General features: G+C 71.4%; 55 protein-coding genes (2 of these 55 cut by a window edge). 32 read left to right on the top strand and 23 right to left on the bottom strand.

From position 1 onward, the window contains the following. From BMX97_RS26635 to BMX97_RS26620, 4 genes are all read left to right on the top strand, one after another. Positions 1 to 1,067, top strand: partial view of a catalase gene (locus tag BMX97_RS26635; RefSeq protein WP_091754203.1) — the 3' portion only. 523 nt of this gene lie to the left of the window's left edge; 1,067 of the gene's 1,590 nt are visible here — the last part of the coding sequence; its start codon lies off the left edge, out of view; it ends in the stop codon at positions 1,065 to 1,067. A 375-nt stretch (positions 1,068 to 1,442) separates the two neighbouring features. Then, positions 1,443 to 1,736, top strand: a complete 294-nt coding sequence (locus BMX97_RS26630) for a hypothetical protein (RefSeq protein WP_091754202.1) — start codon at positions 1,443 to 1,445, stop codon at positions 1,734 to 1,736. Positions 1,737 to 1,779: 43 nt separating this feature from the next. Next, positions 1,780 to 2,247, top strand: a complete 468-nt coding sequence (locus BMX97_RS26625; protein ID WP_091754201.1) for a cupin domain-containing protein — start codon at positions 1,780 to 1,782, stop codon at positions 2,245 to 2,247. Positions 2,248 to 2,289: 42 nt separating this feature from the next. After that, positions 2,290 to 2,679, top strand: coding sequence for a RidA family protein (locus tag BMX97_RS26620; RefSeq protein WP_091754200.1), 390 nt, complete (start codon positions 2,290 to 2,292; stop codon positions 2,677 to 2,679). Positions 2,680 to 2,683: 4 nt separating this feature from the next. Here BMX97_RS26620 and BMX97_RS26615 read toward each other — a convergent pair whose 3' ends face one another. From BMX97_RS26615 to BMX97_RS26585, 7 genes are all read right to left on the bottom strand, one after another. Further along, positions 2,684 to 3,529 carry a metallophosphoesterase family protein gene (locus tag BMX97_RS26615; protein WP_091754199.1) on the bottom strand — a complete coding sequence of 282 codons (846 nt, stop codon included), beginning with the start codon at positions 3,527 to 3,529 and terminating at the stop codon, positions 2,684 to 2,686. Continuing rightward, positions 3,526 to 4,455: a diacylglycerol/lipid kinase family protein gene (locus BMX97_RS26610; protein ID WP_091754198.1), complete on the bottom strand. Its 930-nt coding sequence runs from the start codon at positions 4,453 to 4,455 to the stop codon at positions 3,526 to 3,528. The genes BMX97_RS26615 and BMX97_RS26610 overlap by 4 nt, the downstream gene beginning before the upstream one ends. 299 nt (positions 4,456 to 4,754) lie before the next feature. Continuing rightward, positions 4,755 to 6,956, bottom strand: coding sequence for a 3-hydroxyacyl-CoA dehydrogenase NAD-binding domain-containing protein (locus BMX97_RS26605; protein WP_091754197.1), 2,202 nt, complete (start codon positions 6,954 to 6,956; stop codon positions 4,755 to 4,757). A 22-nt stretch (positions 6,957 to 6,978) separates the two neighbouring features. Further along, the gene (locus BMX97_RS26600; RefSeq protein WP_143074719.1) at positions 6,979 to 7,515 is read right to left on the bottom strand and encodes a DUF2059 domain-containing protein; all 537 of its coding nucleotides are present in this window, start codon (positions 7,513 to 7,515) and stop codon (positions 6,979 to 6,981) included. Positions 7,516 to 7,520: 5 nt separating this feature from the next. Continuing rightward, complete coding sequence (locus tag BMX97_RS26595) at positions 7,521 to 8,729, bottom strand: acetyl-CoA C-acetyltransferase (protein WP_091754196.1); 1,209 nt, start codon at positions 8,727 to 8,729, stop codon at positions 7,521 to 7,523. 109 nt (positions 8,730 to 8,838) lie between these two features. Beyond that, the gene (locus tag BMX97_RS26590) at positions 8,839 to 10,632 is read right to left on the bottom strand and encodes an acyl-CoA dehydrogenase C-terminal domain-containing protein (RefSeq protein WP_091754195.1); all 1,794 of its coding nucleotides are present in this window, start codon (positions 10,630 to 10,632) and stop codon (positions 8,839 to 8,841) included. Between the two features lie 264 nt (positions 10,633 to 10,896). Continuing rightward, positions 10,897 to 11,358: a MerR family transcriptional regulator gene (locus BMX97_RS26585; RefSeq protein WP_091754194.1), complete on the bottom strand. Its 462-nt coding sequence runs from the start codon at positions 11,356 to 11,358 to the stop codon at positions 10,897 to 10,899. A 495-nt stretch (positions 11,359 to 11,853) separates the two neighbouring features. Between BMX97_RS26585 and BMX97_RS26580 the strand changes: the two genes are divergently transcribed. The 4 genes from BMX97_RS26580 to BMX97_RS26565 all read left to right on the top strand — a co-directional run bounded on the left by BMX97_RS26580 (position 11,854) and on the right by BMX97_RS26565 (position 17,660). Continuing rightward, positions 11,854 to 15,357: an SEL1-like repeat protein gene (locus BMX97_RS26580; protein WP_091754193.1), complete on the top strand. Its 3,504-nt coding sequence runs from the start codon at positions 11,854 to 11,856 to the stop codon at positions 15,355 to 15,357. A 154-nt stretch (positions 15,358 to 15,511) separates the two neighbouring features. Further along, complete coding sequence (locus BMX97_RS26575; RefSeq protein ID WP_091754192.1) at positions 15,512 to 16,435, top strand: sulfite exporter TauE/SafE family protein; 924 nt, start codon at positions 15,512 to 15,514, stop codon at positions 16,433 to 16,435. Continuing rightward, entirely contained in the window at positions 16,435 to 17,223 is a 789-nt protein-coding gene (locus tag BMX97_RS26570) for a TIGR02186 family protein (RefSeq protein WP_091754191.1), read from the top strand. The genes BMX97_RS26575 and BMX97_RS26570 overlap by 1 nt, the downstream gene beginning before the upstream one ends. Next, complete coding sequence (locus BMX97_RS26565) at positions 17,223 to 17,660, top strand: DUF3429 domain-containing protein (protein WP_091754190.1); 438 nt, start codon at positions 17,223 to 17,225, stop codon at positions 17,658 to 17,660. Before BMX97_RS26570 ends, BMX97_RS26565 begins: the two co-directional genes overlap by 1 nt. Position 17,661: 1 nt before the next feature. Here the strand turns inward: BMX97_RS26565 and pdeM are convergent, their stop codons facing one another. Next, positions 17,662 to 18,375 carry a ligase-associated DNA damage response endonuclease PdeM gene (gene pdeM, locus BMX97_RS26560; protein ID WP_091754189.1) on the bottom strand — a complete coding sequence of 238 codons (714 nt, stop codon included), beginning with the start codon at positions 18,373 to 18,375 and terminating at the stop codon, positions 17,662 to 17,664. Between the two features lie 50 nt (positions 18,376 to 18,425). After that, positions 18,426 to 20,900 (bottom strand): ligase-associated DNA damage response DEXH box helicase, encoded by a 2,475-nt coding sequence (locus BMX97_RS26555; RefSeq protein WP_244538656.1) that lies wholly within the window; start codon positions 20,898 to 20,900, stop codon positions 18,426 to 18,428. A 40-nt stretch (positions 20,901 to 20,940) separates the two neighbouring features. On the opposite strand from BMX97_RS26555, the gene BMX97_RS33185 reads away from it, so the two are divergent. The 5 genes from BMX97_RS33185 (at position 20,941) to BMX97_RS26540 (ending at position 24,087) form a co-directional block, all read left to right on the top strand. Then, the gene (locus tag BMX97_RS33185; protein ID WP_177202361.1) at positions 20,941 to 21,081 is read left to right on the top strand and encodes a hypothetical protein; all 141 of its coding nucleotides are present in this window, start codon (positions 20,941 to 20,943) and stop codon (positions 21,079 to 21,081) included. Between the two features lie 70 nt (positions 21,082 to 21,151). Continuing rightward, the gene (gene arfB, locus BMX97_RS26550) at positions 21,152 to 21,577 is read left to right on the top strand and encodes an alternative ribosome rescue aminoacyl-tRNA hydrolase ArfB (RefSeq protein WP_091754187.1); all 426 of its coding nucleotides are present in this window, start codon (positions 21,152 to 21,154) and stop codon (positions 21,575 to 21,577) included. Positions 21,578 to 21,843: 266 nt separating this feature from the next. Beyond that, the gene (locus BMX97_RS34265; protein ID WP_280142818.1) at positions 21,844 to 21,972 is read left to right on the top strand and encodes a hypothetical protein; all 129 of its coding nucleotides are present in this window, start codon (positions 21,844 to 21,846) and stop codon (positions 21,970 to 21,972) included. 9 nt (positions 21,973 to 21,981) lie between these two features. Next, entirely contained in the window at positions 21,982 to 22,221 is a 240-nt protein-coding gene (locus BMX97_RS26545) for a hypothetical protein (protein WP_091754186.1), read from the top strand. A gap of 108 nt (positions 22,222 to 22,329) precedes the next feature. Then, positions 22,330 to 24,087: a calcineurin-like phosphoesterase C-terminal domain-containing protein gene (locus tag BMX97_RS26540; protein ID WP_091754211.1), complete on the top strand. Its 1,758-nt coding sequence runs from the start codon at positions 22,330 to 22,332 to the stop codon at positions 24,085 to 24,087. 79 nt (positions 24,088 to 24,166) lie between these two features. Here the strand turns inward: BMX97_RS26540 and BMX97_RS26535 are convergent, their stop codons facing one another. Beyond that, the gene (locus BMX97_RS26535) at positions 24,167 to 25,120 is read right to left on the bottom strand and encodes a hypothetical protein (RefSeq protein WP_091754185.1); all 954 of its coding nucleotides are present in this window, start codon (positions 25,118 to 25,120) and stop codon (positions 24,167 to 24,169) included. Positions 25,121 to 25,333: 213 nt separating this feature from the next. Here BMX97_RS26535 and BMX97_RS26530 point away from each other — a divergent pair, with 213 nt between their 5' ends. The 7 genes from BMX97_RS26530 to BMX97_RS26500 all read left to right on the top strand — a co-directional run bounded on the left by BMX97_RS26530 (position 25,334) and on the right by BMX97_RS26500 (position 32,089). After that, positions 25,334 to 26,044, top strand: coding sequence for an SGNH/GDSL hydrolase family protein (locus BMX97_RS26530; RefSeq protein ID WP_091754184.1), 711 nt, complete (start codon positions 25,334 to 25,336; stop codon positions 26,042 to 26,044). 375 nt (positions 26,045 to 26,419) lie between these two features. Next, entirely contained in the window at positions 26,420 to 27,988 is a 1,569-nt protein-coding gene (locus tag BMX97_RS26525; protein WP_091754183.1) for a PAS domain-containing sensor histidine kinase, read from the top strand. 77 nt (positions 27,989 to 28,065) lie between these two features. Beyond that, positions 28,066 to 28,806, top strand: coding sequence for a DNA repair protein RecO (gene recO, locus BMX97_RS26520; protein WP_091754182.1), 741 nt, complete (start codon positions 28,066 to 28,068; stop codon positions 28,804 to 28,806). A gap of 123 nt (positions 28,807 to 28,929) precedes the next feature. Further along, on the top strand, positions 28,930 to 31,191 hold the full coding sequence (gene parC / locus BMX97_RS26515; RefSeq protein ID WP_091754181.1) for a DNA topoisomerase IV subunit A: 2,262 nt from the start codon (positions 28,930 to 28,932) through the stop codon (positions 31,189 to 31,191). Between the two features lie 18 nt (positions 31,192 to 31,209). Then, complete coding sequence (locus BMX97_RS26510; protein ID WP_091754180.1) at positions 31,210 to 31,518, top strand: hypothetical protein; 309 nt, start codon at positions 31,210 to 31,212, stop codon at positions 31,516 to 31,518. Beyond that, entirely contained in the window at positions 31,515 to 31,709 is a 195-nt protein-coding gene (locus BMX97_RS26505; protein ID WP_091754179.1) for a hypothetical protein, read from the top strand. The genes BMX97_RS26510 and BMX97_RS26505 overlap by 4 nt, the downstream gene beginning before the upstream one ends. A gap of 14 nt (positions 31,710 to 31,723) precedes the next feature. Beyond that, positions 31,724 to 32,089 carry a hypothetical protein gene (locus BMX97_RS26500; protein WP_143074718.1) on the top strand — a complete coding sequence of 122 codons (366 nt, stop codon included), beginning with the start codon at positions 31,724 to 31,726 and terminating at the stop codon, positions 32,087 to 32,089. Positions 32,090 to 32,126: 37 nt separating this feature from the next. Here BMX97_RS26500 and BMX97_RS26495 read toward each other — a convergent pair whose 3' ends face one another. The 9 genes from BMX97_RS26495 to BMX97_RS26455 all read right to left on the bottom strand — a co-directional run bounded on the left by BMX97_RS26495 (position 32,127) and on the right by BMX97_RS26455 (position 39,878). Beyond that, on the bottom strand, positions 32,127 to 32,822 hold the full coding sequence (locus tag BMX97_RS26495; RefSeq protein ID WP_091754177.1) for a DUF2268 domain-containing putative Zn-dependent protease: 696 nt from the start codon (positions 32,820 to 32,822) through the stop codon (positions 32,127 to 32,129). 66 nt (positions 32,823 to 32,888) lie between these two features. Continuing rightward, on the bottom strand, positions 32,889 to 33,572 hold the full coding sequence (rpe, locus tag BMX97_RS26490; protein ID WP_091754176.1) for a ribulose-phosphate 3-epimerase: 684 nt from the start codon (positions 33,570 to 33,572) through the stop codon (positions 32,889 to 32,891). A gap of 129 nt (positions 33,573 to 33,701) precedes the next feature. After that, on the bottom strand, positions 33,702 to 33,980 hold the full coding sequence (gene infA, locus BMX97_RS26485; RefSeq protein WP_048429304.1) for a translation initiation factor IF-1: 279 nt from the start codon (positions 33,978 to 33,980) through the stop codon (positions 33,702 to 33,704). Between the two features lie 254 nt (positions 33,981 to 34,234). After that, positions 34,235 to 35,362: a branched-chain amino acid ABC transporter substrate-binding protein gene (locus BMX97_RS26480; protein ID WP_091754175.1), complete on the bottom strand. Its 1,128-nt coding sequence runs from the start codon at positions 35,360 to 35,362 to the stop codon at positions 34,235 to 34,237. Between the two features lie 170 nt (positions 35,363 to 35,532). After that, positions 35,533 to 35,886 carry a DUF6867 family protein gene (locus BMX97_RS26475; protein WP_091754174.1) on the bottom strand — a complete coding sequence of 118 codons (354 nt, stop codon included), beginning with the start codon at positions 35,884 to 35,886 and terminating at the stop codon, positions 35,533 to 35,535. Beyond that, the gene (locus BMX97_RS26470) at positions 35,886 to 36,668 is read right to left on the bottom strand and encodes an ABC transporter ATP-binding protein (protein ID WP_091754173.1); all 783 of its coding nucleotides are present in this window, start codon (positions 36,666 to 36,668) and stop codon (positions 35,886 to 35,888) included. Before BMX97_RS26470 ends, BMX97_RS26475 begins: the two co-directional genes overlap by 1 nt. Then, positions 36,665 to 37,540, bottom strand: coding sequence for an ABC transporter ATP-binding protein (locus tag BMX97_RS26465; RefSeq protein WP_280142817.1), 876 nt, complete (start codon positions 37,538 to 37,540; stop codon positions 36,665 to 36,667). The genes BMX97_RS26470 and BMX97_RS26465 overlap by 4 nt, the downstream gene beginning before the upstream one ends. Next, complete coding sequence (gene livM, locus BMX97_RS26460; RefSeq protein WP_091754172.1) at positions 37,540 to 38,958, bottom strand: high-affinity branched-chain amino acid ABC transporter permease LivM; 1,419 nt, start codon at positions 38,956 to 38,958, stop codon at positions 37,540 to 37,542. The genes BMX97_RS26465 and livM overlap by 1 nt, the downstream gene beginning before the upstream one ends. After that, complete coding sequence (locus BMX97_RS26455; RefSeq protein WP_048429299.1) at positions 38,958 to 39,878, bottom strand: branched-chain amino acid ABC transporter permease; 921 nt, start codon at positions 39,876 to 39,878, stop codon at positions 38,958 to 38,960. Before BMX97_RS26455 ends, livM begins: the two co-directional genes overlap by 1 nt. A 240-nt stretch (positions 39,879 to 40,118) precedes the next feature. Here BMX97_RS26455 and BMX97_RS26450 point away from each other — a divergent pair, with 240 nt between their 5' ends. From BMX97_RS26450 to BMX97_RS26405, 10 genes are all read left to right on the top strand, one after another. Then, on the top strand, positions 40,119 to 40,595 hold the full coding sequence (locus BMX97_RS26450) for an SRPBCC family protein (RefSeq protein ID WP_091754171.1): 477 nt from the start codon (positions 40,119 to 40,121) through the stop codon (positions 40,593 to 40,595). 257 nt (positions 40,596 to 40,852) lie between these two features. Further along, a complete protein-coding gene (locus BMX97_RS26445) occupies positions 40,853 to 41,347 on the top strand; it encodes a (2Fe-2S)-binding protein (protein ID WP_091754170.1) in 495 nt (164 codons plus the stop codon). A gap of 300 nt (positions 41,348 to 41,647) precedes the next feature. Further along, positions 41,648 to 44,017: a xanthine dehydrogenase family protein molybdopterin-binding subunit gene (locus tag BMX97_RS26440; RefSeq protein ID WP_091754169.1), complete on the top strand. Its 2,370-nt coding sequence runs from the start codon at positions 41,648 to 41,650 to the stop codon at positions 44,015 to 44,017. A gap of 20 nt (positions 44,018 to 44,037) precedes the next feature. Continuing rightward, positions 44,038 to 44,838, top strand: a complete 801-nt coding sequence (locus BMX97_RS26435; protein ID WP_091754168.1) for an FAD binding domain-containing protein — start codon at positions 44,038 to 44,040, stop codon at positions 44,836 to 44,838. Between the two features lie 289 nt (positions 44,839 to 45,127). Next, complete coding sequence (locus BMX97_RS26430; RefSeq protein WP_091754167.1) at positions 45,128 to 46,030, top strand: AAA family ATPase; 903 nt, start codon at positions 45,128 to 45,130, stop codon at positions 46,028 to 46,030. Next, positions 46,027 to 47,235, top strand: coding sequence for a vWA domain-containing protein (locus BMX97_RS26425; protein ID WP_091754166.1), 1,209 nt, complete (start codon positions 46,027 to 46,029; stop codon positions 47,233 to 47,235). The genes BMX97_RS26430 and BMX97_RS26425 overlap by 4 nt, the downstream gene beginning before the upstream one ends. A 46-nt stretch (positions 47,236 to 47,281) precedes the next feature. Further along, complete coding sequence (locus tag BMX97_RS26420; protein ID WP_048452524.1) at positions 47,282 to 47,605, top strand: XdhC family protein; 324 nt, start codon at positions 47,282 to 47,284, stop codon at positions 47,603 to 47,605. Then, positions 47,602 to 48,300, top strand: a complete 699-nt coding sequence (locus BMX97_RS26415) for an XdhC family protein (RefSeq protein ID WP_091754165.1) — start codon at positions 47,602 to 47,604, stop codon at positions 48,298 to 48,300. The genes BMX97_RS26420 and BMX97_RS26415 overlap by 4 nt, the downstream gene beginning before the upstream one ends. Continuing rightward, positions 48,297 to 49,331, top strand: a complete 1,035-nt coding sequence (locus tag BMX97_RS26410) for a molybdopterin-binding protein (RefSeq protein WP_091754164.1) — start codon at positions 48,297 to 48,299, stop codon at positions 49,329 to 49,331. The genes BMX97_RS26415 and BMX97_RS26410 overlap by 4 nt, the downstream gene beginning before the upstream one ends. After that, positions 49,324 to 49,917 carry a nucleotidyltransferase family protein gene (locus BMX97_RS26405; protein ID WP_091754163.1) on the top strand — a complete coding sequence of 198 codons (594 nt, stop codon included), beginning with the start codon at positions 49,324 to 49,326 and terminating at the stop codon, positions 49,915 to 49,917. Before BMX97_RS26410 ends, BMX97_RS26405 begins: the two co-directional genes overlap by 8 nt. A 5-nt stretch (positions 49,918 to 49,922) precedes the next feature. Here the strand turns inward: BMX97_RS26405 and BMX97_RS26400 are convergent, their stop codons facing one another. From BMX97_RS26400 to BMX97_RS26390, 3 genes are all read right to left on the bottom strand, one after another. After that, complete coding sequence (locus tag BMX97_RS26400; RefSeq protein WP_091754162.1) at positions 49,923 to 50,552, bottom strand: LysE family translocator; 630 nt, start codon at positions 50,550 to 50,552, stop codon at positions 49,923 to 49,925. A gap of 133 nt (positions 50,553 to 50,685) precedes the next feature. Continuing rightward, positions 50,686 to 51,306 carry an exopolysaccharide biosynthesis protein gene (locus BMX97_RS26395; RefSeq protein ID WP_091754161.1) on the bottom strand — a complete coding sequence of 207 codons (621 nt, stop codon included), beginning with the start codon at positions 51,304 to 51,306 and terminating at the stop codon, positions 50,686 to 50,688. A 368-nt stretch (positions 51,307 to 51,674) separates the two neighbouring features. Continuing rightward, positions 51,675 to 51,944: an usg protein gene (locus BMX97_RS26390; RefSeq protein ID WP_091754160.1), complete on the bottom strand. Its 270-nt coding sequence runs from the start codon at positions 51,942 to 51,944 to the stop codon at positions 51,675 to 51,677. A 349-nt stretch (positions 51,945 to 52,293) separates the two neighbouring features. Between BMX97_RS26390 and bcsS the strand changes: the two genes are divergently transcribed. Then, positions 52,294 to 53,076, top strand: a complete 783-nt coding sequence (gene bcsS, locus BMX97_RS26385) for a cellulose biosynthesis protein BcsS (RefSeq protein WP_091754159.1) — start codon at positions 52,294 to 52,296, stop codon at positions 53,074 to 53,076. Here the strand turns inward: bcsS and BMX97_RS26380 are convergent. Then, positions 52,999 to 54,648, bottom strand: coding sequence for a cryptochrome/photolyase family protein (locus tag BMX97_RS26380; RefSeq protein ID WP_177202362.1), 1,650 nt, complete (start codon positions 54,646 to 54,648; stop codon positions 52,999 to 53,001). The genes bcsS and BMX97_RS26380 overlap by 78 nt on opposite strands. Positions 54,649 to 54,768: 120 nt before the next feature. Here BMX97_RS26380 and BMX97_RS26375 point away from each other — a divergent pair, with 120 nt between their 5' ends. Further along, positions 54,769 to 55,485 carry the 5' portion of a methionyl-tRNA formyltransferase gene (locus BMX97_RS26375; RefSeq protein ID WP_091754157.1) on the top strand. Its footprint extends 150 nt past the window's final position, so only the first 717 of its 867 coding nucleotides appear in the window; it begins with the start codon at positions 54,769 to 54,771; the stop codon falls past the right edge of the window.

The following is a 55,485-nucleotide window of genomic DNA, read 5'->3' as shown; positions in this document are numbered from 1 at the left end:
ACCCGGAGTCGATCCACATGGTGACCCACCTGAAGTCGCCCTGGGGCATCCCCGCCAACTATCGCGAGATGGAGGGCTCGGGCGTCAACACCTACAAGCTGGTCAACGACCAGGGCGTGGCGCATCTGTGCAAGTTCCACTTCATCCCGAAGCAGGGCGTGCGCAACCTGACCTCGGCCCAGGCCGCCGAGATCCAGGGCCGTGACGTCGGCCACGCGACCAAGGACCTGTACGACAACATCGCCGCCGGCAACTTCCCCGAGTGGGAGTTCGCGGTGCAGATCATGCCGGACGGCCCGAACGACCATCTGTCGTTCGATCCACTCGACGACACCAAGCTGTGGCCGGTGGACCAGTTCCCGCTGCTGCCGTGCGGCCGCATGGTGCTCGACCGGGTGCCGGACAACTTCTTCGCCGATGTCGAGCAGTCGGCCTTCGGCACCGGCGTGCTGGTCGACGGGATCGACTTCTCGGACGACAAGATGCTCCAGGGGCGCACCCTGTCCTACTCGGACACCCAGCGTTACCGCGTCGGCCCGAACTACCTGCAGTTGCCGATCAACGCGCCGGCCCCGGGCGTGAAGACCGCCACCAACCAGCGCGACGGCCAGATGACGTTCTACGTCGACGGCGTCGGCGAGAACAAGCACATCAACTACGAGCCGAGCACCCTCGCCCAGGGCCTGCGCGAGGCGGAGAAGCCCGCGCGCGAGTACCACCAGCCGGTCGAGGGCAAGCTCGGCCGCTACCAGACCAGCCGCACCGAGGACGACTACACCCAGGCCGGCGTGCGCTACCGCTCCTTCGAGGACTGGGAGCGCGAGGACCTGATCGCCAACCTCGTCGCCGACATGAAGGAGTGCCCCGAGGCGATCCAGCTCCGGATGGTCTGGCACTTCTGGCACGCCGACGAGGATTACGGCCGCCGCGTCGCGGAAGGCGCCGGCATCGACCTCGAGAAGGCCAAGGCCCTGCCGCCGCTGCCGGGCCGCGCCGCCCCGGGCCAGCGCCTGAAGCCCGAGACCTACACCGACGGCTCGCAGGCTCACAAGGTCGCGGCCGAGTAAGGCTGAAACCTCAACGATTTGAGTAAGTGACGAACCCCGCCCGGAGCGATCCGGGCGGGGCTTTTTTACGTATGGGAAGCATGGAAACTGGGCGGCCCAGGCGCCATCATCGAGGTCGCGTTACATCGTGACCGCGGGCTGGTTCGTCCCATCAGAACCAGGTTCGCGGGTATTCCATCCATCCCACCCTCGGCCTCATCCTGAGGTGTTAGCCGATTGAAAATCGGCTGACCTCGAAGGACGGCTCCAGAGATCGCTGAGACTTCTGGAGCCCTCCTTCGAGGTCAGTCCATCTCCGATAGACTGACACCTCAGGATGAGGCCGAGGGTGGGATGAGTTTTTTTCGTCCGTGCCAGCGGTTCGGAGATCCTCGCATGCCCCTTGTCTCACTCGACCGGCAGACGTTGGTTCGTGCGTTGCAGTCTGAGGCGGAGCTGTCGGCCAACCGGACGGAGACGGTGGCCGACATCGTGTTTCGATCGCAGCCTACAGATTCTGCGATGAATTTCGTCGTCGATCCATCGAAGGTGGCTCTTCGTGGCGATATCAGATCGACGTTCGTCGCGGCGAAGACCGACATCATCATGATGTTCGTCGGCGCGATCGCTCTTCAGACCGTCATCGTAATCCTGGTGATCGACGGCCTCGTGAGCATCCTGAAGCCCTGACCCGGCGTTGTTCCAGGTCCGCCCCCGGACGAGGAGCCCCGCCATGGACACCACCCCCGAACCCGGCACCGGCGTCACGATCGGCGGGATGCGGGTGCGCTACCTCGCCCGCAGCGACGCTACCGGCGATGCGATCGGCATCTACGCCGTCACCCTGGCGGCGCGCTCGCCCGGAGCCGGGCTGCACCGCGACGCCCGGTTGACCGAGGCCTTCGAGGTGCACGAGGGGGCGCTGACCCTGAGGCTGAACGACCGCGACGTGACAGCGGGGCCCGGCGAGTTCGTGCTCGTGCGCCCCGGCGAGCCGCATGCCTTCGCCAATCGCGGCGACGAACCGGTGCGCTTCACCCTGACCTTCACCCCGGCGCTCCGCCGCGAGGGCTTCTTCGAGGGGCTGGCGGCTTTGGCCGCCGAGGACCGCCTGCGGGACGAGCCCGCGATGCGGGCCCTGATGGCGGCTTACGACCAGGAGCCGCTCGCCGGCTTCGCGGGCTGGAGCGAGGTCGGCTGACGCGCCATGCTGTCCGCGTGCCGAATCGGGAGGGCAGGGGACATGCGGCGGCGGATCGACGGCGGCTCGAGCTTCGAGCGGGACTACGGTTATTCCCGCGCGGTGGTGCAGAACGGCTTCGTGTTCGTCGCCGGCACCACCGGCTACGACTATGCCGCGATGACGATGCCGGAGGAGGCCGGCGCCCAGGCCGAGGCGTGCTGGCGCACCATCGCGGGCGTGCTCGAACAGGCGGGCACGTCGCTGGAGCAGGTCGTGCGCGCCACCTACTACGTCACCGACCGCACGGAGGCCGAGACGGTGCTCACCGTCTGCGGCCGGGTGCTGCGGGAGATCCGACCGGCCGCGACCCTGGTGGTGGTGGCCGGCCTGTTGCGGCCTGAGATGAAGGTCGAGATCGAGGTGACAGCGGCCCTGCCGCCGACCGCCTGATTCGTCATTCGGGCGCCGCGCACCGCGCCGCACCCGATTCGGCGGCGTCGCACCAATCCGTGCCGGTCCACAGCCGCACCTGCACGGTGGCGACCCCGTTCTCCACCGTGATCCGGTTGTAGGCGTTGGGCTCGTTGCCGCGCAGCCGCGTCGAGGTGGCGGAGCCGGCCTGGACCGCGAGCAGGCGCCGGGCGCTCGCCTCGGCCACCGGCCGGTCGAGCTCGGCCTTCGGGCCGTCCGGGGTCGGCTCGGCGAAGCGGGCGTAGCCGCGGTGGAGATGGCCGGCGAGGGTCAGGCCGACATCGTGGCGCTGGAAGGCGTCGAGCGCCTCGTCGGCCCGCCCGACCAGGCGCGCCTCCTCGTCCCAGGGCGGCGGCATGAACGGGTGGTGGCCGACCACGATGCGAAACAGCCCCGGCGGCAGGGCGTCGAGCCTGGCTTCCGTGCGGCGGATCTGCGCCCGGGTGATCTTGCCCTGCGACCAGTCGGTCTCCGGCGCCCAGGTCCGCACGGTGTTGAGGCAGATTACCGCGATCTCGTCGTCCTGGAAGACCGGCTCGGTCTCGGGCGCGACGTAGCGCTTGTAGCGCCGGAACGGATGGAAGAAGCGCTGCCAGAGCCGAAACGGCGAGATGTCGTGGTTGCCCGGCACGGCGATCCAGGGATGCGGCAGCCGGTCGAGGAAGGCCTTGGCCTCCAGGTATTCGCGGGTGCGGGCCCGCATGGTGAAGTCGCCCGAGATGATGATCAGGTCCGGGCCGTCGCGGTTCAGCTCCGCCACCAGGCCTTCCACCACCGCCGGGTCGGTGCGGCCGAAATGCAGGTCCGAGATATGGGCGATCCGCTTCACCGGGGATCCTCCGCCGGTACGAGGACCCGCAGGGCGGACGCGCGAAGGCGGTAGTGCAGGGGTGGGGCGATCAGCACGACCTCTCCGTCGTTCATGACCCGCAGGGCCTTGCGGGCGTCGAGCGTCAGGGCGTCGGTCTCGTGCCGTTCGAGGTCGGGCAGGCGGCGCCACTCGCCGACCGCGAAGCCGAGCCCGAGCCGCACGAGCCGCGCCGCCGACAGGGTCTCGACGAGGTAGAGCGTGAGGTGCCCGCCGTCGACGCCCGCGCGCGACAGAACCTGGCCCAATCCCTCCCGGTAGTCGCCGCAGACCACCGCCAGCGTCCGGAAGCGCACGCGCCGGCTCTCGCCCGCGAGGGTGAGCACGGCGCGGTCCCGCGGGTAGCGCCCGAGATGGCGCAGGAGGCCGGCCCCCATCCGCACCACGTCGAGCACACCCATCCGCCCGCGCTTCGCCTCGCGGTGGCGGGCCATCCGGGCCGGCAGGCCGAGCACCGAGTTGATCAGGAAGACGTGGCCGTTGACCTCGCCGGCATCGATCGCCCGCACCGTGCCGGTCGCCAGCACTCGCACCGCCGCGTCGAGGTCGAGGGGCAGCCCGAGATCCTTTGCCAGCAGGTTCATGGTGCCGAGCGGCAGGATGCCGAGGGGGACTTGCTTGCCGGTCAGGGCCTGCGCGGCGCAGGCCAGGGTCCCGTCGCCGCCGGCCACCGCCACGGCGTCGATGCCCGGGAGTTCGGCCGCGGCGTCCAGCCGTTCGGGCAGGGACGCGTCGGGGTGGGGCTCGGCCATCACGTCCAGACCCGCCGCCTCTAGGCGCTTGCGGAGGGCCTCCGGCGTCAATCCTCCATCGACCAGCGAGCCCGCCGCGACATTCGCCACCAGCACGATCCGGCGGGCGGGCGAAGGAGTGTTCTGATTCGTCACACGGTCGTTCCGGACGGCGAAGGCGCCGCCCGGACAGGATGCCCGTGATGCATCTCAGGCAGATGGCAGGGCGGGATCATCCCGCATTCGCTCCGATCTCATGCCCTCGCTCATCCCAACCCCCGTCTCATCCGGAGGTGCGACCGAAGGGAGCCTCGAAGGAGGGCTCCAGACGTCTCGCGATCGCTGGAGCCCTCCTTCGAGGTCAGTCCGTCTTCGATGGACTGAAGCCTCAGGATGAGGTGTCGAATGGGACGAGCCGGGCAAGCAGGTCGCCCGGCTCTCGCGCCGCGCGCCCGTCAGGCCGCCTTCTTCGCCGCCTCGCCGTAGAAGGTGCCGCCGCGCTCGGCCATCGCCACCAGGGTCGCCGGCGGGGCGAAGCGGGCGCCGTGCTTGGCTTCCAGCGTGCGGCACAACTCGACGAACCGCGCTGCGCCCATGAAGTCGATGTAGGACAGGGCGCCCCCGGTGAACGGCGCGAAGCCGAAGCCGAGGATCGAGCCGACATCGGCCTCGCGTGGGTCGGTGACGACGCCCTCGCCGAATGTGCGGGCCGCCTCCAGCGCCTGGGTGACGAGGAGGCGTTGCTTCAGCTCCGAGAAGTCGACCGAATCCGGATCGACCTTCGTCTCCTGCAGGTCGCGCAGCCCCGGCCACAGCTTCTTCGAACCCTGCTCGGGGTAGTCGTAGAAGCCCTTGCGGTTCTTGCGTCCGAGCCGGCCCTCGCCCTCGACCAGCGCCGTGAGCAGGCGCTCCTGGTGCGGATTGACGGCAGCCTCGCCGACCTGCGCCTTCGTCGCCTTGACGATCTTGAGGGCGAGGTCGACGCCGACCTCGTCGTTGAGCGAGAGCGGGCCCACCGGCATGCCGGCCTGGCGCCCGGCATTCTCGATCATCGCCGCCGGCACGCCCTCGGCCAGCATCAGGTGGCCTTCGAGGATGTAGGCCCCGACGCAGCGGTTGGCGAAGAAGCCGCGGGCGTCGTTGACGACGATCGGGGTCTTCTTGATCGCCCGGACGTAGTCGAGGGCCACCGCCAGCGCCCGCTCGCCCGTCTCATTGCCCATGATGATCTCGACCAGCATCATCTTCTCGACCGGCGAGAAGAAGTGGATGCCGATGAACTGCGCGGAGCGCGACGAGGCCTTGGCGAGCCCGCTGATCGGCAGGGTCGAGGTGTTGGAGGCGAAGATCGCGTCCGGCCCGATCACCGCCTCGACCTTGGCGATCACCTCGGCCTTGACCTTCGGGTCCTCGAACACCGCCTCGACCACGAGGTCGCATCCGGCGAGCGCGGCGTAATCGCTGGTAGCGGTGATGCGGCCGAGGAGCGCGTCGCGGTCCGCGGTCTTGGCGCGGCCCTTCATGATCTGGTCGGAGACGAGCTTGTGGGCGTAGGCCTTGCCCTTCTCGGCCGCTTCCGCCGACTGGTCGACCAGCACGACCTCGAGCCCGGCATGGGCCGAGACGTAGGCGATGCCCGCCCCCATGAAGCCGGCGCCGACGACGCCGACCTTCTTGAGCGACACCGCACCGACGCTCTTCGGCCGGCGGGCGCCCTTGTTGAGCTCGCCCATCGACAGAAAGAGGGTGCGGATCATCGCGGCCGCTTCCGGCGAGCGCAGGATCTTGGCGAAGTACCGGCTCTCGACCTTGAGCGCCAGATCCATCGGCAGCTGCAGGCCCTCGTAGACGGCGTGCAGGATCGCCTTGGCGGCAGGGTAGTTGTCGTGGGTCTCGCGGCGGTAGATGGCGTTGGCCGGCGGCCAGGTCATCATCCCGGCGGGCGAGTAGACCTTGCCGGACGGCGCCTTGAACTTCGGCTGGTCCCAGGGCGCGACGGCCGAGCCGCCGGCCTTGATCCACTCACCCGCCTTTGCGACGATCTCGGCGCGGGGCGCCACCGCGTGGGCGAGGCCCATGTTGCGGGCCATCAGCGGACGGATCTGCTCACCCTTGAACAGCATCTGCAGCGCGTCGCCGGTCTGCATCAGGCGGGCGACGCGCTGGGTGCCGCCGGCGCCCGGAAACAGCCCGACCTTGATCTCCGGCAGGCCGACCCGGGTCTTGTCGTCGTCCGACAGCACCCGGTGGTGGCAAGCGAGCGCCAGCTCGAAGGCGCCGCCGAGGCAGGTGCCGTGCACGGCGGCCGCGAACGGCTTCCCGCAGGTCTCGAGCTTGCGGTAGAGGAGCGTCAGCCGGCGCGATTCCTCGAAGAAGAAGCGCATCGCCTCCTCCTCGCCGCGCTCGCGGGCGAGCCGGGCGTGCTCGACGCCGAGGCCCTGGAGCATCGTCAGGTCGGCGCCGCCCGAGAAGGTGTCCTTGCCGGACGTGATCACGCAGCCCTTGATGGCGGCGTCCGCTACCACGGCGTCGACGATCCGGTTGAGCTCGTCCATCACCTCCGGGGTGACGACGTTCATCGAGCGGCCGGGCATGTCCCAGGTGGCGAGCGCCACGCCGTCGGCATCGGTCTCGAAGCGGAAATTCGTGAGGTTCATGGCGAAGGCCTCGTGAGAGCGATTACGGCTTGGCCGGGGCCGGGGCGGGCATTGGAGCGGGGGCGGGCACCGGAGCGGGGGCGGGCGCCGCCCCGGGCGCGGGGGCCTGGCCGTTGCCCTGCTGCGACAGGGCCGCCAGCGAGAGCAGGTTCATCATCTTGGTCACCGCGTCCTTGGTGATCGTGGTGACCATCGAGGTCGGGTCGGCGTTGAGCGCCTGGAACTTCTGGTAGACCGGGTCGTCGTAGATCGCCGCCAGCCGCTTCAACTCGGTCGCGTCGAACTTCTGGGCGTATTCCTTGGCGAGCCCGTCGACGAGGCCGTCGCGCTCCTGCGCGAAGGTTTTCTCCAGGTCCGGGCGCAGCTTGGCCGATTGCTCGGCGGTCATCGCCGAGAGGGTTTTCTCCTCGGCCTGCTTGAAGGCGGCCGTGAGGTTGCGCGCCACCGTCTTGGTGACGATGTCGCGGGCGAGCGCCAGGCGCTCGTCGTCGGCCCGGGCGGTGCCGGCCAGCACGAGGGCGAGGGCGAGCCCGGCGGCGAGGCGGGGGAGGAGACGCATCAGGCTCACACCCGCTCGATGATGGTGGCGGTGCCCATGCCGGCGCCGATGCAGAGGGTGACGAGGGCGGTCCGCTTGCCCGTCCGCTCCAATTCGTCGAGCACGGTGCCGAGGATCATCGCCCCGGTGGCGCCGAGCGGGTGGCCGAGCGCGATGGCGCCGCCGTTGACGTTGACCTTCGCCGGATCGACGTCGAAGGCCTGGAGGAAGCGGAGCACCACCGCCGCGAAGGCCTCGTTGACCTCGAACAGGTCGATGTCGCCGACGCTCATCCCGGCGCGCGCCAGCACCTTGCGGGTCACGTCGACCGGGCCGGTCAGCATCAGGGCCGGGTCCGAGCCGATATTGGCGAAGGCCCGGATGCGGGCGCGGGGCCTCAGGCCCGCCTTCTCGCCGGCTTCCTGCGAGCCGATCAGCACCGCGGCGGCGCCGTCGACGATGCCCGAGGAGTTGCCGGCATGGTGGACGTGCTCGACCGCCTCGACGTCCGGATGCGCGTCGATGGCGACGGCATCGAAGCCGCCCATCTGGCCCATCTGCACGAAGGAGGGCTTGAGCGACCCCAGCGACTGCATGTCGGTGCTCGGCCGGCGGTGCTCGTCGTGGTCCAGCAGCGTCAGGCCGTTGACGTCGCGCACCGGCACGACCGAGTTCCTGAACCGGCCGTCCTCCCAGGAGCGGGCGGCGCGCTTCTGCGATTCGACCGCGTAGGCGTCGCACTCGTCGCGGGAAAAGCCGTACTTGGTGGCGATCAGGTCGGCCGAGACGCCCTGCGGCATGAAGTACGACTTGATGGCGATGGCCGGATCGACCGGCCAGGCGCCGCCCGACGCGCCGATACCGATGCGGCTCATCGATTCGACGCCGCCGCCGACCGCCATGTCGTGCTGGCCGCTCATCACCTGGGCGGCGGCGAAGTTCACCGCGTCGAGGCCCGAGGCGCAGAACCGGTTGATCTGCACGCCCGGGACGTGGATGCCGTAATCGGCCACGAGTGCGGCGGCGCGCGCGATGTCGCCGCCGGCCTCGCCGACCGGATCGACGCAGCCCAGCACCACGTCGTCGACGAGCTTGGTGTCGAGGGAATTGCGGTCCTTGAGGGCGCGGAGCGCCGTCTCGGCGAGGCGGAGCGCCGTCACTTCGTGCAGCGAACCGTCGGGCTTGCCGCGGCCGCGGGGCGTGCGGACGTGGTCGTAGATGTAGGCGTCGGGCATGGGGCGTCTTCCCGGAAATTGTCTCGCGGGCGGCCCGTTTGCCGGGCCGCGGGCACGTCGGGCCGCCCCGGCCGGCAACCGGGACGGCGTTCGGGCGTCGAGTGAAGGCTTAGAACAGCTCCGCCGGCACCGCCATCACGGCGTCGGACCCGGCCGAGATCCGGGCGAGCCGGGTGCCGGTCTCGGGCAGCACACGCTCGACGTAGAAGCGGCCGGTGGCCAGCCGCGCGTCGAGCCGCTCGGCGATGCCCTCGCCGGAGGTCTTCTTCTCGGCCGTCGCCTTGGCGATGCGACCCCACATGTAGCCCATGGCGACGAGGCCCATCAGGTGCATGTAGTCGGTCGCGGCCGCACCCGCGTTGTCGGGCTTGGCCATGGCGTTCTGCATCAGCCACATCGTCGCCTGCTGCAGGTGGCCGAGGCTCTTCATCAGCGGGCCGGTGAACACCTTGAGGCTCTCGTCCTCGGCGTTCTCCTTGCAGAAGCCCTCGACCTCGGCGAGGAAGCGCATCATCGCCCGGCCGCCGTCGCGCGGCAGCTTGCGGCCGACGAGGTCCATCGCCTGGATGCCGTTGGCGCCCTCGTAGATCTGGGCGATGCGGGCGTCGCGCACGAATTGCGACATCCCCCATTCCTCGATGTAGCCGTGGCCGCCGAACATCTGCTGGGCGTCGACCGCGTTGGCGAATCCCCGGTCGGTCAGCACGCCCTTCACTACCGGGGTCAGCAGGCCCATGTGGTCCTCCGCCGCCTGGCGGGCGGCCGGGTCCTCGGAGCGGTGGGCGATGTCGGCCTGGAGCGCGGTCCAGATGACGAGCGCCCGGGCCGCCTCGTTGAACGACCGGATGGTCATCAGCGTCCGGCGCACGTCCGGGTGGACGATGATCGGATCGGCGGCCTTCTCGGGCGCCTTGGCGCCGGTGAGCGAGCGGCCCTGGAGCCGGTCGCGGGCGTAGGCGACGGCGTTCTGGTAGGCGACCTCGGACTGGCCGAGGCCCTGGATGCCGACGGCCAGCCGCGCCTCGTTCATCATCACGAACATCGCGTTGAGGCCGCGATTGGCCTCGCCGACGAGCCAGCCCGTGGCGCCGTCGTAGTTCATCACGCAGGTGGCGTTGCCGTGGATGCCCATCTTGTGTTCGATGGCGCCGCACGACACCCCGTTGCCGGCGCCCACCGTCCCGTCGGGCCCGACCAGGAACTTCGGCACCACGAAGAGCGAGATGCCCTTGGTGCCGGCCGGCGCGCCCTCGATCCGGGCGAGCACCAGGTGGATGATGTTCTCCGACAGGTCGTGGTCGCCCGCCGAGATGAAGATCTTGGTGCCGGTGAGCGCGTAGGAGCCGTCGCCGTTCGGCACGGCCTTGGTCTTCAGGAGGCCGAGATCCGTGCCGCAATGCGGCTCGGTCAGGTTCATCGTCCCGGTCCAGGTGCCCTCGACCATCTTGGGAAGATAGGTCCGCTTCTGCTCCTCGGAGCCGTGCTCAAGGAGGGCGGCCATGGCGCCTTGCGTCAGGCCCGGATACATGCCGAGCGCGATGTTGGCGCCGGAGACGAATTCCTGCATCACGCTGTTGAGGGTGTGGGGCAGACCCTGGCCGCCATACTCGGTCGGCATCGAGAGGCCCATCCAGCCGCCGCCCGCATAGGCGTCGTAGCCGGCCTTGAAGCCCTTCGGCGTCGTCACGCGGCCATCCGGGTGGCGGGTGCAGCCCTCGGTGTCGCCGACGCGGTTGAGCGGCGCCAGCACCTCTTCGCAGAGCTTCGCGCCCTCGGCGATCACCGCCTCGACCACGTCGGGCGTCGCGTCGGCGAAGCCGGGCAGGTTGCTGTAGCGCGCGAATCCGAACACGTCGTTGAGGAGGAACAGCACGTCCTCCACCGGCGCCTTGTAGCTCGGCATGTTTCCCCCGCTCCCAGGATCAGATCCTTCCCCGCGCACGGCTTCGCTGCGGCGAGATAGTTCATATCTAAACTATCTCGGTGGGGAACGGAAGGGGGGGCGACGCGTCGGCTTGGGCGTCACGGGTGAAACGGCCGGCGAGACGTAGCCAACGAGACCTGGCCGGCAAGACGTTCCGGCAAGACGTGGCCGGGACTGCGTGTCGTGGTGTCGGGTCGCGGTTCCGGGCGGCGCCTGCCCCCGCAGGGCGCCGCCGGATGGTCGTCAGGCGCTGGCGGCGGTCTTGCCGTAGCCGCGCAGGGCCTCGAGCGCGCGCTCGATCTCGGCCTTCTGGTTCTCCAGATGGGTGATCTGCTCGGCGACCTGGGCCGGGCTGAGGGCGAGCGCGCCGCCGGTCCCGGTCTCCGCCAGCTCGTCGCCGTCGACCATCGCGGCGATCTCCCGCAGCGTGAAGCCGAGCTCCTTGCCGCGCAGGATGGTGGCGAGGCGCGAGCGATCGTCCTCGGTGTAGAGGCGGGTCGTCCCGCGGCGCTGCGGATGCAGCAGGCCCTTCGCCTCGTAGAAGCGCAGCGCCCGCAGGGTGACGCCGAACTCCTCGGCGAGGTCGCCGATGGTCAGGGTCGCCGGCGCGGTCGAGCGCCCCGAGGGACGGCCGGTGCGCGACGCGGATCCGCCGGAGCGGACCGACGCCCCCCTGCCGCTCTCGGTCTGCCGATCATAAGCCATGCCGTCTTCCCCCGTTGGGCCGCGAGTCGCGTCCGAAACCACCGGCGCCATTCGGCACCGTGATGACACAAAGAAGGTCAAATGACCTCCCTTAGGGAAAGGTAAGGCCAACTTGGGCGTGTGTTACTTACGGTAAAAAGACATATGTTCCAACGGCTTGCTACGAAAATCGGCTTACCGTTACGTTCTGGATCGCCGGCAAAAAACGCCCAAATCCCCCCGCCATGGGGCCGGATGTCGCGCTGTGGTTGTGAACATAAATCGCTCAAAATCATGTTGCGTGCGCAACCGTATGGCAGCGTTTCCATTCCCCGACCGCCGCTCGGGCGGGTCCTTAACCACTTGTTTACCGTGTCGAACGAAAGTGCCCGGAGAAACCTTTCAGGCCGTGGCCGCTGACCGGATCTTCACGATCGAGCAGGGTGCCGGGTTTCGACCGGCCCCGGCCGGTGCCTATCCGCGAGACCCTTCGGCCACCCTTGCGCAGAGCCCGCCATGCGACGGACCGCTCCTACCCTCGACGCCTTCGATCCGGAGTTGCGCGATGCCGCCCGCGAGGCGGCACGGCGCGCCGGCCTGTCGGTCGACGAGTGGCTGGCGGAAGCGATCAGCGAGGGGTCCGCCCGCGCCGGGGTCCGCCAGCAACCACGCCGTGCGACCGCGGGTTCCCGCCGCACCCGCAACGATGCGTTCCCGGCCCAGGCCTACCTCCCGGCCGATCCCGAGGAGACCCGTCGGGGCGACCGCTCGTGGCACCATGACGGACCGCGCCACCAGCGTTCCCGCGCGGCGCGCGGCCCGGTCGTCGAGCCCGTCCGTTCCCAGCCGGTGCAGCCGGTCCTGGCCCAGGCTCCGGTCACGGCGACCGCGATCCCGTCCGCGGCGATCCCGGCGACGATTTCGGGCGACGCCGCCCTGATCGAGGCCGTGGCGGCGATCGGCCGGCGCCTCGACGCGATCGACCGGCGCATCACCGAGGGCCGCGAGGCAACCGACGAGGTGGTCGCCAAGGCGGTGAAGGGCATCGAGACCCGCCTGTCCGAGACCCGCCTGTCCGAGACCGCCGCGCGCGAGCCGGCCCCGCGCCCGGTCGGCCGGCGCGGCCGCCCGGTCCCCGACAGCCTCGCCGCCGCGGTGGCGGAGATCCGCCAGCGCCAGCAGCAACTGGACGAAGGCTCTCCCGAAGAGGAGGGCGAGATCCTGGTCGAAGGCCTGCGGCGCGACCTCGCCCGGGTGGTCGAGAGCACAGAGGCCGCCGCCGACGCCCTCTCGCCGGCGATCGCCGGCCTGCAGGCCGAGACCTCCCGCCTGCGCGAATCCATCGGCTCGCTCGCGACCAGCGGCGACCTCGTGACGCTCGAGCAGGCGGTCCGCACCCTCGCCGACGAGGTGCAGCGGGCCCGCGATCCGGCCGACCTCGTGGCGGTCGCCGGTCCCATCGACCTGATGCGGGTCCAGGTCGGCCGCCTCGCCGAGGAGGTCGCCGCCGACGTGCATGCACGGGTCGCGCAGGACGTCGAACGGCTGGCCCGCCAGGCCGACGGCGCGCTCGACCCCGACCGCGCGGGCCTCGCCGACCGCGACGCGCTCGCCAAGCTGTTCGGCGAGCTCGACGAGATCCGCGCCCAGATCGCGATCCTCGCCGAGCCCGCCCGGGTGCAGAACCTCGCCCGCTCCGTCGACGAACTGACCGAGACGGTGACCCGGCTCGGCGACGGCATGCTCGACAGCCCGGCGCTGATGAACGAGCTGCGGCCGCTGCTCGAGGAGATCCGCGAGGGCGTTCGCGCGCCGGCCGCGGACGCGCCGGCCCTCGTCCAGGGCATCGCCGACCTCGACCGCAAGATCGACGACCTCCGGGCCGAGCGGCGCGAGCAGCCGAACGCGGCCGGCGACATCCTCGGGCGCATCGACGCCCTCTCGGCCAAGGTCGACCAGGTCGCGGCGGTGAACACCGTCGGCGACGTGATGGAGCGCCTCGAGCAGATCGGCGAGGCCCTGCGCCAGCCGGCGCTGCCGAGCAGCGACCTCGCCTCCATCCACGGCATGCTGCGCAGCCTCGCCGACAAGCTCGACCGGGTCGGTCCGGGCGCCGGCGGCGAGACCCTGGACGGGCTCGAGCGTCAGGTCCTGGCGCTGGCCGGCCGCATCGACACCCGCGGCAGCGACCCGGCGCTCGCCGGCCTCGAGCGGACGATGGGCGACCTCCTCGCCCAGGTCGCGCTCCTGCGCGACGAGGCGCCGATCCAGGCCGCCGCGGAGCGCGCCGCCCGCAGCGTCGCCGACACGCTCGGGGCCGAGCGCAAGGGCGCTGCCGCCACCGAGGGGCTGGGCGGCCTCCAGTCCGCGCTCGCCGACATGCGGGCCCAGCAGGCCGCGTCCGACAAGCGCATGCAGGCGACGATGGAGGGCGTGCACGCGGCCCTCGAGCAACTGGTCGCCCGGCTGTCGCCCGCCGAGATCCGTGTCGAGGAGGCGGCGCCGGCCCTCGCGGCCCCGCCGCGCCGCGCGGCCCGCAACCTGCGCGACACGCTGCGCGAGAGCGCCGCCCCGGCGGAGCGCCCCGCCCTCCGGACCGGGCCGGCGAGCCCCGCCGACGAGATGCTGGAGCCCGGCGCCTCGCGCCCGCGCCGGCCGCAGGCCGCGCCGGCCGAGGCGCCCGCGCCCGAGATGCCGGCCGGAGACATCAAGGCGAGCTTCATCGCCGCCGCCCGCCGGGCCGCTCAGGCCGCCGCGGCGGAAGCCTCGGGCACCGGCGCCGCCATGCCGGCGGTCGAGCGGGACGGCGAGGCCCGCGGCAGCCTGGTCGAGCGGCTGCGGAGCGCGATCGAGCGCCGCCGGCGGCCGCTCCTCCTCGGTATCGCGGCGATCGTGCTGGCGCTCGGCACGCTGCAGGCCCTGCAGACCTCCGGCCCGCGGCTCGGTGGCGCCACGACCTCGCGCGAGGCCGCCGCGCCGGTCGACCCGGCCACGACCCAGTCGGTCGCCCATGCCGTCCCGAAGGCGCTCGCCGTCCCGGGTGACGCGTCGACCGCGAAGGCCACCCCCGCCAAGCCTGAGACCGAGGCATCCGGCAAGCCGGACGTCCCGGCGAAGCCCGGCGACGCCGCCAAGGCCGGGGAGGCGACCAAGGCTTCGGATACCAAGCCCTCGGATCCCGCCAAGGCGGCCGATCTCGGCAAGGTGTCCGATCTCGGCAAGGTGTCCGATCTCGGCAAGCCGCTGGAGCCGGCGAAGTCGGCACTGCCGCGGGTCGCCGACATGGCGTCCCTGAGCGGCGACCTGTCCGGCATTCCGGCCGGTGCATCCTCCCTGCGGCAGGCGGCGCTCGAGGGCGACGGCGCCGCGATCTACGAGCTCGCCAGCCGCGCCGTCGACGGCCGCGGCCTGCCGCGGGACGCCGCACTCGCCGCCAAGCTCTTCGACCGCCTGGCGAGTGCCGGCTACGCCCCGGCGCAGTACCGACTCGGCAGCCAGTACGAGAAGGGCCTCGGCCTCGTCCGCGACCAGGACAAAGCCCGGCTGTGGTACGGCCGCGCGGCGATCCAGGGCCACGTCCGGGCGATGCACAACCTCGCGGTGATGCTGGCCGAGTCGGGGGCCGCCAGCGGCAAGCCCGACTACGCCTCAGCGTCGAACTGGTTCCGCAAGGCGGCCGAGTACGGCGTGCGCGACAGCCAGTACAACCTCGCGGTGCTCCTCGCTCGCGGGCTCGGCGTCAACCAGGACCTGGCCCAGGCCTATGGCTGGTTCGCCGCCGCCGCCGCGCAGGGCGACGACGATGCCGGCCGCAAGCGCGACGAGGTCGCGGCCAAGCTGGCCCCGAAGGACCTCGCCGCCGCCCGCGCCGCCTCCGAGGCCTGGAAGGCGAAGACGCCGGACCCGGTGGCGAACGATCCCCCGCCGATGCGGGTCGAGACCGCCTCTCCGGCCGGCGGCATGTCGCTGATCGGCGCGCCGCCGCCGCTCGCCGCGGGCCGGGGTACCGGCAAGGTCTGAGCGGACCGACGATCGACGACGAAGGGCGCGGAGCGATCCGCGCCCTTCGTCGTTCCAGGGCAGGGACTCCTTACCCTTCCTGCCGCCCGGTTTCCCCAGCGGCGAAAACATGGTCTAGGATCGGGCTCCCGCGCCGTCCCGGACCGCTCCTCCGTTGCAGATCTACCTCCCGATCGCCGAGATGCCGGTCAGCGTCCTCGTCCTCATCGGGCTCGGCGCGGCGGTGGGGTTCGTCTCGGGCCTGTTCGGCATCGGCGGCGGCTTTCTGATGACGCCGATCCTGATCGTGATGGGCATCCCGCCGGCCGTCGCGGTCGCGACCCAGACCGCGCCGATCGTCGCCTCCTCGACCACCAGCGTGCTGGCGGCGCTGCGCCGCAACGCCCTCGACCTGCGTCTCGGCCTCGTCCTGGTGCTGGGCGGCTTCGCCGGGACGAGCCTCGGCGTCTGGTTCTTCGCCGCCATGCGGCGGGCGGGCCAGCTCGATCTCGTCATCACCGTCGCCTATGTCACGCTGTTCACGGTGGTGGGCGGGTTGATGCTCGCCGAATCCGTGCGCGGTTTCTGGGCGAGCCGGCATGGCCGGGCACGGCCCGCGCGCCTCGGCGGGGATCACGCCGCCTACATGGCCTGGCCGCTGCGGATGCGGTTTCCCCGCTCGCGGCTCTATGCCAGCGTGATCCCGATCCTCGGCCTCGCGCTGTTCGTGGGCTTTGCCGGCGCGGTGCTGGGCATCGGCGGCGGTTTCATCCTGGTCCCGGCGCTCCTCTACCTGATGCGGGTGCCGACCGGTGTGGTGGTGGGCACCTCGCAGTTCCAGATCCTGTGCACCAGCTTCGTCGCCCTGGTGCTGCACGCGACCCAGAACCAGGCGGTCGACGTCGTGCTGGCGGTGATCCTGATCGTCGGCGGGGTGTTCGGGGCCCAGTTCGGCGCACGGGCCGGGCGCAACCTGCGCTCGGACTATTTCCGGTTCCTGCTCGCCATCCTGGTCCTGGCGGTCGGCCTGCGCTTCGCGGTCGAGCTGGGCCTGCGGCCCGCGGAACCGTTCTCGATCGTGGTCCAGGAGGCGCGCTAATGCGCCTGGGCCACGGTTTGCCTGGGGCGGCGCACGCGCTCGTCCTCCTGCTCGGCCTGCTCTCCAGTGGCCCGGCCCAGGCCGAATCCCTGGTCGTCAGCCTGTCGTTCAACCGGCTCGCCGTCACCTCGACCTATACCGGCACGTCGGTCGCGGTGTTCGGCGCGGTCGAGCGCGACGGCCAGGCGGCGGCGCGGTCCGGCGGCTACGACGTGGTGGTGACGATCCGGGGCCCGCGCCAGTCGCTGACGGTGCGCGAGAAGGAGGCCCTCGGCCCGGTCTGGGTCAACCGCGCGCAGCAGAAATTCGCCGAGGTGCCGAGCTTCCTGGCGGTCCTGTCCTCGCGGGCCCTGCCCGATCTGGCCGACGAGGCGACGCGCCGGCGCCTGCGGCTCGGCCTCTCGGCGATCGTCGCCGCGCCGGACCTCACTCTGGCGGCGCCGGTGCCGGACGATCCGTTCCGCGAGGCGCTGCTGCGCCTGCGCCGGCGCGAGCGCCTGTTCACCGAGACCGCGTCCGGCGTGCGCTTCCTGGCGCCGACGGTGTTTCGCGCCACCGCGCCGCTGCCGGCCACCGCGCCGGTCGGCGCCTACGACGTCGAGGTGGTGCTGCTCGCCGGCGGCGTGCCGCTCGCGCGCCACGAGGCGCGGTTCGACCTCGTGAAATCCGGCATCGAGCAGGGGCTCGCCGATGCCGCCCGCGATTGGTCGCTGGCCTACGGGCTTGCCGTCGGGGCGCTGGCGCTCATCTCCGGCTGGCTCGCCAGCGTGATCTTCCGGAGAGACTGATGACCCGCACCGCTCCCCCCGCCGCCCTCGTCCTCGGGGCCGGGGGCCTGATCCCGTTCCTGGGTCTCTCCGCCCTGGTGATCCTCGGCCAGTCGCTGCTCGGGGTGTCGCCGCGCCCGCTGCTCGCCGCCTACGGCGCCGTGATCGCCTCGTTCCTCGGCGGCCTGCGCTGGGGCGCGGCCGCCGCCTCGCCGGAGGGGCGGGGCGCCGACTACGCCGTGGCGGTCGTGCCCTCGCTCGTCGCCTGGGCGGCGTTGTTCGCGCCGGCCCCCTGGGACCTCAGGGCGCTCGGCGCCCTGATCCTCGCCTGGGGCCTCGTCGACCAGGACCTGCCGCGGCGCGGCCTCGTGCCGGCCTGGCTCGGGCGGCTGCGGCTGGCGCTCTCGGGTGTGGCCGGGCTGGCGCTGCTGGCGGCGGGGTTTCTCGGCTCGCCGTAGCTCACTCCCGCGTCAGCATCGTCCGGCTGATCGCGAAGACCCGGCCGTCGCCGATCAGGTGCGCGGTGAACCCGCCGGGAAACAGCTCGTCGAAGACCTTGTCGCGGACGTTGAGCCCCCCGGTCAGAGCCCCGAAAGCCGGCATCACCAGGCGGGTGCCGTCGAGGACGAAGCAGCGCCGGCGCACCGCGCGGCCGCGCATCGCCACCTTGCCGACCGGGTGGAAGTGGCCCGCCACTTCGCCCGGCTCGCGCGCCGCCGCGGGCTCGTGCCGGAGCATCAATCCGCCGACCGCCAGGGTGTCGGCGAAGCGGCCGCCGACGCCGTCCTGCACAGCCCGGTCGTGGTTGCCGGAGATCCAGATCCAGTCGCGGCCCTCCTGCAGGGCCGCGATCAGCGCCCGGTCGGCGACGTCGAGGCGGGCCGGCCCCTGCGCGTCGTGGAAGGAATCGCCCAAGCACACCACGCGGGCCGGGTCGAGGCGGGCCACCGCCTCGTGCAGGTTCGCCAGGGTCTCGCGGGTGTCGTAGGGCGGCAGGAACTGGCCCGAGCGGGCGGCGAACGCCGAGCCCTTCTCGAGGTGGAGATCGGAGACGACGAGCGTCCGGTGCTCGGGCAGCCACAGGGCGCCGCTGAGGTCGAGGACGAGGGTTTCGCCGGCGAGCGCCACGCCGGGGGTCTTGTGGGTCTTCTCGAGCTTCAGCGACACGGCCACGGTGATCGTCTTCCTGTGCCGGAGCGGGGCGCCCTCCGGTCTCTGTTCCGTCACGCCAGCGCCTCGCCGAGGAGAGCGGCCTCGGCCTCGGCCAGGATCTCGTCCGCCCCCTCGCCGTAGACCCGCTCACGCCCGATCTCGAGCATGACGTTGACGGCGAGCGGCGAGACCCGGTCGAGGGCCTGGTGGATGATTCGCCCCTGGATGCGCGCAAGCATCATACCGAGGCGGGTCACGTCGAGGAGTCCGGTTGCCGCATCCTGGCGCGCCGCCCGCAGCAGCAGGTGGCCGGGCTGGTGCTTGCGCAGCACGTCGTAGATCAGGTCGGTCGAGATCGTGACCTGGCGCCCGGTCTTGCGCTGGCCCGGATGCCGGCGCTCGATCAGGCCGGAGATGACGGCGCATTGGCGGAAGGTGCGCTTCATCATCGCGGATTCGTCGAGCCATTCCTCGAGGTCGTCGCCGAGCATGTCCTCGGCAAACAGGCGATCGAGGAAGCCGGGCTCGCGGGCGATGCGCTCCGACAGATCGCGGGTGCCGAACACCGCGAGGCCGTAATCGTTGGCGGCGAACCCCAGGGGCCGCATCCCGGCCCGCTCCAGGCGGCGGGTCAGCAGCATGCCGAGGGTCTGGTGGGCGAGGCGGCCCTCGAACGGGAAGCAGGCGAGGTAGTGGCGGTTGGCCCGCGGAAACGTCTCGACCAGGAGGTCGCGGGGCCCCGGCAGCACCGAGCGGCGGCGCTGCTGCACCAGGTAGTCGGCGACCTGGGACGGGAGCCGGTCCCACTCGAACGGGTCGGCGATCAGCGCCCGCACCCGGGCGGCCAGGAAGGTCGAGAGCGGGAACTTCGAGCCGGCATAGCTCGGGATCGCCGGATCGGTGCCGGGTGGCCCGCGGGTGACTAGCGCCTCGTCCTCGTGCAGGCCCTCGAAGCGCAGGATCTCGCCGGCGAACAGGAAGGTGTCGCCGACCGTCAGCGTCTCGGCGAAATCCTCCTCGATCTCGCCGAGCACCCGGCCGCCCGCGGGCAGCACGGCGCCGGGCTTCGTCCGGTTGCGCCGGGCGAGCCGCACCTTGACCTTGGTCGATTCGATGATCGTCCCGACATTCATCCGATACTGCTGCGCGGTGCGGGCGTCGCGCACCCGCCACAGCCCGTCCGGCCCGCGCAGGATCTTGGCGAAGCGCTCGTAGGCCCTGAGCGCGTAGCCGCCGGTGGCGACGTAATCGAGGACGAGGGCGAAATCCTCGCGGGTCAGGTCGGCGTAGGGCGAGGCGGCCCGGACCTCGTCGTAGAGCTCGTCCTCGGAGAACGGCCCGGCGCAGGCCATGCCGAGCACGTGCTGGGCCAGCACGTCGAGGGCGCCGATGCGGGGATCGGGCGTGTCCTGCGCCGCCTCCTCCACCGCGTCGAGGGCGGCGCGGCATTCGAGCATCTCGAAGCGGTTGGCCGGCACCAGATAGGCCTTCGACGGCTCGTCCATCCGGTGGTTGGCCCGGCCGATCCGCTGCATGATCCGGCTCGCGCCCTTCGGCGCGCCGATGTTGATCACGAGGTCGACATCGCCCCAGTCGATGCCGAGGTCGAGGGTCGCGGTGCAGACCACGGCGCGGAGCACGCCGCCCGCCATCGCGGCCTCGACCTTCCGGCGCTGCGTCGCGTCGAGGGAGCCGTGATGCAGCGCGATCGGCAGCCCGTCGTCGTTGAGGTTCCAGAGTTCCTGGAAGGTGTACTCGGCCTGGAGCCGGGTGTTGACGAAGACCAGCACCAGCTTGTGGCCCCGGATCAGGTCGTAGACCGCCGGCATCGATTGCCAGGCGGTGTGCCCGGCGAGCGGCAGGGTGCGGCCGGTCTCCAGCATGTGCAGGTCGGCGCGGGCCCCGCCCTCGACGGTGATGAGGTCGGCCATCGCCGGCTCGGGCGCCTGCGGCACCAGGTAGCGCCGCAGCGCGTCGGGCTCGCGCACCGTCGCCGACAGGCCGGTGGTGGCGAGGCCGGGGGCGAGGCGATGCAGCCGGGCGAGGCCGAGGCTCAGGAGGTCGCCGCGCTTCGAGGTGACGAGGGCGTGCAACTCGTCGAGCACAACCCGCTTGAGGCCGCGAAACAGCGCGGCCGCCTCGCGGTGGGCGATCAGCAGCGCCAGCTGCTCGGGGGTGGTCAGCAGCATGTGGGGCGGTCGCGCGACCTGGCGGGTGCGCTTGTGCGACGGGGTGTCGCCGGTGCGGGTCTCGATCCGGATCGTCTGCTCCAGCCCGATCCCGGCGACCGGCGCCTCGAGGTTGCGGGCGATGTCGACCGCCAGCGCCTTGAGCGGAGAGATGTAGAGGGTGTGCAGGCCGCCCTTGCCGCTGCCCTCGGCCAGCTCGACCAGGGTCGGCAGGAAGCCGGCGAGCGTCTTGCCGGCCCCGGTCGGCGCGACCAACAGGGCCGAGCGCCCGCCCTGCGCCGCCGCCAGCAGCGCGAGCTGGTGCGGCCGCGGCGCCCAGCCGCGCGCCGCGAACCACTCCGCGACGGCGGGCGGCAAGGCCGGTCGCGAGGCGGGAGACGGCTCGGGAGCGGCCGGCGTGGGAACGGGCGGCTCGCCGGACGTCACCTCGCCGGACGTCACCTCGTCGGAGGGCGCCTTGGGTGAGGGGGCCTTGCGCGAGCGGGCCTTGCGGGTCGGTGCGGCGGGGGTGGAGGGTCTGGGCACGACCGGGATGTAGCGCGCGCGCCGGTTTCGTGGGATGGCGGCGGGAATTATCGTGTCGCACAGGTTCTCGGGAGCGCCGGTCGTTGGGTCTCGAATGCACGCCCTGGATCACCCTCGACGAGTCCGAGCTCGACGAGAGCTTCGTGCGCGCCTCCGGCCCGGGCGGCCAGAACGTCAACAAGGTCTCGTCCGCGGTGCAGTTGCGCTTCGACGTGCGCCGCTCGCCCTCGCTGCCCAACGCCGTGGCGATCCGCCTGATGAAGCTCGCCGGGCGGCGCCTCACCTCGGACGGCGTCCTGGTCATCACCGCGCAGAACCACCGCACCCAGGAGCGCAACCGCGCCGAGGCGCGGGAACGCCTCGTCGACCTCGTGCGCGAGGCCGCCGTGCCGCCGACGCCGCGCCGCCCGACCCGCCCGACCCTCGCCTCGAAGAAGCGCCGCCTGGAGGACAAGGGCCGCCGCGGCGACGTGAAGAAGTTTCGAGGGGGAAAGACCGGGTTCGATTGAGGCGCGCCGCTGGTCCTGCCGTAAGGGTCGGTGAAGGGCTGTTGGAGCCTGTTCGACCGATCGATATGATCTGTCCCACCAGCAACCTCATCCTGAGATGTTGCCGATCAGAGATCGCTGGCGATCGGAGATCGCACGCGATCTCTGATCGACTGCCTCGAAGGAGGGCTCCAGAAGCCTCCGAGATCAGTGGACCCTCCTCCGAGGCGCACTGCGTTCGCACCTTACTCCCGGCCGAGGCGCAGCGGCGTGCCGGGATGCGCGAGATGGCAGACCGCTTCGAGGCGCCGGTCGGCGGCGGCGTCGCCGAGGTGGCGGGCCGCACCGCCGCCCTGGTGCAGGAGCTGAACGGGGCTGTCGCCAAGATCGGCGGCATCGCCGACCGTATCCGTTAGGTCAGCCGGATGACGAGTGCGATCGCCACGGCGGTCGACGCGCAGGGGGCCGCCACGCGCGACATCGTCCACAACGCCTCGCACGCCGCCCGGGTGGAGACGCAGACCGTCGACAGCGTCGCCGGCACGGCGGGCGAGACCGGCGTGGCCGCCGACCAGGCGCTCGCCGCCGCGTCCGCCCTGTCGCACCAGTCCGAGGACCTCCGTCGGGGCGTTGCCCGCTTCCTGGAACACGTGCGGGCGGCCTGAGCCCGGCCGTCACCGAACCGTCAAGGAGCCGTGGTTGCCTCCGGGCCGCACCAGCGCGCCGCCTCGCTCCGCCCCGGCGGGCAGGGCGGCCGGGAGGACGAGGCCACGATGACGGATCACCACACTCTCACCCGTCGCACCACCCTGGCCGGGGCGACGGCCCTGGCCCTGGCGCCCCTCGCGGCCCGGGCCCAGGGGAGCGGAACCGGGCCGAGCGTCGGCCAGGGGGACGGTCGAGCCGCCGGCCAGGCGACCGGCATCGTCTACGAGGATCGCGGTGCCAAGGGCCGGCGCGGGCCCGACGATCCGGGCCTGCCCGACGTGATGGTCTCGAACGGCCGCGAGGTGGTCCGCACCGACGCGCAGGGGCGCTACGCCCTGCCGATCGGCGACGAGGCGGTGATCTTCGTGATCAAGCCGACGGGATTCGCCCTGCCGCCCGGGCCCGACGGCCTGCCGCATTTCTCCTATCTGCACCAGCCGGCCGGCACGCCGCCGGACCTCGCCCTGCGCTATCCCGGCATCGCGCCGACCGGGCCGCTGCCGGCCTCCGTCGATTTCGGCCTGACGCGGGGCCCCGAGAGCGGCGACTTCGACGTCGTGCTGTTCACCGATCCCCAGCCGGAGAGCCACGCCGAGCTGACCTTCGTGCGCGACACCGCGGTCGCCCGGGTGCTCGGCGCACGGGGCACTTTCGGCAAGGTGGCATTCGGCATGACGACCGGCGACGTGCTGTTCGACGACCTCTCGCTCTATCCGCGCCAGAACCGGATCATGGCGCAGATCGGCGTGCCGTGGTTCCACATCGGCGGCAACCACGACCTCAACTTCGAGGCGCCGGACGCAAGCCGCTCGCGCGAGACCTTCAAGCGTACCTTCGGGGCGCCGTACTACGCGCTCGAACACGGCGGCGTGCTGTTCCTGATGCTCGACAACGTCCACTATCTCGGCGCCCATACCGCGACGGCCGGCCGGGGCGGGCGCTACGAGGGGCGGATCGGCGAGCGCCAGCTCGCCTTCGTGGAGAACGTGCTGAAGCAGGTGCCCGCCGACCGCCTGGTGGTGGTGGCGATGCACATCCCGCTCGCCACCGATCTCGGGCCGGACGATCCGGGCATCGGCACTGCCGACCGGGCCGCCCTGCTGCGGCTGCTGGCCGGGCGCCCTTGCGTCAGCGTCTCGGGCCACACCCACACCACCGAGCACCATTATCTCGGGCCCGACGGCCGGCCGGGGGGCACGGGGGGCGACGCCCACCATCACCACGTCCTCACCGCGGTCTCGGGCTCGTGGTGGAGCGGCCCGCCGGACCGGCGCGGCATCGCCACCGCCGACAGCCGCGACGGCACCCCGCACGGCTTCCACGTGCTGAGCGTCGCGGGCGGGCGGAGCTACACGACCCGCTACGTCCCGGCGAGCGACGATGCGGGCCGCCAGATGCGGATCGTGCTGGAGAGCCAGTTCCACGGCGACGACCTCGCCCGCCTGCCCGACACGCGGCTCTACGAGCTCCTCGGCGCGACGATCCCGGCCGAGAGCGCGGGCGGCACGAACGTGGTGGTCAACCTGTTCGACGGCGGGCCGCGCAGCACGGTGGCGTTCCGCATCGGTGACGGACCGCTCATCACGATGACCCGGACGCGCCGGCCGGACCCGTTCGTCGCCGCGCTCTACGCCCGCAACGCCGCGACCAAGAAATCGTGGGTGAAGGCCGAGCCGTGCTCGCATCTCTGGGTCGCGCGCCTGCCGCGGGATCTGCGCGCAGGTACCCATCGCCTCACCGTCGAGGCTATCGACGAGTACGGCCGGCCGCATCGCGACGGGCTGGTGCTCGAACTCCTCGACGGCGTGGCCCGGGCGGGGTAGCGCCCGGGACGACCAGCGACCGCGTCACGATTACGAACGCCGTCGGCTCACCTGGGCCGGCGGTTCCCGCGAAACCCGGTCAGAGCCGGCTCGGGAACGCGATCACGGCGTCCACCGTGTCCTTCACGGTGTCCTTGATCGCCCGGCCGGCCGGGGCGAGGTCCGGGAGCGGCACGCCCAGGAAGCGGGTCGGCTCCTCCGGCGGCGCGGCAGCCGGGATTTGCGCGGAGGCCGTGCGCTGGGCGGCGTCGGGCCGCTCGCGCCGGGGGGCCAGCTTCTCGGCGGTGCGCTCGACCGGGCGCTTCTCGGTCGCGGCCTTCTCGGGCACCGGCTTGGACGGCACCGGCCGCGGCGTCTCCGCCCTGGCCTCGCGGGCATGGGCGGGCTTTGCGGATGCCTCGCCCTTCGTCGCGGCTTTTTCTTCGGCAGCCTTCTCGCGCGGGGCGGCGGGCTTGGCCTGAACCGCGCGGGCCGGGGGCAGCGGCGCGGGCTCGATGGCGCGCGGGCGCACCGGCGCCGGGGTCTCGCGGGGCGTCGCCACCTCTCGGGCCGCGACGACCTGCTTGGCCGCCGGCGCCGGACGGGGCGTCTCCGGGACCTTGGCGGGGGCCGGGGGCGGCGCGACCAAGGCGGTCCCGGTCGCGGCCACGTCGGCGGACGGCGTCGGCGCGGACAGGGGGGCCGGCGGCGCGGCCGGCTTCGGATCGAGCAGGGCGACGGCCGCGGCCGGCGGCGTCGCCGGCGGGATCTCGACCTTGCGCACGGTCGGGGCCGGGCCCGTCCGCAGGGCCGGGATGCCGTCCTTGATCTCGGGCATGTCGGCCACGCGGCCGAAATGGACCTCGGTCGGCTTGGGCCGCAGCAGCGCGCTGACCGTCGGATAGGCCGCGGCGGCCAGCCCCGCGCAGCCGCCGATCCCGGCCACGGCCAGGGCGGCCAGCACCGCCGGACGACCGAGGCGCGGCGTCGCGCGCCCGGACGCGTCCTGGCGGGGTGCGCGCACCTCGGACGGGTCGATCTCCACAGGCTTCATGGCGCGGGCTCTCCGTTGACCTGCCCTCAACCATGATCAGAACCACCGAATCAGGCGTGAAGATGTCGGGGGAAAACGCCGCGCCTGTGGATAACCGGCGGATGACGAGCCGGCAGGCGGCGCGCGGCGCGATTGACAGGCCCGCGTCCGTCAGCGCTTGTGCGCCCGCATCGGGGGCGTCGGGATCGGACGCGACGGGTGCGGAAACGAATTTTGGGAGTCGCCGCGGCGGCCGTCCTGGCGACGGCGGCGCTCGGCGGATACCTGCTGGTCGGCCATCGATCCGACGGCGGGCAGGGCGTGGCCGCGTTCCGGGAGGCGCGGGCCTTCGCGGTCTCCGGGGCGCTCAAGCAGGTCGAGGGACCCTACAGCCTGCTCCTGGGCGATTCGCAGATGGAGCGGCTCTTCCTGCCGAGCCTGTGCGGGCACCCCGCCGTCAACGGCGCCATCGCGGGCACGCGGACCTCCGGCCTGCGGGCCGTGGCCGGCTGGATCGCGCTGCCGCGGCCCCCGGACACGATCGTGGTGACGATCGGCACCAACGACCTCACCTTGCGCCAGCGTGCCGGCCACCCCGAGGCGGCCGAGCATTTCCGGGCCGAGGCGCGGGCGCTGTTCGCCGAGCTGGTGCCCCGGGCGCAGGCCGTCGTGGCGACGCCGATCCCGCCCCTCGATGCCGGGCGCCCCGGCGTGACGCATTTCTACGACGTCGCCGCCGCGGCCGCCTATTCGGGCATCATCGAGGAGGAGTGCCGCCGGGCCGGCTGCCGCTTCGTCGATGCCTTCGCGGACCTGCGTGACCCGGCCGGGATGCGGCGGTCGCCGGACGGGGTCCATCTCGGCCTCGACGCGCCGTCCCGCAACCGCGTCGCCGCGCGGCTCGAGGCCGCCGCCTGCCCGGGGCTCGCCGCCCGCGCGCCGTGACCGGGCAGGATGCAAGCAGCGAGGCCATGACAGGCCTTGCTTCTACTTCGACGGGTGCGCCGTTGCCTGCCGGACGCCGCCCGGAGACTGCAGAGCCTGGTTCGGACCTCGCTCGCCCAGCCTATTTCCGGCAGGAGGGCCACAAGTGCCCGCGTGATGTTGGAGCCACGGCGACAGGTCATGACGTCGCGGCGATTTTACCCGGGAAAGCTTTGGGAGTCTCCGTAATGCTCTTGGACAAACCGCGCCCCTAGGTTAGCAGAAGCCTGTGTCGGGATTTACCCGATTCGGCGGGACGCGACAGCGTCCGGCCGCGAGGCAGCCGCCGAGGCGGATGCCGGTCTCCCCACCGCGGGCGATCGGAGAGGAGAGCAGATGACGGCGCGCACCGCGCATCCGATCGAGGGCGTACCGGTCGCCGGACCGGACGATGCCCTCGGCCGTGCGCGGCCGGAGCGCCCGCCGGGACCCGCCTCCCTTTCGTCGCACGCGCTGCTCGACGCCCTGCCGCAGAAGGTCTGGGTGCTCGATCAGGCCGGCGCGGTCAGCTTCGCCAACCGGGCGGCGCGGGAGATCGGGTCCGGCCACGGCGAGCCCGACGGTTGGGACGGCGCCGTCCATCCCAAGGACCGCCACCGGGTCGCGGCGGCCCGCGCCTCGGCGATCCGCTCCGGCCAGCCCTACGACCTCACGATCCGCCTGCGCGACGCCAGCGGGCGCTGGCACTGGCACCAGACCGACCTGGTGCCGATCCGCGAGGGCGCCGCCGTCACCGGCTGGATGATGACCGCCGCCGACGTCGACGACGTGGTGGCCGACAACCAGGCGCTCGAGGCCACCACCAACCTGCTGCTCCTCACCCACAAGGCCGCCGGCGTCGGGCTGTGGGACTGGAACATGCGCACCGGCGCGCTCTCCCTCTCGGCCGAGGGCGCGCGGCTGCACGGCCTCTCGGCCCAGGCCTGCATCATCACCTCCTCGGCCTGGACCGGCCTGGTCCACGCCGACGACCGCGCCATGCTGTGGGACGCGGTGACCCGGGCGGTCACCACCCGCACCCCGTTCTCGGTCGACGTGCGGGTGACCTCGGAACTCGGCGGCACCCGCTGGATCCAGAGCCTCGGCCGCGTCCTCGACGACGCCCACGGCATGAGCGGGCGCATCGTCGGCCTCACCCTCGACATCACCCCGCGCAAGCGGGCCGAGCAGGCCCTCTCGACCGCCAAGGAGGGCGCCGAGCAGGCCAACCGCGCCAAGTCGGATTTTCTGGCGATGATGAGCCACGAGATCCGCAACCCGCTCAACGCGGTCCTCGGCTATACCGAGCACATGCTCTCCCGCTCGCGCGAGCCCGAGACCCTGCGCCACCTCGCCGCCGTGCAGGAGGCCGGCGAGATCCTGATCCGGGTCGTCGACGACGTGCTCGACGTCGCGCAGATCGAGGCCGGCCAGGTCGCCCTCGATCCGGAAGCCTTCCTGCTCGCCGACCTGCTGGAGGGCACCGCCGCCGTGGCCCGGGGCGCCGCCGCCCGCAAGGGCGTGGCGGTGGAGGTGATGCGCGACCCCGCGACCCCGCCCATGGTGCTCGGCGATGTCGGGCGCCTGCGCCAGGTGCTGCTCAACCTCCTGACCAACGCGGTCAAGTTCACGCCGGCCGGGCGGGTCGTCCTGTCGGTGAGCCCGGAGACCGGGCGGAGCGGGGAGGGGCGGATCCTGTTCGCGGTCAGCGACACCGGGATCGGCATGTCGGCGGCGCAGCAGGAGCGGCTGTTCGTGCCTTTCGGCCAGGGCGACGAGTCGATTCGGCGCCGCTACGGCGGCAGCGGCCTCGGCCTGGTGATCTGCCGCCACCTCGTCGAACTGATGGGCGGCCGGATCGACGTCGCGAGCGAGCCCGGGCGCGGCACGCGGATCTGGTTCGCCGTGATGCTGCCGCCGGCCTGACGACCGATGCGAATCGAAGACCGGCGCCCGCGTGAAGCCCGTTCGGCTTTTCGCCCGCGAGACGCTATCTAGCGTCCATGCAATGGACGGATGACGGGCTGGTTCTCGGGGCGCGGCGGCACGGCGAGACCGGCGTCGTCCTCGAGTTGATGACGGCCGAGCACGGCCGACATCTCGGGCTCGTCCATGGCGGGCGCTCGCGCCGGATGCAGCCGGTGCTCCAGCCGGGCAACCTCGTGCGGGCGGTGTGGCGGGCGCGGCTCGACGAGTCGCTCGGCGCCTACGCGGTCGAGCCGATCGAGAGCGCCAGCGCCCGGCTGGTCGGCTCGCGGATCGCCCTCTATGGCATCGGCTACGCCGCCGGGCTGATGCGGCTCCTGCCCGAGCGCGATCCGCACCCGGCCCTGTTCGCCGCCGCGCGCGTGCTGATCGAGCATCTGCACGAGCCCGAACTGGCCCCCGCCCTGATGGTCCGCTTCGAACTGGCGATGCTCGCCGAACTCGGCTTCGGCCTCGACCTGTCGGCCTGCGCCGCCACCGGCGCCAACGAGTACCTCGCCTACGTCTCGCCGCGGAGCGGGCGGGCGGTGAGCGCGGCGGCCGGCGAGCCCTGGCGCGACCGGCTCCTGGCGTTGCCCGACTTCCTGGTCGACCGGCCGGACCGGCGCGGCCTCAACGTGCCGACGCCCCGGGAGGTCAAGCAAGGCTTTACCTTAACGGCTTATTTCCTCGACCAGCACATCTGGAGGCCGAACGATCTCGCCGAGCCGGAGGAGCGGGTGCGGTTCGTGGCCCTGGGGACCGCCGGGGCGGACTGACCCGCGGTCCCGGCCGCGGGCCGCGTTCCTGGCAGCATTCCTGGCCGCGTTTCTGGCCATCGGTCAATGTTCGTGTTATGTTCTGGTCTTGAGACCGCCGAAATCGTGAGTTGATCTGCGCCCATGGGAAAGCCCTTCGAGCCACCCTCCGATCGCGACGGGATCGAGAACGTCGACCTGAAGGCGGCGCTCGAGGAGCGCTACCTCGCCTACGCGCTCTCGACCATCATGCACCGGGCGCTGCCGGATGCCCGTGACGGCCTCAAGCCCGTCCATCGCCGCATCCTGCACGCGATGCGGCTGCTGCGCCTCGATCCCGGCAGCGCTTACAAGAAATGCGCCCGCGTCGTCGGCGACGTGATCGGCAAGTACCACCCCCACGGCGACGTCGCGGTCTACGACGCGCTCGTGCGCCTCGCGCAAGATTTCGCCCAGCGCTACCCGCTGGTCGACGGCCAGGGCAATTTCGGCAACATCGACGGCGACAACCCGGCGGCCCAGCGGTACACCGAGTGCCGGATGACCGAGGTCGCCCGCCTCCTCCTCGAGGGGATGGACGAGGACGCGGTCGATTTCCGCCCGAACTACGACGGGCAGGAAGAGGAGCCGGTGGTCCTGCCGGCGGCCTTCCCGAACCTGCTCGCCAACGGCTCGCAGGGCATCGCCGTCGGCATGGCGACCTCGATCCCGCCCCACAACGTGGCGGAGCTGTGCGACGCGGCGCTCTATCTCATCGGCCACCGCGACGCGACGTCGGAGCAGCTGACCACCTTCGTCAAGGGACCGGACTTCCCGACCGGCGGCATCGTCATCGATTCCGCCGCCTCGATCTCCGAGGCCTACCGCACCGGCCGCGGGGGTTTCCGGGTCCGGGCGCGCTGGCAGAAGGAGGATCTCGGCCGCGGCACCTGGGTGGTGGTCGTCACCGAGATTCCCTACGGCGTGCCGAAGGCCCGGCTGATCGAGAAGATGGCCGAGCTTCTCCACGAGAAGAAGCTGCCGCTGCTCGCCGACGTGCGCGACGAATCGGCCGAGGACGTGCGGGTGGTGCTCGAGCCGCGCTCGCGCACCGTCGACCCCGTGGTGCTGATGGAATCGCTCTTTCGGCTCACCGAGCTGGAGAGCCGCATCTCGCTCAACATGAACGTGCTCGTCGGCGGGACGGTGCCGCGGGTGATCGGCCTGGCCGAGGCGCTGCGCGAGTGGCTCGACCATCGCCGGGTCGTGCTGCAGCGCCGCTCGCGCCACCGCCTCGCCCAGATCGAGCGGCGGCTCGAGATCCTCGGCGGCCTGCTCATCGTCTATCTCGACCTCGACCGGGTGATCCAGATCATCCGCGAGGAGGACGAGCCGAAGGCCGAGCTGATGCGGGTCTTCGAACTCACCGAGCTGCAGGCCAACGCCATCCTCGACACCCGCCTGCGCAGCTTGCGCAAGCTCGAGGAGATGGAGCTGAAGCGCGAGTTCGACACGCTGACCGCCGAGAAGGCCGACCTCGACGGCCTGCTCGGTTCCGACGACCTGCAGTGGAAGGCGATCACCAAGCAGATCCGCGGCGTGCGCAAGACCTACGGTCCCGAGACGCCGCTCGGCCGGCGCCGCACCACGCTCGAAAACCCGCCCGACACCTCGGGCATCGACTTCTCCGAGGCGATGGTCGAGCGCGAGCCGATCACCGTGATCGTGTCGCAGAAGGGCTGGATCCGCGCGCTCAAGGGCCACGTCGCCGACCTCTCGGCGGTGCAGTTCAAGGGCGACGACACCCTGAAGGTGAGCTTCCCGACCGAGACCACCGCCAAGATCCTGGTGCTGGCCTCGAACGGCAAGGTCTTCACCCTGGAGGCCGCCAAGCTCCCGGGCGGGCGCGGCTTCGGCGATCCGGTCCGCCTGATGGTCGACATGGACGAGGGCTCGGAGATCGTCACCGTCTGGGCCCACAAGCCCGGGGTGAAGCTCCTGCTCTGCACCACCGACGGGCGCGGCTTCGTCACCCCGGCCGACGGGCTCGTCGCCAACACCCGCAAGGGCAAGCAGGTGATCGGCCTCGACGAGCCGGCCACCGCGAGCCTCGTCGTCGAGGTGGGGGAGGGCGACCACGCCGCCGCCTGCGGCACCAACCGGCTCATGACGGTGTTCCCGCTGGCGGAGATTCCCGAAATGGTCCGCGGCAAGGGCGTGCGGCTGCAGAAGTACCGCGACGGCGCCCTCGACTCCGTCGTGATCTTCCGCCTCGCCGACGGCCTCACCTGGCCCGACAGCGCCGGGCGCACCCGGACCGTGGCGGGCGAGGAGCTGGCGAAGTGGGTCGGCCATCGCGGGGGCGCCGGGACGATGGCGCCGCGGGGCTATCCCAAGGTCGATCCGAGCAAGGCCGGTCGTCCGTGACGGAGGCCCGGATCGCGCATGGTGGGTGGACCGCGACCCCGAGGGGACGGCGACCGGGAGGATGACCCGGACTCCGACGAGGCGCGCGAGCGGGCCGAACTCGCCCGCGACATCCTCGTCCACAACGAGCAGGTGAAGCTGACCGCCAACCTGATGAATATCGGAGCGGCGGGCTTCACCATCACGGGCATCGTCGCCCCGCTCACCGCCGCCATGGCGGCGACGGGCCGCGTCACTGCGCCCGCCCTCGCGCTGATGGCCGTTTGGTTCGTGCTCGGCGTTGGTCTACACTTCGGTGCGAGGCTGACGTTGACGACCCTGCGATGATGAGCCTGACGATCTACGCCCTGGTCCTGGTGCCGTGCCTCGTCGCCGGCGCGGCGGCGCTCGGCCTGACGACGCTCCGCCGTTCGGCCGCCCGGCTCGACCGGCGGGCGGCAAAGGTCGCGGTGAAGGCCGCCCCGCCCCGGAGCCCGCGGGTGAATCCGGGGGCGGTCCGGCGGGCGATCGGGCGCTGACTATCGGGATGCGGATGGCCCGTCCCGCAGCGGCCGTCCTGTTCGTCGTCCTTCCGGTCGCGACGGCGCTCGCCGAAGTCTCGGACAAGCTCGATGAGACACGCGCGGGTCAGTGGAACGTCACTTGGGCCCTTCTCGTGATGACCGCCTTTGCGGCAGCGAGCGGATGGCGCCGGGCGTTGCTGTTATGGCCGGTCACCGCGATCTGGAGCTTGATCGTGCTCTGGACGGTTTGGGAATGGTCCGGCGAGATCCGGCGGGAAGGAGAGCTGGCCCTGCTGTGGGAGAGCGGAGCGATGGACGCGGCATTGCTCCTCACGCCTCTCCTCTTTGCAGGACTTGCGCGACGGTGGCAGCGGACCAAGGCATCGTCGGCGTAGCCGAAGCGTCGGCCGTCTCGGCACGTTCACGACGCAGTCAGGGCAGGTCTCGCTGCTCCACCGCCAGCGTTTCCAAGATCGGCGCGAGCACCGGCCACGCCTCCTTGGCCGATAGCGTCGCGGCCTCCGAGGCGGTCATGCCTCGGGTGGCGAGGTATCGCCGGACCAGCTCGTAGCCGAGCGAGTAGCCGCCGCTCCACGGCCAAGCGGGATCGGAACGGTCGCCGTAGAACCAGCGGTTATGGTCGTAACGTGTCTCTGCCCACGCATCGCGGGCGAGGCCGGCAAGTGCCGACAAGCGCGGGCCGCGCACTGCGAGGGCGTAGTTGGGGGTCGGGCAACCGACCTCCTCCTGAAAGCATTGCGCGAGCCCCTCGGCCAGGAGGTTGGCGCCGAACGTGTCGTGCGGGCCGGGCCCTCGGAACCGGCGCAGATGGTGCAGTTCGTGGGCCAGCGTCGTCGTCAGCTGTTCCGACCAGGAGGGAGTCCAGGCGTCCAGGTCCATCGTATCGACGCCGATCGTCAGGCGCGCGATGCCGTGTGCGTAGGCGTTGAGGTTCCAGCCCGGAATGAGCCAACGGGCCGGGGTGGGAGCAACCACGACGTCGACGCGGTCGAGGCCGAGACGCGGGACGATCCCGGCGGCTGCGGTGTCCAGGCACCCGACGATCCGATCGAGCATGCCAGGTGGACATTCCGCCATGGCATCGAGTGCGATGAACCGGATCGTCATGGCGCAGTCCGAAACCGAGAGCCGGCAATTACCTTCGGTCAGTGACGATCCACCCGCAAGCCGGATTCATACCCACTGCCCGATCGCCCCCTCCGCCGCCCGGCGGATCGCCGCGATGTTGGGAGCGTAAGCCTCGCGCCCGCCCTTGAAGGTGGCCGAGCCGGCGACGAGCGCGTTCGCCCCCGCCTTCACGACGGCCGGCGCGGTCTCCGCGGTCACGCCGCCATCGACCTCGATGTCGATGTCGCGGCCGCCGACCATGGCGCGCACCCGCGAGACCGTCTCGCAGACCGAGCCGATGAAGCTCTGGCCGCCGAAGCCCGGGTTGACGGTCATGCACAGCACGAGGTCGACCATGTCGAGCACCGGCTCGACGAGGCTCGCCGGCGAGCCCGGATTGATGGCCACGCCCGCCTTCTTGCCGAGCGCCCGGATGGTCTGGAGCGAGCGGTGCAGGTGCGGGCCCGCCTCGGCATGGACCGTGATGATGTCGGCGCCGGCCTCCGCGAAGGCCGCCAGATAGGGATCGGCCGGAGCGATCATCAGGTGGACGTCGAACACCGCGCTGGTATGCGGCCGCAGAGCCTTCACCACGACCGGGCCGAAGGTGAGGTTGGGCACGAAATGCCCGTCCATCACGTCGATATGGACCCAGTCGGCCCCGGCCGCGACCACGTCGCGGACCTCCTCGCCGAGCCGCGCGAAGTCGGCCGAGAGGATCGAGGGGGCGATCACCAGGGGACGGGTCATGGCAGGCCTCGCAAGGGTCGCAGGGCAAGGGTCGCAGGGCAGGGGATCACGGGCACATGAGTGCAGATGCGCAAAAGGCCAGGGTTCTCACCCCAGCCCCGCACAGACATCGGTCTTGTTGGAGAAGGATCAGCGCCGGCGGAACTGGCTGCCGCCGCGGAACGGCGGACGCGGGCCCGAGGAGCGCTCGTCCTTGTGGCGGAACACCAGACGGCCCTTCTCGAGGTCGTAGGGCGACATCTCGACGGTGACGCGGTCGCCGGCCAGAGTCTTGATGCGGTTCTTCTTCATCTTGCCGGCCGTGTAGGCCACGATCTCGTGGCCCTGGTCGAGCTGCACGCGGTAACGCGCGTCCGGCAGGATCTCGAGCACGAGACCGTCGAACTGCATCAACTCTTCTTTCGCCATTCACACTCTCCACCCGGGTCGCCGTCGCGGTCGGCGCCGCCGGGAGCACATCTTCGAAACTGGGTCGCGACGCGGCCGGCCGTACGGGTGCTCGGCCGAGGTGCCGGGCGCGCTGATGGCCTTCTGACGCTTACCCGTGCATGTAAGGTGAGGCGTTGGGACGCGCAAGCCGTGGACGTGACGAACGCACGGCTTCGTCAACGGAAAAAGGCCCGGCGCGCGGGCGCGCCGGGCCGGTCCCGGGAGACCGGACTTTACTGGGTCTGCTCGTTGCCGGTGTAGTCGATCCGGCCGTCGGCGCCCTTCTTCCACATGTACATGACGTAGTCGGGACGGGTGATGTCGCCCTTCTTGTCGTACGAGATATCGCCGATCACGGTCTTGAACGGCTTGCCCTCGAGCATGTAGGTCGCGACCTTCTTGCCGTCGGTCGACTTGGTGGCTTCCATCGCGGCCTTCAGGATCTGGACGGCGGCGTAGGAGTAGAGGGTGTAGGCCTCGGGATCGATGTTCTTGGCCTTGAAGGCCGCGACCACGTCCTTGGCGTTCGGGTTCTTGCGGGCGTCCGGCGAGAAGGTCATCAGGGTGCCGTCGGCGCCCGGGCCGGCGATCTGGGCGAACTCCTTGTCGGTGATGCCGTCGCCGCTCATCAGCGGGGCGTTGAGGCCCTGGTCGCGCATCTGGCGCACGATCAGGCCGGCCTCGGTGTGCAGGCCGCCGTAATAGACCACGTCGGCCTTGGCCTGCTTCAGCTTCGAGACGAGCGCCGAATAGTCCTTCTCGCCCGGGTTGATGCCCTCGAACACCACGTCCTTGCCGCCCTTGGCCTTCAGGGCCTTGAGGGTCTCGTCGGCCAGGCCGCGGCCGTACGGGGTCTTGTCGTGGACGAAGGCGATGTTCTTGCCCTTGAACTTCTCGGCGAGCCAGGCGCCGGCGACCGCGCCCTGCTGGTCGTCGCGGCCGCAGGTGCGGAAGGTGTTCCACAGCTTGCGGTCGGTGTATTTCGGATTGGTCGAGGCCGGGGTGATCTCGACGATGCCGGACTCGGCGTAGACGTCGGAGGCCGGGATCGAGACGCCGGAGTTGAAGTGTCCGACCACGGCCTTCACGCCGTCGGCGGCGAACTTGTTGGCGACCGAGACGCCCTGCTTCGGGTCGGAGGCGTCGTCGCCGACGACCAGGACGATTTTCTGGCCGTTGATGCCGCCGGCCTTGTTGATGTCGGCGACCGCCTGCTCGGCGCCGTTCTTGAGCTGGGCGCCGAAGGCGGCGTTGTTGCCGGTGATCGGGCCGGCCACGCCGATCTTGATCTGCGCCTGCGCCGATCCGGCAAAGGCGAAGGTGGCCGCGAGGGCGAAGCCGGCCAACAGCGTGCGCTTCATCTCAGTACTCCTCTGGAACAACCAAGGTCGGGCTCGCGGGCCCTTTCGGCCGGGAGACCGGGGCGTGGGGCCCCGGATCGGTACCGGGACGTCGTCCCGGATCGGTAGTGCGCCCGGTGCTGGGCGCGTGGAAGGCGGCGCGGACGCGCTCGGGCGTGGACGCCTGGGGGTCAGGCTCCCGCCTTCGCCCGCCAGGAGAAGGGGCTGTTCCGCTCGTAGAGCCAGCGGTACTGGGTCGTCATCTGCCGGGCGCGGGTGGCGCGGTAGCCGGCCGAGCCGATGAGCAGGAGCACGATCGTGTCGACCACGTAGTAGTGCGGCGACAGGAACGAGCCCTCGAACAGGGCGTGGTGGATGAAGCGCACGGCGACGCCCAGCAGCAGCAGCGACAGGATCGCCTGCCAGTACGGCTTCCAGCCGAGCGCGATGCCGCGCCCGATCATCCAGGCCATCCAGCCGCCCATCACCACCGTGACGAGGAGGAAGAGCCAGATCGTGCTCTCCTCGTAGAGGATCCCCTGCATCAGTGCCGTCCTCCCTCGAGATAGGCGGCCTTCACCGACGGGTCGTCGAGGAGCTGCTTGCCGGTGCCCGACATGGTGATGGTGCCCGTCACCATGACGTAGCCGCGATGCGCGAGCTTGAGGGCGTGGTAGGCGTTCTGCTCGACGAGGAACACCGTCATGCCGTCGCGCTCGTTGAGCTCCTTGATGGCGGAGAAGATCTGCTTGACGATGAGCGGGGCCAGCCCCAGCGACGGCTCGTCGAGGAGCAGGAGCCGCGGCCGGCTCATCAGGGCACGGGCGATGGCCAGCATCTGCTGCTCGCCGCCCGACATCGTGCCGCCGCGCTGGTAGAGCCGCTCCTTGAGGCGCGGGAACATCCCGCAGACCCGCTCCAGGTCCTGCTCGAAATGCGCGCCGCCGTTGACGGCCGCCCCCATCTGCAGGTTCTCGTAGACGGTCATGCGCGGAAAGATCCGCCGCCCTTCCGGCGACTGCGCCAGGTTGAGGCGGGCGATCTCGTGGGTCGGCATCTTGGTGATGTCCCGGCCCGCATAGGTGATCGTGCCCTCGCGCGCCCGGGGGCTGCCGAAGATCGTCATCATCAGGGTCGACTTCCCGGCGCCGTTGGCGCCGATCAGCGTGACAATCTCGCCCTCGTTGACGTCGAGGTCGACGCCCTTGAGCGCGATGATGTTGCCGTAAAAGGTCTTGACCCCCCGCACCGTCAGGAGCGGGGCCCGGGTGCCGGCCGCCCGGGCGCGGGTCTCGTCCTGAAGGACGTTGATGCCGGCGACGCTCATACTCCCACCTCCGCCTCGACCTGCTCCACCTCGTCGTCCTCGACGCCGAGATAGGCGGCGATCACGCTCTGGTCGCTCTGGATCTCCGACGGCGTGCCGTCGGCGATCTTGGTGCCGTAATCGAGCACCACGACGTGGTCGGAGATCTCCATCACCACCGACATGTCGTGCTCGATCAGCAGGACCGAGGTGTCGTGGTCGTCGCGGATCGCCCGCAGCAGGTCGTTGAGCAGCAGCGATTCCCGCGGGTTGAGGCCGGCGGCCGGCTCGTCGAGGCAGAGCAGGACCGGGTCGGTGCACATGGCGCGGGCGATCTCGAGCCGGCGCTGGTCGCCGTAGGGCAGGGCGCCGGCCGGATCGTCGGCCCGGTCCATCAGGTGGATGCGCGTCAGCCAGTCCTTGGCCCGCTCCACCGCCACCGCCTCGGCGCGCCGGTACGACGGCAGGCCGAGCAGCCCGCCGATCGTGAAGCCCGACGAGACCATCAGCGGGTTGTGCTGGGCCACCAGCAGGTTCTCCAGCACGGTCATGCCGGTGAACAGCCGGATGTTCTGGAAGGTGCGGGCGACCCGCGCCGTCCGGTTCACCGCGTAGCCCGGCAGCTGCTCCAGAAGGTATTCCGACCCGTCGCGGTGGCGCAGGGTCATCATGCCTTCGGTCGGCTTGTAGAAGCCGGTGATGCAGTTGAACACCGTGGTCTTGCCGGCGCCGTTCGGGCCGATCAAGGCCGTGATGTCGCCGCGACCGACCTTGAACGACAGGTCGTTGACGGCGACGAGGCCCCCGAACCGCATGGTGACGTGGTCCACCGTCAGGACCGGGTCGGCCATGCGGGGGGAGGCGAGGGACGAGGAGGACATCGGGGCCGACATCAGCCGTGGCCCTCCTTCACGAGGGAGCCCGAGATGCGCTTGCGCTCCTTGAGGACGATCGAGGGCGCGCGTTCCGAGATCAGGCCGCGGGGGCGCCAGATCATCATCACCACCATGGCGAGGCCGAACAGGAGCAGGCGGTACTCGCTCGGATCGAACCCGTCGCCGAACACCGCCTTGAGGAAGCCGAGGTTGCGCAGCATCTCCGGCCCGCCGACCATCGCCACCGCGGCGACCGCGACGCCGATCTGCGAGCCCATGCCGCCGAGCACCACGATCGCCAGGATGATCGCGCTCTCGAGGAAGTTGAAGCTCTCCGGGCTGACGAAGCCCTGGCGCACGGCGAAGAACGAGCCGGCGAAGCCGCCGAACATCGCGCCGAGCGCGAAGGCCGTGAGCTTGGTGTTGGTGGTGTTGATGCCGAGCGAGCGGCAGGCGATCTCGTCCTCGCGCAGCGCTTCCCAGGCCCGGCCGATCGGCAGGCGGCGCAGCCGCAGCGTCACGCCGTTGGTGATCAGCGCCAGCGCCAGGATCAGGTAGTAGAGGAAGATCACCCGGTGCATCGGGCTGAAGTCGAGCCCGAACTTGGCCGCGAACCCGTCCTCGTCCGCCGTGAACGGGACCCCGAAGAAGGTGGCGCGCGGGATCGACGAGATACCGGCCGCGCCCCCGGAGAAATCGGTCCAGTTGATGAGCACCAGCCGGATGATCTCGCCGAAGGCGAGCGTCACGATGGCGAGGTAGTCGCCGCGCAGGCGCAGGACCGGGAAGCCCAGCACCATGCCCCACAGGCCCGCGAACAGGCCGGCGAGCGGCAGGCAGACCCAGAACGACAGGCCGAACACCGTCGACAGCAGGGCGTAGGAATACGCGCCCACCGCGTAGAACGCGACGTAGCCGAGATCAAGGAGGCCCGCGAGCCCGACCACGATGTTGAGGCCCCAGCCCAGCATCACGTAGGTGAGGATCAGGATGCCGAGGTCGATCCAGTAGCGCGACTCGCCGAGGCCCCCGGTGCCGAGCACCGCCAGCAGCGGGAAGGCGAGCGTCACGCCGAGGAAGGCGGGCAGCGCGTAGGACGAGACCTTCTGCGAGGCGTTCGGCTCGGCGTGGACCGCCTCCGTCGCCTGGGTCGGCGAGGGGGTCAGGGCCCGCCGGGCGTCGCGGTTGGCGACGATCAGCCGTTGGGCGAGCCGCGCCGCGAAGACGAGCCCGCACAGGATCGCGACGAGGCCCCAGCGCGGCACGAGGTCGAGGGCCGCGGTCTGGCTCAGATCGGTGCGGAAGGCGATGATCGGCACGCACAGGCCGAAGGTGACGAGCGCGAACAGCGCCGCGTCCTTGACGATCGCCGCCATGTCGGGGGCGGTGCGGTCGGCGGCGGGCGTGGCCGCCAGGGTGTTGGCCGGGTTCGCCATCAGACCTTCTCGACCTCGGGCCGGCCGAGGATGCCGGAGGGCATGAAGATGAGCACGATCGCGAGGATCGAGAACGCCGCGACGTCCTTGTACTCGATGGAGAAGTACGCCGACCAGAAGGTCTCGATCAGGCCGATGAGGAGACCGCCGAGCACCGCGCCGGGCAGGCTGCCGATGCCGCCGAGCACCGCGGCCGTGAAGGCCTTCACGCCGGGCGTGAAGCCGTCCGAGAACGAGACGACGCCGTAATAGAGGAGGTACATCGTGCCGGCGACCGCGGCCAGCGCCGCACCGAGCACGAAGGTGAGCGAGATGGTGCGGTCGACGTCGATGCCGAGCAGCGCCGCCATCTTGCGGTCCTGCTCGCAGGCGCGCTGCGCGCGGCCGAGCGGGGTCTTCTGCACCAGGTACCAGAACCCGGCGAGCAGCACGACGGTCGTCAGCATGATGATGATCTGCTTGTAGGACAGGGCGACGGCGTAGCCGTTCTCGCCGGTCCACAGCGTGATCACGTCGCGCATCATCGGCGGGGTCGGCTTGTTGCGGGCGCCCTGCACCACCTGGACGAAGTTCGACAGGAAGATCGAGACGCCGATCGCCGAGATCAGCGGCGCTAGGCGGAACGAGCCGCGCAGCGGCCGGTAGGCGATCCGCTCGATCGACCAGCCCCACAGGGCGGTGAGCGCCATCGCGACGATCAGCACGATCAGCAGCGCCAGGGCGATCGACGAGATGCCGAGCCAGGTCGTGACGATCAGGAAGGTGATCAGCGCGATGAAGGCCGAGAGCATGAACACGTCGCCGTGGGCGAAGTTGATCATGCCGATGATACCGAACACCATCGTGTAGCCGATGGCGATGAGGCCGTAGATCGACCCCAGCGTCAGCCCGTTGATGAGCTGCTGCGCGAAGACCTCCATGCGGTCACGTTCTCCGTTCGCGGGCCTCGCGGCCCGGACCTCCCCGAGCCGCGCCCCGTCATCCGGGTGTCACGGCCGTCCCTTGCGGCGAGGCTTAGCAAGCACCGCACCACTCTACAATCCGGTGCCGCCGGGTAGGTGTGCGATTGATCGGCTGGTCCTGACGCTACGGCTCCGCTACCCTCCCCGGCGACGTCCGGTCAGGAGACCGGCAACCACATCGGGGAGGAGGACGCCGCCATGGCGATGACGATGACCGGCGAGGTCGTGCTGCCCGCCGACCAGCAGACCGTCTGGGAGAAGCTCAACGATCCGGAGGTGCTCAAGCGCTGCATTCCGGGCTGCGAGACGCTCGAGAAGGTTGGGGACAACGAGCTCCAGGCGTCGGCCAAGATCGCGGTCGGCCCGGTCAAGGCGACCTTCAAGGGCAAGGTGACGCTCACCGACATCGACCCGCCGAACGGCTACCGCATCGTCGGCGAGGGCCAGGGCGGCGTCGCGGGCTTCGCCAAGGGCGGGGCGGTGGTGCGGCTGGAGCCCGCCGAGGGCGGCCAGACCAAGATGACCTACGACGTAGAGGCCAGCGTCGGCGGCAAGATCGCCCAGCTCGGCGGACGCCTGATCAACGGCGTGGCGAAGAAGTACGCCGACAACTTCTTCGACACGTTCGCCAAGGAGGTCCAGGGCGGCGCCGCGGGCGAGACCACGGCGGCCTGAGGCGGTTTTCGATCGTCCGCGATCAACTTGTTGCGAGGCGAACGGGCATCGTGACCCGAATCGGCCGGAAACGGCCGGTTTGCGCGCCAAAAAGCCGGAGCGCCGCGCCTTGACCGGCGCTTCCGGGCGGTCGACACTCGAATTCGAGCGATTCCAGAGAGGCACGGCCGGCCCGGCCACCACGAGCGACAGGGTCCGCCCCAAAGGGCCCGCGGGTCTTCGGCCAAGTGTCCTGGTCCAGGAGGAGGACGTCACCCATGAGCGCTGTCAGCCTGACGGTGAACGGCAAGGCCGTGACCGCCGACATCGATCCGCGCACGCTGCTGGTGCAGTACCTGCGCGAGACCCTTCGCCTCACCGGCACCCATGTCGGCTGCGACACCAGCCAGTGCGGTGCCTGCGTGGTCCACCTCGACGGCGAGGCGATCAAGGCCTGCACCGTGCTCGCCGTGCAGTGCGACGGCCGGTCGGTCACCACCATCGAGGGCCTGGCCTCCGGCGGCGAGCTGCACCCGATGCAGGCGGCCTTCCGCGAGCACCACGGCCTCCAGTGCGGCTACTGCACCCCCGGCATGATCATGACCGCCGTGGACCTGGTGCGCCGCAAGGGCAATGCGCTGGACGAGCAGACCATCCGGCACGAGCTGGAGGGCAACATCTGCCGCTGCACCGGCTACCACAACATCGTCAAGGCGATCGCGGCTGGGGCCGAGAACATGGCCGCCGAGCCGCAGAAGGTCGCGGCGGAGTAGCGCCACGCTGAACCCTCCCCCCTCTGCGGGGGAGGGTGCTCCGCGAATGCGGGGCGGGAGCGGGGCAGCGCGACGCTGATCGGGAGGCGCCTGCCAGAGCGGTTCAGTCTTATCCGGGAGCGTGGTTCCCCTCTCCCGGCCTGCTCCGCAGGCCACCCTCCCCCGCAGAGGGGGAGGGTTAAGATCTGAGCCCTTTCAAAAGACCGTCCGCGCCATCCGGACCAACAACAAGACGCCGCCTGAGAACGAGGCCGGCCCCGACGCGCCGGCCGCGAGGCCAGATCCGGGAGACTCAACGCCATGACCGCCACGGGTATCGGCGCCTCGGTGCGCCGCAAGGAAGACCAGCGCTTCATCACCGGCAAGGGCCGCTACGTCGACGACTACAACCGTCCGGGCCAGGCCCACGCCTACTTCCTGCGCTCCCCCCATGCCCATGCCACGATCCGCGGCATCGACACCGCGGCCGCGTCGGAGATGCCCGGCGTCGTCGGCATCCTGACCGGCGAGGACCTGGCGGCCGACAAGGTCGGCGGCCTGATCTGCGGCTGGATGATCCATTCCAAGGACGGCACGCCGATGAAGGCCGGCGCCCACCCGGCGCTGGCGCAGGGCAAGGTGCGCTACGTCGGCGACCACGTCGCGGTGGTCATCGCCGAGACCCTGGCCCAGGCCAAGGACGCCGCCGAGGCCATCACGGTCGATTACGACGTGCTGCCCGCCGTGGTCGAGACGGCGAAGGCCGCGGGCGCCGGTACGGTGGTGCACGACGTCGCCCCGGACAACACCGTCTTCAACTGGCATCTCGGCAACCAGTCGGACGTCGAGGCGGCCTTCGCCCGGGCGGCGCACGTCACCAAGCTCGACATCGTCAACAACCGCCTGGTGCCGAACCCGATCGAGCCCCGCGCGGCGGTCGGCGAGTACGACGAGGCGGAAGAAGCCTTCACCCTCTACACCACGAGCCAGAACCCGCACGTCGCCCGCCTCGTGCTCTCGGCCTTCATCGGCATCGCGCCGGAGAACAAGCTCAGGGTGGTGGCGCCCGACGTCGGCGGCGGGTTCGGCTCGAAGATCTTCATCTACGCCGAGGAGACGGTCTGCGTCTGGGCGGCCAAGAAGGTCGGGCGGCCGGTGAAGTGGACGAGCGACCGCACCGAGGCGTTCCTGTGCGACGCCCACGGCCGCGACCACGTCACACACGCCGAGATGGCGATGGACGAGGGCGGCAAGATCCTCGCGCTGAAGGTCCACACCATCGCCAATCTCGGCGCCTACCTGTCGACCTTCTCGTCGTCGGTGCCGACCTACCTCTACGCGCCGCTGCTGTCGGGCCAGTACAACATCCCGGCAATCTACTGCGAGGTGGATGGGGTCTACACCAACACCGCGCCGGTCGACGCCTATCGCGGCGCCGGGCGGCCGGAGGCGACCTTCGTCATCGAGCGGCTGGTCGAGGTCGCGGCGCGCGAGCTGAATCAGGATCCGTCGAAGTTCCGGCGCAAGAACTACATCAAGAGCTTCCCGCACCAGACCCCCGTCATCATGATGTATGACGGCGGCGACTACTCGGCCTCCCTCGACAAGGCGCTGGAGATCGCCGACCACAAGGGCTTCGCCCGGCGTCGGCGCGAGAGCGCCCGCAACGGCAAGCTGCGCGGCATCGGCTTCTCGTCCTACATCGAGGCCTGCGGCATCGCCCCCTCGCAGGCGGTGGGCTCGCTCGGCGCCGGCGTGGGCCTGTGGGAATCGGCCGAGGTGCGGGTCAACCCGACCGGGTCGATCGAGGTGCTGACCGGCTCGCACAGCCACGGGCAAGGGCACGAGACCACCTTCGCCCAGCTCGTCTCCGACCGGCTCGGCGTGCCGATCGAGAGCGTCACCATCGTGCACGGCGACACCGACAAGGTGCAGTTCGGCATGGGCACCTACGGCTCGCGCTCCGGCGCGGTCGGCATGTCGGCCATCGCCAAGGCGATCGACAAGGTGGTGGCCAAGGGCCGCAAGGTCGCGGCCTACGCGATGGAAGCCGGCGAGGACGACATCGAGTTCAAGGACGGCCGCTTCTCGGTCGCCGGCACCGACAAGTCGCTCGCTTTCGGCGAAGTGGCGCTGCAGGCCTACGTCGCCCACAAGTTCAGCGGCGCGCAGCTCGAACCCGGCCTGAAGGAGGGAGCGTTCTACGATCCCACCAACTTCACCTTCCCGGCCGGCATGCATATCTGCGAGCTCGAGGTCGATCCCGATACCGGTGTCGTCACCATCGAGAAGTTCACGGCGGTGGACGATTTCGGCAACGTCATCAACCCGATGATCGTCGAGGGCCAGGTCCATGGCGGCATCGCGCAGGGCGTCGGCCAGGCGCTGTTCGAGGGCGCGCTCTACGATTCCGACGGCCAGCTCGTCACCGCGAGCTTCATGGATTACCGCATGCCGCGGGCGGCCGACCTGCCCTCGTTCGAGGTCGGCATGACGGTGACGCCGTGCCCGTCGAACCCGCTCGGCATCAAGGGCTGCGGCGAGGCCGGCGCCATCGCGGCGCCTGCCGCCGTGATGAACGCGCTCACCGACGCGCTCGGCCACGAGAACATCGCGATGCCGGCGACCCCGCTGGCGGTGTGGCGGGCGGCGCAGGCGAGCCCCCACCTGCGCCCGGAAGCCGCCGAATAAGATCAAGCCTGGAGAGCATCATGTACGCTTTCGCCTATCACCAGCCGACCAGCCTCAAGGACGCCGCGAGCCTGCTCGCCGGCGAGGACGCCAAGCTCGTCGCCGGCGGCCACACCCTGATCCCGACGATGAAGCAGCGCCTGGCCGCCCCCGGCACGCTGATCGATCTCGGCAAGGTGCCGGACCTCGTCGGCATCGAGCGCAGCCCGCGCTCGATCACCATCGGCGCCATGACCACCCACGGCGCGGTGGCCGCGTCGAACGACGTGAAGGAAGCGATCCCCGCGCTCGCCGAACTCGCGGCGCTGATCGGCGACCCGGCGGTGCGCCACCGCGGCACGATCGGCGGCTCGGTCGCCAACAACGATCCGGCGGCGGACTACCCGGCCGCCTGTCTCGCGCTCGGCGCCACGATCAGCACCAACAAGCGCAAGCTCAGCTCGGAAGAGTTCTTCACCGGCCTGTTCGAGACCGCGCTGGAGGAAGGCGAAATCGTCACCGGCGTCTCGTTCCCGATCCCCCACAAGGCGGCGTACGAGAAATTCCGCAACCCGGCCTCGCGCTACGCCCTCGTCGGCGTGTTCGTGGCCAAGCGTCCGAGCGACATCCGCGTCACGGTGACCGGCTCCGGGTCCAACGGCGTGTTTCGCTGGACCGAGGCCGAGGAGGCTTTGGGCAAGCGCTTCGCCGCGAAGTCGCTGGAGGGGATGTCGCCGTCGGCGAGCGGGCTCAACAGCGACATCCACGCGGACGCCGATTACCGGGCCCACCTGATCGGCGTGATGGCGCGCCGCGCGGTGCAGAAGGCGGCGGATCGGTAATCGGCCAGGCGCGGCGCGCGTGTGAGAACCCTCCCCCCTCTGCGGGGGAGGGTGGCCCCCGGCGGGGGCCGGGAGAGGGGCAGCGCGACGCTGGTCCAGGTTGCGCCCGTCAGAATGGTCGCGACCTCTCCGGAAACGGCGTCCCCTCTCCCGGCCCCTGCTGACGCAGGGACCACCCTCCCCCGCAGAGGGGGGAGGGACTGGACGGGCGGCGCCTCGCCTCAATATCCCACCGTCCAGATATTCCGGCGGACGCGACCGCCCCCCGCGAGAAGCAGCCCCCGCCACGATGACTCTCCCCCCCTCCATCGACGCCACCCAGGCGCTGCTCTCCTCGGCCGGCTACGTCGCCGACCGGGCGCTCTCCACGGTGGTTTTTCTGTCGCTCAAGCTGGGGCGTCCGCTCTTCCTCGAAGGCGAGGCGGGCGTCGGCAAGACCGAGATCGCCAAGGTGCTGGCCAAATCCCTCGGCCGGCCGCTGATCCGGCTGCAATGCTACGAGGGGCTCGACGTCGCGGCGGCCGTCTACGAGTGGAACTATGCCGGCCAGATGATGGCGATTCGGCTGGCCGAGGCCGGCGGCGCCGTCGACCGCGAGCGGCTCGAATCCGACCTCTTCTCCGAACGCTACCTGATCCGACGGCCGCTGCTCCAGGCCCTGGAGCCGGGGGAGGGCGGGGCGCCGGTGCTGCTGATCGACGAGCTGGACCGCACCGACGAGGCGTTCGAGGCGTTCCTGCTCGAAGTGCTGTCCGACTTCCAGGTCACGATCCCCGAACTCGGGACGATCCGCGCGCCCGAGCCGCCGCTGGTGATCCTGACCTCGAACCGCACCCGCGAGATCCACGACGCGCTGAAGCGCCGCTGCCTCTACCACTGGGTCGACTACCCGGACGCAGAGCGCGAATTGCAGATTCTGCGCACCCGCCTGCCGCACGCGCCCGAGGCGCTGTCGCGCCAGGTCGTCGCCTTCGTGCAGGCGATCCGCAAGGAGGACCTGTTCAAGGCGCCGGGCGTCGCCGAGACGCTGGACTGGGCGACCGCCCTCGTGGAACTCGACGCCGTCGCCCTCGATCCGACGCTCGTCATCGACACGCTCGGCGTTCTCCTCAAGTACCAGGACGACATCCAGGCGATGCAGGGCGGGCGGGCGAAGGCGCTCCTCGACGAGGTGCGGTCCTCCGCCGGATGAGCGAGGCGCAAGCGGGCTCCGGCCGGCTCCCGGACAACATCGCCTACTTCGCCCGGGCCCTGCGCGCCGCCGGCGTCCCGGTCGGGCCCGGCGACGTGATCGACGCCGTCGCGGCGGTCGAGGCCGCCGCCATCGGCACCCGCGAGGATTTCTACTGGACGCTGCACGCCGTGCTGGTGCGCCGGCGCGAGCATTCGGCCCTGTTCGCCGAGGCGTTCCGGCTGTTCTGGCGCCGGCGCGACCTCATCGAGAAGATGATCGCCCAGATGTCGCCGGTCGCCCCCGACAAGGCGCCGCCCAAACCCCCGAATGCCGGGGCGCTGCGGGTGCAGGAGGCGCTGTCGCCGAAGACGGAGCGGCCCAAGCCCAAGCTGACCGAGGAAGACCTCACCACCGTCACCCTGTCGGTGTCGCAGGCCGAGGTGCTGAAGGCCAAGGACTTCGCCCAGATGAGCGCGGAGGAGGTCGCGCAGGCCCGCCGCCTGATCGCGAACCTGCGGCTTCCCGACGACGCCACCCGGACCCGGCGGTTCGAGGCCCGGCCGCGCGGGCGCATCGATCCGCGCCGCAGCTTCCAGCGCACGGTGCGGGCCAGCGGCGCCATCGACCTCGCCTTCCGGGCGCCGCGGCAGCGGCCGCCACCGATCGTGGCGCTCTGCGACATCTCAGGCTCGATGGCGGAGTATTCGCGCCTGTTCCTGCACTTCCTGCACGCGATGAGCGAGCAGCGCCGGGTGCACAGCTTCGTCTTCGCGACCCGGCTCACCAACATCACCCGCGAGCTGACCCGCCGCGACCCCGACGAGGCGCTGTCGCGCGCCAGCGCCCGGGCGCAGGATTGGGAGGGCGGCACCCGCATCGCCGAGGCGCTGCACCTGTTCAACCGGCACTGGTCGCGCCGGGTGCTCGGCGGCGGCGCGGTGGTGCTGCTGTTCACCGACGGACTCGAGCGCGAGGTGACGCCGGAGCTGACCCACGAGATGGACCGGCTGCGGCGCTCGTGCCGGCGGCTGGTCTGGCTCAACCCGCTGCTGCGCTTCGAGGGCTTTTCCGCGCGGGCGAGCGGCATCCGGGCGATGCTGCCGCATGTCGACGATTTCCGGCCGATCCACAGCCTGTCGGCGATGGCGGACCTCTGCCGCGCGCTCGGCGCGCACCAGCCGCGCGGCCGCGCGCCCAAGACGTGGTTGCGCGAGGCCAGCTAGATCCTACCTCCTGTGAGGGGCTAACGGCCCTGGAGACGTTTGTCCGATGCTGTCGACCGATACCGACATCCTCGCCACCGCGGAGGCCTGGCGCGAGGCCGGCCGCGGCGTGGCGCTCGCCACCGTGATCGAGACCTGGGGCTCAGCCCCGCGCCCGGTCGGCTCGCACCTGATCATCGACCAGGAGGGCAACTTCCTCGGGTCGGTCTCGGGCGGCTGCGTCGAGGGCGCGGTCATCGCCGAGGCCGCCGACGTGATCGAGGACGGCAAGCCCCGGGTGCTCGAATTCGGCGTCGCCGACGAGACCGCCTGGCGGGTCGGCCTGTCCTGCGGCGGGCGCATCCGCGTGCTGGTCGAGCCGGTCGCGTGAAACTCGACATCCTGCGGGAGATGAACCGGGAGCGCGCCGCCCGCCGCGCCGTCATCCTGGTCACCGACACCGCCGACGGCGCGCAGCGCCTGGTGCGCGAGGCCGAGGCCGCGTCCGATCCGCTGGCCGCCGAACTCGGCGCCCGATTCCGCTCGGGCAAGAGCGGGATCGTCGAGGCCGACGGCCGCTCGCTGTTCCTCACCGTGCAGGTGCCGCCGCCGCGGCTCGTGGTGATCGGCGCCGTCCATATCAGCCAGGCGCTGGCGCCGATGGCGCAGGCGACCGACCTCGACGTCACCATCATCGACCCGCGCACCGCCTTCGCGACGCCGGAGCGCTTTCCCGACGTCGCCCTGCTGCCGCTCTGGCCCGACGATGCCCTGGCGCAGTTGCCGGCCCTCGACCGCTACACGGCGGTCGCGGCCCTGACCCACGACCCGAAGATCGACGACCCGGCGCTGATCGCGGCGCTGAAGGCCGAGTGCTTCTATGTCGGGGCGCTCGGCTCGCGGAAGACGCACGGCCGGCGCGTCGAGCGCCTGACCGCCGCGGGTCTCACGGAGGAGCGGATCGCCCGCATCGCCGCGCCGATCGGCCTCGATATCGGGGCGGTCAGCCCGGCCGAGATCGCCGTGTCGGTGCTGGCCCAGGTGATCGCGAGCCTGCGGCAGGATCGCCGCCGGGCCCCGGCATGAGGTTCGGCCCGGTCCCGATCGGAGAGGCCGCCGGCCTCATCGCCGCGCACTCCGTGCGGGCCGGCGACGCGGTGGTGAGGAAGGGCCGGCCGATCGCCCCGGACGACGCCGCCCGCCTCGAAGCCGCCGGCGTCGGCGAAGTGGTGGCGGTCGCTCTCGAATCGGGCGATGTCGGCGAGGACGAGGCGGCGCAAAGGCTCGCCGCGGCCGTCGCGGGACCGGGCGTCGGCGCCGAGCCGCCCTTCACCGGCCGGGCCAACCTGCATGCCGCGCAAGCCGGCCTGCTCTGCCTCGACGAAGGCGTGATCGGCGCGGTGAACAGGGTCGACGAGGCGGTCACCCTCGCGACCCTGGTGCCGTTCAAGCCGGTGGTGCCCGGCGAGATGGTGGCGACCGTCAAGATCATCCCCTACGCGGTGCCGGGCGCGGTGCTCGACCGGGCGCTCGCCGTCGCCGCCCCGGCGATCCGGGTCGCGCCCTACCGCCTGAGCCGGGTCGCGGCGATCTCGACCCTGCTGCCGGGCCTCAAGCCGAGCGTCGTCGACAAGACCCTGCGGACCCTCGACGCGCGCCTGGCCCCCGCCGGGGCCCGCATCGTCGGCGAGGCCCGGGTGGCGCACGAGGCCGGCGCGGTGGCGGACGCCCTGCGGAATGCTGTGGAGCGCGACGGGGCGGAACTGGCGGTGGTGTTCGGCGCCTCCGCCATCGCCGACCGGCGCGACGTGATCCCGGCGGGAATCGAGACCGCCGGCGGCGTGGTCGACCATCTCGGCATGCCGGTCGATCCCGGCAACCTGCTGCTGCTCGGCCGGCTCGACCCGGACGCTGCGAACCCCGTACCGGTGATCGGGGCGCCGGGCTGCGCCCGCTCACCGAAGGAGAACGGGTTCGACTGGGTGCTGCAGCGGCTGCTCGCCGGCCTGCCCGTCACCCGCGACGACATCGTCGGGTTCGGGGTCGGCGGGCTCCTGATGGAGATCGTGTCGCGGCCCCAGCCGCGGGACGGCGGGGAGAGTGCCGACGATGCCTGACCCGGTCGGCATCGTGCTGCTCGCCGCCGGGCGCGGCACCCGCTTCGGCGCGAGCCCCAAGCTCCTGAGCCTCCTCGACGGCAAGCCGCTGGTGCGCCACGCCGCCGAGGCGGCGGTGCAGGCCGGCCTCGGCCCGGTCGTGGCGGTGCTGGGTCACGCCGGCGCGCAGGTACGCGAGGCGCTGGCCGGGCTGCCGCTGACCATTGTCGACAACCCGGATTACGCCGCCGGCCTCTCCACCTCGCTCCGCGCCGGGCTCGCCGCCCTGCCGGAGGCCGTCACGGGGGTGATCGTGCTCCTCGGCGACATGCCCCGGGTCGGATCCGGCCTGCCCGTACGGCTCGCCGAGGCATTCCGTGCCGCCCCGGTCGCGCCCGCGGCGGTGGTGCCGGTCAAGGACGGCCGGCGCGGCAACCCGGTCCTGCTCAACCGCCGTCTCCTCTCGGCCGGCATCGCCGACCTCACCGGCGACCGCGGCGCCGGCCCGCTGCTGGCGCGGCGCGACGACGTGCTCGAACTGGCGGTGGACGAGGCCGGGGTGCTGATCGACGTCGATACGCCGGCGGCCCTCGCCGGTCTCGTCTGAGCCGGTCAGACCGGCAGGCGTGTCGTCAGGACCCGCAGGCCGGCCCCGGCGAAGAGCAGGGCGAAGGCCCCCTCGAACCAGCGCCGCAGGCGCAGGTAGGCCCGGGCGATGCGGCCGTGCGAGAACAGCAGCGCGTAGCTGGTGAAGATCGCGGCGCTCTGCAGGCCGACGGCGGCGATCACCAGGATCAGCTCGGCGGCGGAGGTCCGCGGCGACAGCCCGAGCGTGTAGAGCGAGCCGAAGAACAGGATCGCCTTCGGGTTGGTGAGGTGCAGGGCGAGGCCCTTGGCGTAGGCCCGCGGCGCGGAGACGTCGGCGACCGCGGGCGTCCGGGCCACGGACCCGCGGATCGCGCTGCGGGCCGACCGGTAGGCGAGATACAGCAGGTAGCCGCCGCCACAATAGCGCATCGCCTCGAGCATCCAGGCGCTCGACGCCATGATGGCCGCAAGCCCGAGCGCCGCGGCGATCGACCAGGCGAGCGAGCCGGTCACGACGCCCAGCGCGAGGGCGAGGCCGGTCCGGCGCCCGGCCTGCATCGCGGTGTCGGCGATCGCCAGGGTCGCGGGCCCGGGGCTCGCGCTGGCGACGAAGGCTGCCGAGAGGATCAGCGGAAGGTTGATCGAGAGGGACATCGCGCCGTCCGCCTGTGCCTGGGTTGGCCGTAACGCCGGGCTCCGATGCCATACCGGCGCCCGCGCCGCCCTCGGCTCGGGCCCCGGCATGGATCGCGCCGGGCACCGTCCCTCACTCGGACGTGAGAGGACCTTACGCCGCCGCGGCAGCACCGAGGTTCAGGAGGCCCATCACGGCGGTGAACACCGCGTAGACGAAGCCGAGGTTGAGCAGCACGCCGAGCACGCCGATGCCGAGTCCGGCCGCCACCACGATGCCGTCGCGCTCGACGAGGCCGAGGCCGACCAGCGTGACGGCGAGCCCGAGCGGGATCTGGCCGACCAGGGGGGCGGCGACGATCAGCACCAGCGACAGGGCGAGGATCAGCACGCCCATGGTGCGCATGCCGATGTCGTTCTCGAACACCCGCAGCCGCGGCCGCGACCAGCGTTCGAGCCGGCGCAGCAGCGGCACCGCGCGGGAGACCGCCCGTTGCAGGTCGGAGCGGGCGATCGAGCGGCCGAGCAGCGAGCGCGGCAGCCACGGCGCCGACATGCCGGCGGCGATCTGCGCCGCCACGAGGGCGAGCAGCAGGCCGCAGATCAGCGGGATCGGCGGCGGCATCGGCAGGCAGTTGGGCAGGCCGAGCAGCACGACGAGGAGCGCGAAGGCCCGGTCGCGCAGGACCGCCACGATCTCGCCGACGGTCAGCCGCTCGGTGTCCTGGGCGGCGAGGACCGTCAGGATCTCGGAGGTGCGGGCGGATTGCGTCACGGGGCTCTGGTCGTCCGGTGCCGGGGAGGCGCTCCCGGGGGAAATCGCGGCCTCCTCGATCGAGGGCGCGACGCTCGCCGGCGGAGTCGCTGCGGCCCTGGCCGGGGTCGCGCGGCCCCCTCTAGCCCACTCCGCCGCGCGGGCCAACCCGCGGGCGTGGGAGGCCGTGGCCCGGTCCGGATGGGCCGGACCGGCGGCAAGGGGCGCGAGCCGCCGTCGAAGCGGGCCGGCGGCGGAGAGGAGGCGCCTGTGCATGGTTCACCGACGTGAGCGCCGCGCCCGTGAGGGCGCGGCCGTAGCGGGTCTCACACACGGCCAAGGCGGCAATCGTAGGGCAGGGGCCGAAAATTCTTCGGCCCGTCCCGGGCTCAATGCAGCGTCAGCACGCCGTTCACGGCGTGGAACTCCGCCGGCTTGATCAGCCGGGAATGCGCCACCCGGACCGAGTGCAGGGGGCCGTCGAGCTCGCGCTTCCAGAACTCGAGGAAGCTGGTGAGGACGGGGAAGCGCGGCGCGAGGTCGTATTCCTGCCAGACGAAGGTCTGGAGGACGCCGGGGTGATCGGGGATGCGGTAGAGGATGTGGGCCGTTGTCAGGCCGTAGCCCTCGATCTGCTGCCTGAACTCCTTCGAGACCATGGAACCTCCTCGTGTGTCGAAGATCCTTCTCGGGGTGCGAAGCGCTTTGCCGACCAAGGGTCCGATGGTGCGGTTAATCGATGGTTAAGCTCAAGCGGAAATCACCGCTAAATCGTTGTTTTTTCAAGTATTAGCAGCCGTGCTCCGCGAGTGCTGACGGTTCCTCCGCCGGCCCGTCGAGCACGGCTCCGGCGAAAGGCCGGGGACCCGCCAAGCAGGCCCGAATCCCGGATGTCGAGGATGGACGAGGGCCGGTGGGCGCTTGGCTGTGCGGCGACGGGCATTCGCGATTGACGCTGGGTTCGATGGAAAAGATATTTCCATCTTCGCAACGATCGCCCCGGTCGCCGTGCCCCTTTCCTCGGCCCGCCCCGCCCTGATCTATACGGCGGCGTGCCTCGGCTGCGCCGGCGGGGTGCGCGCGGACGGCCGGGACGAGGTGCGGACGGTGTTGTTCGGCAGCCTGGATGCCGGCCGCTCCACCTTCGTCAGCGCCGGCGCCAAATACGCTCCCGACGGCGTGGACCGCGACGGCGTCGTCGCCCTGGCGACCCTCGGCTACGGAACGCGGACCGAACGCGACTGGTGGGGCGATCCGCGCGCCGCCGCGGGCGGGCGCCCGCCTCGGATCTTCCGCCACACCGTCCTGGCCGGCGCCGTGGCCGGCCGGCAGTGGATGTACGATTGGGGCGTCGTCGCACTGTTCGCCGGGCCGGAACTCGCCTTCGAGGTGCTGGACAGTCCCGGAACGAAGGAGCTCCCGGCGCCGCGGCTCGGGGCCAGGGTCCAGGCGGAGCTGTGGGCCCGGCCGAGCGAGGCGACCCTCGTCACGGCCACGCTCATCGCCGGCACCGCCCGCGGCAGCGCCTGGGGCCGGGTGTCCTGGGGGATGCAGGTCCCCGGCTTGCAGGGGGTGGGCCTCGGCGCGGCCTATCTCGGGCCGGAGGCCGCGCTCTACGCCGACCTTGCCGGCTACCGGAAATGGAGCCTCGGCCTGCACGCCACCGACGTCGCACTGCCCGCCGTGTTCCCGGCCGACCTGCGCCTGCGGGTCTCAGCCGGCTGGGTCTACGAGGAGCCGATCCGGCGCCCGGGCGTCTACGGCACGCTGACCGCCTGGCTCCCCCTCTGAGGCGCTCAAGCCGTCGAGGAAGCGGGCCGAATCCGCCAGCACCTCGGACCGGCGCGCCGGCGCCATCTTGGCCAAGGTCCGGTACGGCATTGCGAGGCGCGGGTTGCGACCCAGGCGCTCCTCGTGGGTGATCAGGAAGTTCCAGTACAGGTAGTTGAACGGGCACGCCGTCTCGCCGCTCTTCGCCTTCACGTCGTAGGCGCAACCCCGGCAGTAATCCGACATCCGGTCGATATAGGCGCCCGAGGCGGCGTAGGGCTTGGAGCCGAGGAGCCCGCCATCGGCCCACAACGCCATGCCGTGGACGTTGGGAAGCTCCACCCATTCGTAGGCGTCGGCATAGACGACCAGGAACCATTCCTCGACCTGGCGCGGCGCGATTCCGGCGAGCAGCGCGAAGTTGCCGAGCACCATCAGCCGCTGGATGTGGTGGGCGTGGGCATGGGCCTTGGTGTCGCGCACGCACTCGCCGAGGCAGGCCATGGCGGTCTCGCCCGACCAGTAGAACCACGGCAGGTCGCGGGTCGCCTCGAGCGCGTTGGTCTCGGAATAGTCCGGCATCCGGGCCCAGTAGAGCCCGCGGACGTATTCGCGCCAGCCGAGGATCTGGCGGATGAAGCCCTCGACCGCGTTGAGCGGCGCCGCGCCCTCGCGCCACCGGTCTTCCGCCGCGCGGCAGACCTCCTCGGCGTCGAGGAGGCCGAGGTTGAGCGCGGGCGCGATCAGCCCATGATACAGGAACGGCGAGCCCGCGCGCATCGCGTCCTGGTAGTCGCCGAATTCCGGCAGGCAGTCGTCGAGGAAGTGCCGCAGGGCCTCGAGCGCCTCGGTGCGGGTCACCGGCCATTCGAAGCCGTCGAGGTCGCCGAAATGGTCGGGAAAGCGGCAGGCGACGAGGGCCATCACCTCCCGGGTGACGGCGTCGGGCGCGAAGCGGCGGCGCTCCGGCACGGCGTGCCCGGCGGGCAGACGGCGGCGGTTGTCGTGGTCGAAGTTCCACTGGCCGCCGACCGGGTCGCGCCCCTCCATCAGGAAGCCCGTGCGCCTGCGCATGGCGCGGTAGAACGTCTCCATCCGCAGCGCCTCGCGCCCCTCGGCCCACCGGGCGAAGACCGGACGCGGGCACAGGAAGCGGGTATCGTCGCGGATCTCGACGGGCAGGCCGAGCGCCTCCTCCCAGTCGCGCATCATCGCCTCGACACGGTACTCGCCGGCCTCGGTGACGACGATCCGGTCGGGCGTGTGGCGGGCGAGCGCGCGGGCGACCTCGCCGGTGAACGAGCCGGTGTTGTCCGGGTCCTCCAGCTCCACGTAATCGACCCGGATGCCGCGCTCGCGCAGTTCGGCCGCGAAATGGCGCATGGCCGAGAACACCAGCACCAGCTTCTGCTTGTGGTGGCGCACGTAGGTCGCCTCGTCCGCAACCTCGACCATCAGCACCGTGTCGGCGTCGGGATCGAGGTCGGTGAGGGTGGCGAGCCGGGGATGGAGCTGGTCGCCGAGGACGAGACGCAGGTGGCGCACGGGAGATCGGCGGCGGCGGGCCGCACCGTGAATCGTCTCGCGCGCCATTGCGGCTCCCTTCCGCCTGCCCATAACGCTAGCTAGGGCGTTCGGGGGCGCCGGGGCCGGGCCGAACTGACGCAGGGAGCGGCGGGCGGTGCGGGTCTGCGGATCGGAAGGAGCCGTGACGTGAAATTCGCCTTCGCGGGCATCGATTTCCTCGGCGGGGTGTTCGAGGCCCTGGTCGCGTCGGGCTGGCAGCCGATCAAGCTGTTCACCCGCCCCTGCGACGGGATCTACGACCAGAACGACGCGGTGGTGGCCCTGGCGCGGCGCCACCGGGTGCCGATGCAGCTCTCCCGCCTGCGGGTGTCGGACATCGAGGCGCTGTCGGCCGAGCACGGCCGCGACTGGGCGCTGGTGGTGGCGGGCTACCCCTGGCTGATCACCGGCTGGCCGGGTCGGGTGCGCTACGCCCTCAACTTCCATCCCTCGCCGCTGCCGGACGGGCGCGGGCCCTACCCGCTGTTTCGCGCCATCCTGGATTCCTACGAGAGTTGGGGCGTCACCGCCCACGTGCTGGCCGAGGACGGGTTCGACACCGGCGACATCCTGGCCCAGGACCTCTTCCCGATCTCGGGCGCCGAGACCCACGAGACCCTGCTCGCCCGCTGCCAGATGGCGGCGGTGCGGCTCGCCCGCGGGCCGATCGCCCGCGACCTGCCCGCCCTGTGGCGCCGGGCCGAGCCCCAGGGTGACGGCGCCTACTGGCCGCGGGTGAGCGACCTCGACCGCACCCTCGATTTCCGCCAGCCGGTCGAGGCGATCCTGCGCCGCGTCCGGGCCTTCGGCGCTATCGAGACCCTGGCGCGGATCAACGACGGCCGGGTCTTCGTCCAGGAGGCC

The sequence above is a fragment of the Methylobacterium sp. ap11 genome (genome assembly GCF_900110515.1).
GTDB lineage: Bacteria > Pseudomonadota > Alphaproteobacteria > Rhizobiales > Beijerinckiaceae > Methylobacterium > Methylobacterium ajmalii.
This window is presented reverse-complemented; position numbering and strand designations above follow the sequence as displayed.

Coding starts and splice junctions, on each gene's coding strand:
- BMX97_RS26630 (WP_091754202.1), top strand. CDS start 1,443: ATGCCCCTTGTCTCACTCGACCGGCAGACGTTGGTTCGTGCGTTGCAG.
- BMX97_RS26625 (WP_091754201.1), top strand. CDS start 1,780: ATGGACACCACCCCCGAACCCGGCACCGGCGTCACGATCGGCGGGATG.
- BMX97_RS26620 (WP_091754200.1), top strand. CDS start 2,290: ATGCGGCGGCGGATCGACGGCGGCTCGAGCTTCGAGCGGGACTACGGT.
- BMX97_RS26605 (WP_091754197.1), bottom strand. CDS start 6,956: ATGAACCTCACGAATTTCCGCTTCGAGACCGATGCCGACGGCGTGGCG.
- BMX97_RS26600 (WP_143074719.1), bottom strand. CDS start 7,515: ATGCGTCTCCTCCCCCGCCTCGCCGCCGGGCTCGCCCTCGCCCTCGTG.
- BMX97_RS26595 (WP_091754196.1), bottom strand. CDS start 8,729: ATGCCCGACGCCTACATCTACGACCACGTCCGCACGCCCCGCGGCCGC.
- BMX97_RS26590 (WP_091754195.1), bottom strand. CDS start 10,632: ATGCCGAGCTACAAGGCGCCGGTGGAGGACGTGCTGTTCCTCCTCAAC.
- BMX97_RS26585 (WP_091754194.1), bottom strand. CDS start 11,358: ATGGCTTATGATCGGCAGACCGAGAGCGGCAGGGGGGCGTCGGTCCGC.
- BMX97_RS26580 (WP_091754193.1), top strand. CDS start 11,854: ATGCGACGGACCGCTCCTACCCTCGACGCCTTCGATCCGGAGTTGCGC.
- BMX97_RS26570 (WP_091754191.1), top strand. CDS start 16,435: ATGCGCCTGGGCCACGGTTTGCCTGGGGCGGCGCACGCGCTCGTCCTC.
- BMX97_RS26565 (WP_091754190.1), top strand. CDS start 17,223: ATGACCCGCACCGCTCCCCCCGCCGCCCTCGTCCTCGGGGCCGGGGGC.
- BMX97_RS34265 (WP_280142818.1), top strand. CDS start 21,844: ATGGCAGACCGCTTCGAGGCGCCGGTCGGCGGCGGCGTCGCCGAGGTG.
- BMX97_RS26545 (WP_091754186.1), top strand. CDS start 21,982: ATGACGAGTGCGATCGCCACGGCGGTCGACGCGCAGGGGGCCGCCACG.
- BMX97_RS26540 (WP_091754211.1), top strand. CDS start 22,330: ATGACGGATCACCACACTCTCACCCGTCGCACCACCCTGGCCGGGGCG.
- BMX97_RS26535 (WP_091754185.1), bottom strand. CDS start 25,120: ATGAAGCCTGTGGAGATCGACCCGTCCGAGGTGCGCGCACCCCGCCAG.
- BMX97_RS26525 (WP_091754183.1), top strand. CDS start 26,420: ATGACGGCGCGCACCGCGCATCCGATCGAGGGCGTACCGGTCGCCGGA.
- recO (WP_091754182.1), top strand. CDS start 28,066: ATGCAATGGACGGATGACGGGCTGGTTCTCGGGGCGCGGCGGCACGGC.
- parC (WP_091754181.1), top strand. CDS start 28,930: ATGGGAAAGCCCTTCGAGCCACCCTCCGATCGCGACGGGATCGAGAAC.
- BMX97_RS26510 (WP_091754180.1), top strand. CDS start 31,210: ATGGTGGGTGGACCGCGACCCCGAGGGGACGGCGACCGGGAGGATGAC.
- BMX97_RS26505 (WP_091754179.1), top strand. CDS start 31,515: ATGATGAGCCTGACGATCTACGCCCTGGTCCTGGTGCCGTGCCTCGTC.
- BMX97_RS26500 (WP_143074718.1), top strand. CDS start 31,724: ATGGCCCGTCCCGCAGCGGCCGTCCTGTTCGTCGTCCTTCCGGTCGCG.
- BMX97_RS26495 (WP_091754177.1), bottom strand. CDS start 32,822: ATGACGATCCGGTTCATCGCACTCGATGCCATGGCGGAATGTCCACCT.
- rpe (WP_091754176.1), bottom strand. CDS start 33,572: ATGACCCGTCCCCTGGTGATCGCCCCCTCGATCCTCTCGGCCGACTTC.
- infA (WP_048429304.1), bottom strand. CDS start 33,980: ATGGCGAAAGAAGAGTTGATGCAGTTCGACGGTCTCGTGCTCGAGATC.
- BMX97_RS26480 (WP_091754175.1), bottom strand. CDS start 35,362: ATGAAGCGCACGCTGTTGGCCGGCTTCGCCCTCGCGGCCACCTTCGCC.
- BMX97_RS26475 (WP_091754174.1), bottom strand. CDS start 35,886: ATGCAGGGGATCCTCTACGAGGAGAGCACGATCTGGCTCTTCCTCCTC.
- BMX97_RS26470 (WP_091754173.1), bottom strand. CDS start 36,668: ATGAGCGTCGCCGGCATCAACGTCCTTCAGGACGAGACCCGCGCCCGG.
- BMX97_RS26465 (WP_280142817.1), bottom strand. CDS start 37,540: ATGTCGGCCCCGATGTCCTCCTCGTCCCTCGCCTCCCCCCGCATGGCC.
- livM (WP_091754172.1), bottom strand. CDS start 38,958: ATGGCGAACCCGGCCAACACCCTGGCGGCCACGCCCGCCGCCGACCGC.
- BMX97_RS26455 (WP_048429299.1), bottom strand. CDS start 39,878: ATGGAGGTCTTCGCGCAGCAGCTCATCAACGGGCTGACGCTGGGGTCG.
- BMX97_RS26450 (WP_091754171.1), top strand. CDS start 40,119: ATGGCGATGACGATGACCGGCGAGGTCGTGCTGCCCGCCGACCAGCAG.
- BMX97_RS26445 (WP_091754170.1), top strand. CDS start 40,853: ATGAGCGCTGTCAGCCTGACGGTGAACGGCAAGGCCGTGACCGCCGAC.
- BMX97_RS26440 (WP_091754169.1), top strand. CDS start 41,648: ATGACCGCCACGGGTATCGGCGCCTCGGTGCGCCGCAAGGAAGACCAG.
- BMX97_RS26435 (WP_091754168.1), top strand. CDS start 44,038: ATGTACGCTTTCGCCTATCACCAGCCGACCAGCCTCAAGGACGCCGCG.
- BMX97_RS26430 (WP_091754167.1), top strand. CDS start 45,128: ATGACTCTCCCCCCCTCCATCGACGCCACCCAGGCGCTGCTCTCCTCG.
- BMX97_RS26425 (WP_091754166.1), top strand. CDS start 46,027: ATGAGCGAGGCGCAAGCGGGCTCCGGCCGGCTCCCGGACAACATCGCC.
- BMX97_RS26420 (WP_048452524.1), top strand. CDS start 47,282: ATGCTGTCGACCGATACCGACATCCTCGCCACCGCGGAGGCCTGGCGC.
- BMX97_RS26410 (WP_091754164.1), top strand. CDS start 48,297: ATGAGGTTCGGCCCGGTCCCGATCGGAGAGGCCGCCGGCCTCATCGCC.
- BMX97_RS26405 (WP_091754163.1), top strand. CDS start 49,324: ATGCCTGACCCGGTCGGCATCGTGCTGCTCGCCGCCGGGCGCGGCACC.
- BMX97_RS26400 (WP_091754162.1), bottom strand. CDS start 50,552: ATGTCCCTCTCGATCAACCTTCCGCTGATCCTCTCGGCAGCCTTCGTC.
- BMX97_RS26390 (WP_091754160.1), bottom strand. CDS start 51,944: ATGGTCTCGAAGGAGTTCAGGCAGCAGATCGAGGGCTACGGCCTGACA.
- BMX97_RS26380 (WP_177202362.1), bottom strand. CDS start 54,648: ATGGCGCGCGAGACGATTCACGGTGCGGCCCGCCGCCGCCGATCTCCC.